Origin of the sequence: Bradyrhizobium sp. 154, assembly GCF_023073875.1 — a bacterium.
GTDB lineage: Bacteria > Pseudomonadota > Alphaproteobacteria > Rhizobiales > Xanthobacteraceae > Bradyrhizobium.
Window position 1 is genome coordinate 167,388 of sequence record NZ_JADPKG010000085.1, and the last position, 54,774, is coordinate 222,161.

Here is a 54,774-nt window from a genome sequence, read left to right on the forward strand (position 1 = left end):
GGGGCCGGGATCGCCGATGCCGGCGCCGATCTGGCGCGAGCGCCAGCGCTTGTTAACGGGAAGATCGGAGAGATCGGGGCGGTGGCCTTCACGGGTGTGGATGATATGGAAGCCTTGGCTGCGCATCACTGCGAGCAGCTTCCTGATCGGCTCGATCGGTGCCCGCGTCAGCGAGAGGTCGTAGCCCATCTTGTCGACATAGCCGCCGACGCCGCAGAAATCGGTCTGCATGTCGATGATGATGAGCGCCGTGTTCTCGGGACGAAGATCGCCGTTGTAGGGCCAGGCATAGGGTTCGGATTTGATGTGGCGCTCGGGCATAATCTTGCTCTCTAGCGGGTGATCGACAATTCGGCCGGGGCGCCGGTCAGTGTGCGTTTGGGCGAGCAGGTGACGATCATGATCGCCAGCGTCAGGATGTAGGGCGCGGCATTGAAGAGGTGATAGCCGGAGGTGACGCCGACAGATTGCAGCGCCGGCCCCAGCGCCGCGGCGCCGCCGAAGGCGAGCGAGGCCCATAGGCACAGCAGGGGATCCCAGCGTGCGAAGATCACGAGCGCGACCGCTGTGATGCCCTGGCCCGAGGAGAGACCCTCGTTCCAGCTGCCGGGATAGAACAGCGAGAGGAACGAGCCGCCGATGCCGGCGAGGAAGCCGCCGACCATGGTGGCGCGCAGGCGGATCAGCTGCACGGAGTGGCCCATCGCGCGGGCGGCGTCCGAACTCTCGCCGGCGGTGCGGATGAGCAAGCCCCAGCGCGTGGTGCGGAAGGCCCAGTACAGGATCGGCGCAAGCGCGAGGCCGATCAGGAAAAGGACGTTGACCCGCAGCGCAGCGCGGACCTGCGGGACGTCGCTCCACCAGCCGAAATCGATCGCGGGCAGCCGCGGCGCGGTGGGCTCGATGAGCGGCTTTCCAAGGTAGAAGGCAAGCCCGGTGCCGAACAGCATCAGCGCAATGCCGACCGCAACGTCGTTGACGCGCGGCAGCGAACAGATGCCGGCGTGCAGCGCGCCCAAAAGCGCGCCGGTGATGCCGGCGGCAAGCACGCCAAGCCACGGTGAGCCCGTGACATAGGAGATGCCATAGGCGCTCATCGCGCCCATCACCAGCGTGCCTTCAAGGCCGAGATTGATGCGGCCGGAGCGCTCGGTGATGCATTCCCCTAAGCTCACGAACAGGAACGGCGTGGAGACGCGAATGGCGCCGCCGAGCACGGCAAGCGGGACGGTCCAGAGTCCGATCGATCCGTCTGCCATCTCAGGATTTTCCCTTCAGCAACCCGATGCGGCCGTAGAGCGCATCGCTGGCTAGCACGAAGACGAAGATGATGCCCTGGAGCACCAGCACGGACGCATCGGGCAGTCCCAGGCGCCGTTGCAGCAGGCCGCCGCTGGCGCTGATGCCGCCGAGCAGGATGGCGACGGGGATGATGGCGAGCGGATTTTGCCGCGCGAGGAAGGCGACGAGAATGCCGGTGAAGCCGTAGCCGGCCGCGAGGTTGGCATTGGTGCGTCCCTGCACGGCGGCCACCTCGACCATGCCGGCAAGGCCAGCGGCGCCGCCGGCAAGGAAGCAAACGGTCAGTATCAGCTTGTCGACGCCGAGGCCGACGATCTTCGCGGCGCGGATGTTGCCGCCAGCAATCCGCGCGGCGAAGCCGAACACCGTGTGATAGACCAGGATGTAGGCGGCGATCGCGGCGATGAGGCCGAACACCAGGCCCCAATGTACATCCGTGCCGGGAATGGTTCCGATCATGTTGGCGGCGCCGATCTCGCGCGTCGAGGGCTTGTTGAGGCTCGCGGGATCGCGCATCGCGCCTTCGACGAGATGGTTGAGGATTGCGAGCGCGATGTAGACGAGCAGCAGGCTCGATATGGTCTCGTTGACGCCGCGATACTGTCGCAAGCCGCCCGACAACATGATCCACGAGCCTCCGCCGATTACGCCGGCGACGACCATGGCGATCTGGACGACAAGCGGCGGCAGGCCCTGGAGCGCCAATGCGACGCTGGTTGCCGACAATGCGCCGATCAGGAGCGCGCCTTCGCCGCCGATGATGACCATGCCGAGCTGCGCGGGCAGCGCCGTGCAGAGTGCTGTTAGGATCAAGGGAGCAGCGCGCGTGAGCGTGTTCTGCCAGGAGAACCAGGTGCCGAACGCGCCGTAATACATGTAGAAATAAAGGTCGAGCGGATTCTTGCCGAACATCGCGACGAAGATGCCGAAGACCACGAGCGCGCCGACGAGCGCCGCGCCCGGGATCAGGACATATTCGATCGTGCCGCCGTGTCGTCGGAGAAAGCCGGGATCGGCGGCCGGGGCTATTGTCCCGACCGCCTCGGCAGAATCCGCAGCTTCCGTTGTCACGAAGTTGCTCCGATCACACCCTCGACGAGATAGTCCATCTTCTCGAGCTCGGGATCCTTCTGACCGCGATCGGTGCCGGCCGCTATCACGGTCTTGCCCCTGTTGTCGACCAGCCCTCCTTTGAAGATGGCGTAGCCTTCAGCCGACAGGAATTTGGCTTTTACGTCGTCGGCGTGCTTACGGGCCTCTGCGGAAACCGCTTCGCCATAGGGCGATGTCTTGACGATCTCTTCCTTGAGGCCGCCGCGGTAGAAGTTCGGGATGCTCTCGCCGGCGGCAATCATCTTCACGAACTTCGGATAGAGCGCTTCCCAATTCCACTCCGCGCCGGTGAGATACGCCTTCGGCGCGAGCGGCGACTGGTTGGTGTGATAGCCGCTGACGAAGGCGCCGCGTCGTGCCGCGTTCTCGACCATGGTCTTGGGACCGTCGACATGGCAGGTGAGCACGTCAACGCCCTGGTCGATCAGGCTGTTGGTGGCTTCGGCTTCCTTGACCGGCATGGACCAGTCACCGGTGAAGATGACCTGCGTGGTCGCCTTCGGATTGGCGAGCCTGGCCCCGAGCGTGAAAGCATTGATATTGCGCAGCACCTGCGGGATGGGCTTGGCCGCAACGAAGCCGAGCTTGCCGCTCTTCGAGGTGTAGCCGGCGACGATCCCGCAGATGTATTGAGCTTCGTCGATATAGCCGAAATAGCTGCCGGCGTTCTTCGGATCCTTGTCGCTCCACAGGCCGCCGCAATGCTCGAAGCGGAGCTTCGGGTACTTGTTAGCCATCTTGATCATGTGCGGATTGTAGTAGCCGAACGAGGTCGGGAAGAGCAGGCTGGCGCCGTCGAGATTGATCATGGACTCGATCGTCTTCTCGACCGCGTCGGTCTCCGGCACCTTCTCTTCCTCGACGACCTTGAGGCCGGGAATCTTCTTCAGCGCCGCTGCCCCCTGCGCGTGCGCCTGGTTGTAGCCGTAGTCGTCACGCGAGCCGACATAGATGAAGCCGATGGTCGTCTCCGCTGCGAAGGCCGGGCGGAGGCCAGCCGCGGCGCCGAGGGTCAGGGCCGTACCGCCTTGCAACAAATGCCGTCGTGAAATCCTGCCAAAATCCATTGCTTGCTCCCCTTGGCGGATGCCCCGCCTCGATCTCGCGGCTGCCGCCGGTCTGGCGGAGCTCGGGACAAGTGTCGCAAGCTTCGTGCCACAGGCTGCGGAGCGTTCAATTAGCGATAAGGTCTTGAAAATATGGAATTCTCTATGCTGCCCGAATCCTGATCAGGAAATCGACAGATTAATTTATGGGCAGTAACTCCCAATTGTATGCAATGGAGTTAAGCAGCTTTAACCTGTCCGAGCGTGTGCATGCCGGGAGACCGTCGGCGAGCTGCTCGCGTTCATGCTAACGATACCCGGATCGGGACATCGCCAGTGCGCGATTTTCGCTCGCATTCAACTTGTATCGATTGTGATCAGGACCGCCGCTGCTGCGGTCCCCGAAAGATGGAAAGCCCGCCGAGATGGTTGCTGGGAACGCCGTTCAGACGACATCGCTCGGCGAAGAAATCGTGCGTCGCATCAACCTGCTCGGTGCGATCTCGGAAGAGGCCGGCAAGCTCACCCGCATCTATCTGAGCAAGGAGTTGCGCGAAGCCGCGGACCTCATCCTGGGCTGGATGCGCGAGGCCGGCATGAGCGCGCATCTCGATGCGATCGGCAATGTCTGTGGCCGCTACGAAGGCGAGGGGCCGGGTGCGCCCTGCCTGATGCTCGGCTCGCACTACGACACCGTGCGCGATGCCGGCAAATGGGACGGGCCGCTCGGCGTGATCACCGCGATCGCCTGTGTCGCAGATCTCAACCGCCGCGGCAGGCGCTTGCCGTTCGCGATCGAGGTCGTCGGCTTTGCCGATGAAGAGGGGGTACGTTTCGCCTCGACCCTGCTGGGCAGCCGTGCGTTGGCCGGCACATTCGACAAGAGCGTCCTGAACACGCGCGACCGTGACGGCGTGTCGATGCGCGATGCGCTCATCACGTTCGGCCTTGACCCCGATCATATCGGCGCGGCTGCACGGACGCGGCGCGAGCTAATTGCCTACCTTGAATTGCACATCGAGCAGGGTCCGGTGCTGGAAACACAGAACCTGCCTGTCGGCGTCGTCACCGCGATTGCCGGCGCGACGCGACTTGCCGCGCGGCTGACCGGCATGGCCGGGCACGCCGGCACGGTGCCGATGGCGCTTCGGCGTGATGCGCTCGCCGGCGCGGCCGAATGCATTGGCGCGATCGAGCAGTTTTGCCGGACCGATGAGGGCGGGCTGGTCGGGACCGTCGGATACATCCAGGCAAAGCCCGGCGCGACCAACGTCATCCCGGGCGAGGTGTCTTTCACCATCGACATGCGCGCGCCAATCGACATGCATCGCAAGCGTGCAGTCGCCGAAATCGTCCCCCAGATCGAGGCGATCGCGGAGCGCCGGCAATTGGTGCTTCAGCTCGACGTCACGCACGAGAACGGCACGGCACCCTGTGCGCCCTGGCTCAAGGAGCAGATCGCTCAGGCGATCGGAGTGGAAGGCTTTTCAGTATTCGAGCTGCCGAGCGGAGCAGGCCACGACGGCATGGCGATGATCGACATTGCCGATGTCGGCATGATCTTCGTGCGCTGCCGCGGCGGCATCAGCCATCACCCGGACGAGCATGTCGAGCTGGCGGATGCCGAAGCTGGCGCCCGCGTGCTGCTGCGGGTGATCGAGAATTTCAGGCCCTGGGAAGGTAAGTCGAGCCCGCAAGTCACCGGATAGAGATACGAATCAGACAGCTCTAGAAAGTGGCGGCGTATTGCCGGGACCACGAGACACAATCGACGACACCTATGAACAGCGGCACCTCTTTTCCATCACGTCGTGAGAACCGGTTTTATCAGGGCCCGACAGCGACCTTCGTTGCCAACGCGCTTCAGGCGGTGAATTTTCTCGGCGATCGATTTCTGAGGCAGTCACCTCATCCACTCTCGGCTATCGCGGAGCTTTACCGGCACTCGATGGACAGCGCCTTCTCGGCGACCGAGACTTTCCTCGTCACGGGGGCGCCGCACGCCTGCGCGTACTATCCGCGCGACTTCGCCTGGTTCTATCCCGACATTCTCGATCCTGAAACCATCATGGATTCGCATGACGCGGTGCGACGGGCCAATCTGCTCGAAAAGAGCGTGCATCTGTTGCTGGAGGCGGTTCGCGCCGACGTCGTCACCACGACCATCGTGCCGGCGGGACGCGGCCGGCATCTCGGCGTGAACTATTTCTCGCGTCCTTCGGATACGCTGCTCGGTATCCTGGCCGGTCTCCGGCAGATGATTTCCGCGGAGGACAGGGCGTCGTCCTATGTGGCGATGTCGCAATGCGCGCATGCCGGCCGTCTGCTGCTAGCCGAATACGGAGCCGACCTGAAGCGGGCTATCCTGCAGCTCGCAAGCGAGCTCGAGTCATTCGACGATGGCGGCACCAGATATTTGTTGTGCGATGCCCGCGCCCCGCGCTCTGCAGCCACCGACACCCGCGCCGAGCGCCGGCGGTTCGTCACAAATGCCTGCGTGTACACGACCTTCCTGTGGGGTGTTCAGCTTGGAGTCGTCGACGAGAACGAGCTAAAGCGGCTGCTGGGACGTCACCTCGGGCAGTATAAGAAGGACCTGCTCCGGCTGTTCGGCAAGGACGGCTATATCAGACATTCGCTGGACGGCCCGGCGGCTCCGCCGGCGTCCTCGGTTGCGCTGGATTTCGTCAGCGTGCATCGCGGCTTCTGGGACCTGAACGAGGACTGCGAGCGCGCGCTGTTCGCGGCGACGGCGGATCTAATCATTGCGGAGCCGCGCTTCCGCGTCCCTAACACGTTCCACTTCCTGGTGTCGGCGGATAATCCGCACACCAAGATGATTCACAAGATCGCGGCTCCCGCCTACCAGGGACGCTCATCCTGGCCGACATTCAACGTCGAGTTTGCGGATCGCATGCTGGACTACGACGAATTCTCGGGGGGCGACACCTACCGAGCCTGCGCCCAGGGAATATTGAAGGACATTCGGACCGCAACCGAGGTCCATGGCGGCTATCAGGAATTGCTGTCCGAGCAAGGCCTCAAATATCGCACCTGGGCCTACAAGGGTGCTGTGGCGCACTCCTGGTTCCCACGTTTCCTGTCGGTCTGGAGGAGGGCGTATGGAACGCCGCTCCTCCAATGGGAATGACCGATCCGCAACGTCGGTTAAGCAGTCGGCGGGGCCACCCTCGAGCACTCTTGCTGCCAAGGTCATCTGATCCGATTTCGGCGAGAATTGATGTTCGGGTGAGGGCGGCCAACCGTCGTTCGCACTACGCTGCGAGATCCAGCAGCCGGCATGATCCGCGGACCAGCACCTTGCGTCCGGTGGGCGTCATCTCAGGCACGCCGCCATTCACGACAACAAGGCCGAGCTTGATGAGGCTTTCGACCAGATAGGCCTTCGAGAGGCGACCGTTCGATGCCGGATTGCGAAGCGTGCGTAGCGCTTCCCATTGATCCGGCGAAAGATCGAAGTCGACGTCGTTGCTCATGCTGCCTCAAGCGATAGGGACGTTTGCGCGCCTCTGTTAGCGGCGCTGCATGAACACCATGCGACGACAATGAGTCGGGAATTCGGTGAGTTGTTTAGAACGTCTCTTCACAAATGGTCGCACTTCATTGCGTCTTAGGAGTTAAGATCGTTTGAGCGCAAATATTGTCCGAGAGCTCGATCACATATTGATGATTAGGCTTGTGTTGCGGCGCGAACTGCCGCGCTGCACGGGAACAGTTACTGTCCCATTCTGCGTCGCAATATGCACAGAAATGATGAGACGGAGCGTTCGGGACCCTGTTAGGTTAATTCGCGGGGAATGGCTTCACAGGCAGGAGTGGAGTGCGTGAACAGGCTGGTGGAAATTCGCAGTCAGGAATCTCTGTGCCGCGAGCGTGCCGCGCTCGATTTTGAGCGGCGGGTTTTCTGGCTCGTGCAAGCCCGGGAATGGGAGCAGCGCGCCCTCGACGAAATTGCCTATCACTTTCGGGAGTGCAATATCGCCCGGGCCGAGTTGACCGCCGCCTGACCTCAGAGAGGGGTGTGATCGGCCTTCATTGATAAGTGGCCACGATATCGGACACCGCGCGCTCGAGCTGCTGCGCGGTGGCGCATTGGCGCACGACACTGCAAAAGGTCGCATAGCGCGGCATCTCGGAATCGCCAAAGCCCCAGGCGAGCCGGCCTTCGGGATTGAGCCAGACCAGCCGCTTTGAGCGTTCGGAGATACGGCGCAGGATGTCGGCGCGCGGGTCGAGGTTATTGCTGCGGGCGTCGCCGAGCACGATCACCGTGGTCTGCGGCGTCAGCGTGCTCATGAAGTCCTTCTCGAAATCGACCAGCGAGGAGCCGTAGTCGGACGAGCCGAAACCGACCTTGGACATGATCTCGGCCATGGCTTCTTCCGGGGAGTTGTTCTCCAGGATCTCGCTGACCTCGATCAGATGCGAGGAGAAGGCAAAGGAGCGGACGTCGTCGACCACCTCATGCAGCGAGTGGATCAACAGCAGGAAGAAGTCGGAGACCTGGGCGACCGAGCCGGAGACGTCGCAGAGCGCCACGATCTTGGGCCGGTCGCGATGTTTGCGTTTCCAGGCGGTGAGGAACGGCACCCCGCCCCAGGCCGCGTTGCGGCGGAGCGTACGGCGAACGTCGAGATGGCCGCGGCGCTGGCGCTTGCGCGGCTTCGAGTAGCGCTCGCGCAGCCGGCGCGCGATCTGGCGAATGAGGGCGCGCATCTCGGCGACCTGGCGCCGCTCGATGCGCGCGAGCGGCGCGTTGCGCAGGATCTCGTTGCGGAGGCTTTCGGCCTCCTCGCGGGCGTAGAGCGCAAGCCCCTGCGAAACCGTGTCGCGCACCGCTTCGCGCAAGGCATCGAGCGCAGCGCGCAGACGCTCGGCCAGTGACGGGTTGGTCGAGGTCAGTTGGTCCAGATCGTCCCGCAGGCGCTGGAGGCCCATGGCATCGAGGATGCGGCTGGAGAAGATGCCGCGCTGGGTGGAATAGCGGATATCGGACAGCGAGGCGGCACCGGAGGCACTGGCGATCGCCGCCGCGATCGCATTGCGATCCTGCGACAGCAGCATCTGCGCAAGAGCGCCCAGTTCCTGGGGACGCTGACCTTCACCGGCTTCGCTGGCCGCGTCCGATGAGGGCGACTGATCTAGGTCCTGCGAAGCGTCATCGCTGCTGGCTTCAGGCTGATCCTGCCGCGGTTCCGGCTGACTGAAGAAGAGATCAAAACAATCGCCGAGTGCGAGCTTCTCGTCCTGCGACTTGGCGAGCGTCAGCAGCAGGGCGTCGCGCAAGATGGCGCGGTCCGAGAAACCGACCTGCTTGACCGCGCGCATCGCATCGATGCTTTCGGCGGGCGAGACATGAACGCCGGCGCCGCGCGCCGCCCGAAAAAAACGATGGAGGTTCTCGCGCATTGGTCTCAACCGAAGACGTTGGACCGCGCCGCTTTGGCAATGAAGGTCGTAACTTGCGGCGCCGCGGCTTCAATATCGGATTCGTATTTCAGGAGCACGTTGAGCGTGTCCTTGACGATCTCGGTATCGAGTTCGGTGGCCTGAAGCAGCACCAGCACGCGCGCCCAATCGATGGTCTCGCTGACCGAGGGCAGCTTCTTCAGATCGAGTGAGCGGGTCTCGTGGATGAAACCGACCATCTGCCGGCGCAGCGTCTGCGAGATGCCGGGCACGCGGCTCTCGACGATGCGCTCTTCCAGTCTCTGCTCGGGAAAGCCGATGTGCAGATGCAGGCAGCGTCGCTTCAAGGCATCGCCGAGGTCGCGCTCGCTGTTGGAGGTGAGGATCACGGTCGGCGGCGTGATCGCCGAGACGGTGCCGAGCTCGGGGATGGTGACCTGGAAGTCGGACAGGATCTCCAGCAGCAGCGATTCGAACTCCGCATCTGACTTGTCGATCTCGTCGATCAGGAGCACGCAGCCGCCCGGCTGCTCCAGCGCCTGGAGCAGCGGTCGCGGCTCGACGAATTCCTTCGAGAAGAACACGTCGCCGAAATCGTGGAGCTGGTCGAGCGCCGCATGCAGTGTCTGCGCGCCCCCCAGGACTTCGCCGAGCTTGTCCTTCAGGATCTGGGTATAGAGAAGCTGCTTGGCGTATTTCCATTCGTAGAGCGCCTTGGCCTCGTCCAGGCCCTCATAGCATTGCAGGCGGATCATCTTCATGCCGCGCCAAGCGGCAATCGCCTTGGCAAGCTCGGTCTTGCCGACGCCGGCGGGGCCCTCGACCAGGATCGGCTTCTCGATGTGTTGCGACAGATAGACGGCGGTCGCGATCTGCCGGCTCGCGATATAGCCTTGCGCGGCGAGGCCGCTCTCCACTGCCTCGATCGAGGTCGAGGCCTTCTGATCAGCCACGAAAGGGCGCTCCCAAAGGTCTTGCTTGAGGCTTGTTCTGCCTGCGTTCCGGGCAAAGAACAAGCCTCGTTTGGGAGCGACCAGACCCGCGGGAGCGGCGTTTTTTCCGCTTAGCGCAAATAGTTGAACCGTGCGCCGGCGCGCGATCAGTGCCGCAGCAGCTCCGGTTTGCGGATGGTCTGTCTGACCTCGGCGCCGCAATCGGCGCATTCATAGACAAGGTCGATCTTGGCAAGGCTCCAATGCGGTTCGACCTCGCGGACATACATCGGCAGGAACCCCATGCAGGTGGGGCAAGTCACTGGCGCGATCTCGACATCCTGATGATGCTGAACATAAGCTGGCATCTCGGCTCTCCTTCGCAGGCGACCACCAAACCCCGCGTGAAGGCTACTGCCACTCGCCCCCGCGCCCGTCATCAACTCTTCCGAACAGAGACGGAACGGCGGACATTTGTCGGCCGCTGTGACATTCTTGTTACGCGTCGGTACTGTAACGGCCGGACCAAATGCCTACTTCCCAGTGCGATCAGGTTCTCTAAACTTCACTGTAACGATAAGGGAGTAACGCCCATGACGCATGCCATTCGCTTTCACAAGACCGGCGGCCCCGAAGTCCTGGTCTGGGAGGAGGTCAGCGTCGGCAAGCCCGGACCGGGCGAGGCACGCATCCGCCACACCGCCGTTGGTCTCAATTTCGTCGACATCTACAACCGCTCGGGCCTGTATCCGGCGCAGCTGCCGAGCGGGCTCGGCAGCGAGGCGGCCGGCGTCATCGAGGAAGTCGGCCCAGGCGTCACCGATCTGAAGCCAGGCGATCGTGTTGCCTACGGCGCCTCGCCGCTCGGCGCCTATTCCGAGGCCCGGCTGATCCCCGCCGACCGCTTGTTGAAGCTGCCTGACGGTGTCGAGGACAAGACTGCGGCGGCGATGATGCTCAAGGGGCTGACGACGCAGTATCTGATCCGGCAGACCTATCGGGTGAAGTCCGGCGACACCATCCTGCTCCACGCCGCAGCCGGCGGCGTCGGTCTGATCCTGAGCCAGTGGGCCAAGCACCTCGGCGCAACCGTGATTGGCACCGTCAGCAACGACGAGAAGGCGAAGCTCGCCAAGGCGCATGGCTGCGACCATGTCATCGTCTACACGCGGGAGGATTTCGTGAAGCGCGTCGACGAAATCACCGGCGGCAAGAAGGTGCCTGTCGTCTATGATTCCGTCGGCAAGGACACGTTCCTGAAATCGCTGGACTGCCTCGCGCCGCTCGGCGTTGCCGCGCTGTTCGGTCAGTCCTCCGGCGCCGTCGATCCGCTCAATCTCGGCCTGCTGGCCCAGAAGGGCTCGCTCTACGTCACGCGGCCGACGCTGTTCACTTATGCCGCCAAGCGTGAAAGTTTGGTCGCGATGGCAGGCGAGCTGTTCGAGGTCGTCAAGTCCGGTGCAGTCAAGATTGAGGTGCACCAAACCTATCCGCTTAAGGACGCCGCCAGGGCGCATGCCGATCTCGCCGCGCGCAAGACCACGGGATCGACCGTGCTTACCGTGTGACGTTCATTCGAGACGGCGCGATGCAGGCTGCCGGCTTCCGTCACGTCCGCTCGTGCTTGCGCAGATCGCGGGCGTGATCGAGGCGGCATGCCTGGAGGTCGATATCTTCGCGGGATCTGGGGCAGGGCGGCCTCGGACAGGATGGCCTCGGTCACGTCCTCGACCGAATTGTCGGCGATTCGTGGATGAACGAGACGTTCCGGTATTCGCCCGAAAGGATGCGGGAGATGATCTCACGCCTCGTGATTTCGGGGTCGACGACCGCCTCGCGGCCGCGCCGCCCATAGTCGATCATCACGACGAAATATTGCACAGAAGAACCTGCCGCACCCGGAGTCGAGAGTGCGGCAGAGTTATTTCCGGAAATCAGAAATAAACGTCAAGAGCGACTTCCAAAAAATGGAAATCGGCGGCTACCTGCCCTTCTTGCGGGGGCGGGCCGACTTGGCGCGCAGCCGCTCGAGCTGTCCCTTGGGCATGGACAGGCAGATCTCTCCGACCCATTCGAGCTTCACGCCGACGATCGGCTTGGCGTTGAAGCTGGTGAGGTTGACCACGGAGGGGCTTTTGCCACGCTCGATGGTCTTCAAATAGCGCTCGCCGGTCTTGAGCCGGACCACGGCCTCCTCGCCATAGAAGCTCGACAGCGGATGACGCTGGTCCTTGTAGACCACGATCACGTCGCCGCTCTCGTACTTGGGCAGCATCGAATCGCCCACGATCTCGAAGGCGACCGTCTCTTCCATGATCGGGAAGGGCAGCGTGATGTCACCGAGTCCCTCCGGCGGAACTTGTTCATAATCGGGCTCGATCACGGCGCCGGCGCCGACGCGGCCCATGATCGGCGCGAGGTTGAGTTCGAGATATTCCATGATCGGAATGATCTCCGAAGCCTTCACTAGGCGCTCGCCGCCGAGAATCTCCGAGACCGCGCCGGGTCGCACGCCCATGGCCGCCGCCAGGCCACCCTTGCTCTTGCCGGTCTTTTCCAGGCCCCGCTCGATCATTGCAACGTCCAACATGGTGATTCCCTCGATTGCGCATGGTCTTGCCTCTTATAATGCGAAATTCGGAATTGATGCAATTATGAATATCAGAATTGTCGCTTGACTTTCGATTCGGAATACCGGAATGTATCTTCCGCCTCGCGATCGTGCGGTCGGAGGGGCGCATCACAGGACAGCAGCATGGAACCGGGCCATTGGCCGTCGGAGCACTCCGACGCGCTTCGCGACTATTTTCTGAAGGGGATGTCTTATGCGGCCATCGGCCGAGAGATTAATGCAAGGTTTGGAACGGCTTACACACGTAGCGCGGTGGTCGGCCGCGCCAAGCGGCTCGGTCTCGTCATACCGGCTTGGATAACGAGTCCATCGGTCGTGCCGTCGCTGCCCGGGGAGGCTTGCCCGCCGTCGCCGCGCCGGTCGGCGTTGCCGAACCTAAATGTGCCGCCGAAATCCGCCATGAAGCCTGCTGCGCGCGCCAAATTGCGCTGCGTCGGCATCCAGCCGCGGTTGGTCCCACTGGTCGACCTTGCCGACGACGACTGCCGCTATCCCTATGGCGGCGACAAGGACGGGGAGGAAATCACTTTCTGTGGCCATCCGCGCCAGCCGGGTTCCAGCTATTGCACGCCGCATGCGCGTCTGACGCGCCGTTCTGCAGCTGAGTCCGCCCGTGCCACCCGTCCTGTCGTGCTCAGGCTGATCTGCGCTGCCTGAACCGGCGGCCAGCCGTTCATCGTCGATTTTGCAAAGGAGTATCCGAGTGGCACGTGCCCGACGCAACAAATCTTACAAATTGGCTGGAATCTACGATCGGCGCTCCCGCGACGTGCCGTTCAATGCTGAAGTGGCAGAAGTCGAGGTCGACAATCCGCTGGCGGTCGACCCCGGCGAGAAGATCGTGGCCATCCGGTCGGTTCGGAGCGATCCGCTCGGCCGGCTGCACGCGCATCATCAGATCGACGAGGCACAATACCGCGGCGGGCGCGCCTTCCAGAGCGATTGGGAGAGGGCAGAGCGGGGGCCCCAGGCCATGGACCCGACCCGGGAATATGTCGATGGCGCTCGCACGCGCGAGCCAATTACCGAGAGCCAGCGCCAGGCGGTGCTGCGGCTGAATCAGGTCGAGCGCGAACTCGGCACCGACGGCGCAGCGCTGGTGCACGACGTGCTCGTGCTGGGCTTGACCATGGATCAGATCGGGCAGCGCCGCGCCGTTCGTACGCAGCGCTGGAACGACTATTTTGCGCGGCGTTTCCGTGAATGCCTGGACCGGCTGGCGCAGATCTACGGCTTCGTCACGACAACGGGGGCACCACGAGCAGGGCAGCGCAAATGACGATCGCATGCCCGCGGCTTCGCCCGCGGGCGATGCGATCGGCTGCTCATAGATGCGGTACGGGCCACTGGCTTTCCTATCGCCAACGATACAACCGGTGAGACGCGACTCAACAATTGCGTGTATATGCTGCCGAAGCGCCAGTTCGTGTCAGCCCATCTCTGTTCAAGTCGAAATGCAGGGCCGATTGACAGCGATCTCGGCTGTGTGCGTGAGCGATGCCGCTTCTTGACGCAGGTAGGTGACGGCGGTCGATATTCGTGTTATCCGGAATTGCCGTGGCGCGATCCGGGCGCATTGCTACAGCGGCTCTTGGGCTTGCCGGATGAGTTGTTCCTTGGCATAATTGCAACCTGTTCGGTTGGGCCACGCTAGACCGCCGGCCCTGCGGCCGAGAGCTGATCCCCATAGAATCGGGTTGTGGCGTTCGGTCCCTCGCGTGCGACTTCGACGCAAGAACGTGAAGGCCGATGCTTGTCATAGGTGCGAGATGAAGAACCTTAATTTCGCGGCTGAACTGCACCTCAAGCTCGGCGCGCCCGCGGGCGGCACCGTCGAAAGCCTGCGCCTGCTCCGTGCGTTCCTGAAGCTCGAGCCTCGGCAGCGTTTCGAGGTAATCAAGCTCGTCGAAGACCTCGCCACCGAAGAAGCTCTTCCCGAACATCCCCTGTCCTGAGGAAGACCGCACCGGCCTTACGCCTTCTCCTTCGTTTCCTGCCAGATTCGGCCCACCAGGCAGCTCTCGTCAGGGGCCGCCCCGCTGGAAGGCGATCCGGCAAGTGTGGTATTCAGTCAGGAAAAGGGAGGAGTGCGACCATGATCGAACCGAAGCTTGAAGTTCCGGCCGAACTGCGCGACCTGGCTGAGAAGACGATTGACCAGGCGGAAAAGGCATTCGGCATGTTTTTCGAAGCCGCGACCAAATCGATGACGACCGTTCCGGGCGCGGGGACGGAGGTGTCGAAGCAGGCGCTCGCTTTCACCGAACAGAACATGAAGTCGGCGTTCGAGCATGCGCGCAAGCTCGTTCACGCCACAGACCTTCAGGAAGCGATGCGAATTCAGTCCGACTTCCTGCGCAGTCAGTTCACCAACGCAGGTGACCACATGCGCCAGATGACCGGCAGCTTCATGCAACCGGGCAAGGACAAGTCCTGATTCTGTTGGTGCGGCGCTGCATGCCCACAAATTGATTTTGCGCGGCGGCGAGATGCTCATTCTAATGCCGGTGCAGGTGGTCCACCGAATGGATTCGTTCGATCTGCTTGCCGGCATAACGCTGCCGGCGCACACCTCGACGGTAGCGCATGTGGCAGGCACGGTTTGGCTCGGCGACGAAAGGGGCCGTGAGTAGCGATCACGTAATCCGTCGACACCCTCTGCGCGAAAACGCTTGGCCCATTTGGCCAACGTCCTTGCTGAAACATTTGAACCGGAGCGCGGCTGCGGCCTTGGTCGGGCCCGCCTCAATCACGCTCCGCACCATGGCCTCTCGACCGTTCGGCGTCAGAGGCGCATTCTTGTGGGTGTCCATTCTGTCCTCCGGGGATTGGCTAAAGCTTCGACAACTTCAGCTTCCTCGTTCAGGACCGGATGGACAACCTCCTGAAAGCTCAAATCTAGCGCCGACGCGCAATCGCGACGCCGAACAGAAAAGCAACGAACAGGCTGGCGAGCGGCGCTTCGCGCGTGATCGCCGCAACCGTCGAGAGCGGCCGGCCCGGCTTTCGCGCTTCCTCGATCGCAGAGGTAAGACGATCGACCGCTGCATGCAGGCCTCCCGCGACTTCACCGATCGTGCGGGATACATCCGTCGCTGCATCGATGGCGCGTTCGGCCATGCCGGGCTGGGGATTGGACTGCGGTATCTCCGTGCTCAAGCGCAACCTCCAGGCCCGATGATGGAGGCCGGCACCTTTGGCTATCCGCGCGAGCGCTCGTTTTGAACAGCGGGTCTGACGACCTTTGGCTATCCGCGACAGGCGCCGTGGTTTTACGGCGGGTGCCGGCCTTAGAATGGGCAATTCAGCGTGCGGGATTTTGTTCCGGGACAATACGCCCGCGGCGGACCTCCCCGGGAAACGACGGGTGCGAATCTCTGTTAGGCTGGCGGTAGCCATGCTGATATCAGGAGATTGCCGTGACCGATCGGACCGTGGCGGATCGAACCCGGCGCATCGCCTTGCTCGGCGCTCCCATCGACATGGGAGCTTCGCAGCGCGGCACCTTGATGGGCCCTGCTGCGCTGCGCACCGCAGGCCTTGCGACACTGCTCGATAGCCTCGATTTTGAGGTCGTCGACTACGGCGATCTTTCCGTGGCCGAGGTGCGTGACCTCGCCGACAGGCCGCCCGCGAAAGCCAATCATTACCGCGAAATCCAGCGCTGGACGCGCGTGCTGAGTCGCAGAGGCTATGAGATCGCGAAAAGCGGCGCAGTGCCGATCTTCCTCGGCGGCGATCACACGCTGTCGATGGGCTCGGTCAATGCGATGGCGCGTCATTGGAAGGAGCGCGGCCGCGACCTGTTCGTGCTCTGGCTCGATGCCCATGCCGACTACAACACGCCGGAAACGACGATCACGGCCAATATGCACGGTATGTCGGCCGCGTTCCTGTGCGGGGAGCCCGGCCTCGATGGATTGTTGGGTGACGATCCGCGCGCTTCGATCACCCCTGACAGGCTAGACCTGTTCGGCGCGCGTTCGATCGACAAGCTCGAGAAGGAGTTGATGCGCGCGCGCCGGATCAGGGTTGTCGACATGCGGCAGATCGACGAATTCGGTGTCGCTGTCTTGATCCGGCGCGTCATCGAGCGGGTCAAGGCAAGCAATGGCGTGTTGCATGTCAGCTTCGATGTCGATTTTCTCGACCCTTGCGTGGCGCCAGGCGTCGGCACCACCGTGCCCGGTGGCGCCACCTATCGCGAGGCGCATCTCATCATGGAGCTGCTGCACGATTCCGGCGTGGTCGGATCGGTCGACATCGTCGAACTCAACCCCTTCTTGGACGAGCGTGGCCGGACGGCACGTACAGCGGTCGAGCTGATCGGCAGTCTGTTCGGTCAGCAGATCACGGACCGGCCTACGCCGAGCAATGCCATCGCGCCGGGCGAGTGAATCGGTAAACCATGAAGAGGGGTGTTCCCGCGCTGGCCGGGAACTTACCGGCGCCAGAGCGGGAACCCCGGGGGCGCAATAGAATTAACCTGCGACAGGATAATTGCGGACCCTTCTGATGACGGCTGATCGTTTCGCGAATTCCATCTCTGCGGCGCTGCGTCATCCCGGCGTGATCGCGCTGATCGTGGCGGGCGTGACCATTGCAGCGATGCTGATCGTCGACCACGGACCTTGGAACCGAGCCAAGACCCAGCCGGCCCACGTCGCGATGTATGCGACTACCGGGGAAGCTGCGCGCGCCGCGGGCGCTGCCGTGCTTCCGACCGAACCGAAGTCGCCGGTCGAGCCGGCACGGCCAGGGCCGAAGACGTCGCCGACCGTCAATCCCGTCATACCGTAGCCTTATCGACGTTATCTCCGGCGCGGGTGGGCGGCGGGGAGCGCTCTTCCGGCTCGCCTTCGTTTCTCATCAGCCGATCACGGACGAGCCGAGCAGAGCGAGGACGGCGAGTGCCATCAGTGCAGTGCCGAGCCAGCCCAGCGCGATCAGCCATGAGCGGGCCCTGAAGTGGCCCATGATCGCGCGGCTCGAGACGATCAGCATCATCATCGTCATAATGGGGACGGCGACGATACCGTTGAGCACCGCGCTCCACACCAGCATGTGTATCGAGTCGATCCCCGTGAAGCCGAGGCCGAAGCCGATGATGGTTGCGGCCGCAATGATCGTATAGAAGCCGACCGCTTTTTCGGGCTTCGCCTCCAGCGTGGCGTGCCAGCCGAAGATCTCGGCGACGCCGTAAGCCGCCGAGCCCGCCAGCACCGGGATGGCCAACAGACCCGTGCCGATGATGCCGAGCGCGAACAGCGCGAACGTGAAGTCGCCGGCGAGCGGCCGCAGCGCTTCGGCGGCCTCCGTCGCCGAATTGATCTTGGTCACGCCGTTCGCATTCAGCACCGATGCGGTGGTCAGGATGATGAAGAAGGCGATCCCGTTGGACAGCAACATGCCGGAGATGGTATCGGCCCTGATGCGTGCGAGCTCCGGATTGCCGCCGCTCGGAACATCGCGCAGCGGCTTGTCGCGCTTGCCCTGGTTCATCTCTTCGACCTCCTGCGAGGCCTGCCAGAAGAACAGGTAAGGGCTGATGGTGGTGCCGAGCACGGCGACGACCATCAGGAAATAGTCGGCGCTGACATTCGCCTTGGGCCACACTGCGGCGAGCAGCGCCGTGCTCCACGGAATCTGCACGGTGAAGGCGGTGGCGACATAGGCGAACAGCGCAAGAGTGAGGAATTTCAGCACCGGCGAATAGCGGCGATAGGGCAGGAAGATCTGGAGCAGGGTCGAGCCGGCGGCGAAGATCAGCGCATGTTCGTGCTGGAGCCCGCCGATCACGAGCCCAAGCGCCTCCGCCATCGCGGCAATGTCGGCCGCGATGTTGAACGTGTTCGCGACGACGAGCATGGACACGAGCGCGAGCACCGCCCAGCGAGGCGCGAGCCGCATGACGTTGGCGGCGAGCCCCTTGCCGGTGACCCGGCCGATCCGGGCGCTGACGAGTTGAATCGCGATCATGAACGGGGTGGTCAGAAAGACCGTCCAGAGCAGCGCGAAACCGAATTGCGCGCCGGCTTGCGAGTAGGTGGCGATGCCCGACGGATCGTCGTCGGCCGCGCCGGTGATCAGACCGGGCCCCAGCCTTTTCAAAAGCGACGGCGCGGACGTCTTGGAAGCGTGAGCGCTGTCGCGCATGAAGGAAGGCCCTTGCTATGAGAACTTCATAGCAAATGCTAATGGGGGAACAGAAGTTCCCCAGTGAGCTTCCGGCCGCACTTCGGATGAGGCGAATTTTGATTGATCGTCGGGCAAAACAGTGTTAGAAACGGACCATCGCAAGAGCCGTCGATCTAGATCCTCGCCGGCTGCAAGATCGTCTTTCGGCCGGCGCGATGCTACTTGACGCTAACGAACATGCCCCAGGCGGCAGCGAGCGCTGCGCCCGTGAAGAGGACCACCGGATTGTCGCAGAACGCGCCGCCATAGCGGCACACGTCTGCTCCGAACTGGCCGAGCTCATGACGGCCGGCGGAGTAGAACAGTCCCGACAGCCCCAGCAATGCAGCGGCGACGAAGTACATCGGTGGTCTCTCCAAAGCGGTCCCGTTTGCGTTCTTTCGCAACGAGAGCAAATCGACATGCCCAGCATGGCGTGAAAAGCTTTCATTTCGCCGAAACCGATTCGGCGCCTTTTAGATAAAGTTTGACACGTGGTTCCTGTTTTTCCCGACGCGGCTTCGGCAAGGCAGACCCGCTCCACCATCCAAAAAAAGGCCCCACCAGCGCGGGGCCTTTGTCTTGTCGGGTCGGCCGGGACCTATCGCCGCGCGCCCATGCCGTAAAGCTCGCGCTCGCGGCGGATGTCGTCGGGAGCGAGAGGCGGGCTTGCGGCATCGAAGTCGGTCCAGCCGGCTTTCTGCCAGGCAGAGCTGCGCTCCTGAAGGTTGACGGATCTGTCATTGAGAAGCGCATCGAGCCGTGCGCGATCCTGGTCAGGGACCCTCGCCGAGACGAGCGTGCCGCCGCGGCGGACGCCTTCAGCGTAGCGCGAGGCGTCTTCCTTGGAGATGCCTGCTTGGGTCAGTGCGCCGACGATGCCGCCCGTGGCCGCGCCCGCGGCTGCGCCGGCAGCCGTGGAGGCGAGCCATCCCGCAGCCACGACCGGTCCGAGACCGGGAATGGCGAGCAGGCCGAGACCGGCGAGAAGGCCTGCTGCGCCGCCGAGGCCGGCGCCGATGCCGGCACCCGTGCCGGCGCCTTCGGCGCGATCGTCGACGCCGTCGCGGTCACGATCGATCTTGCCGCGCGATGAGCCGTACCAATTGTCGGAATTGTTGGCGACGATGCTGATGTCGGAGTGCGGCACGCCGGCGCTCTGGAGCCGGGTGACGGCCTGCTCGGCATCGGAATAATTGTCGTAGAGACGAGAAATGGTGATCGTCATGCTGTTTCCTCCTTACTTCGCGGGATTGACGTTGCCTTGGAAGTCAACGCTGACATCGGTCTTGGTGCCGGCCTTGTCGGCCTTGCCTCGCCAGACGCCTTCGTTGTCCTTCTGCAGGCCGGAGACGTTGGAATATCCCGCGTTCTCGATCCGCGACTTCGCCTGTCCCTCGGTGAAGCTGTTGCGGCCGGCGACCGGCGCGTTCGAGTTGTTCTGGTCGGAGCTGTTGACGGCATTGTTGCCCGGTCCGCTTTGCGCGGGCTGGGCGCCCGCGGGCGCAGATGCGAGCAGCAACAAGGTTGCGGCCAGCAAAGTCAGACGTGACATGTTTTGTCTCCTGCAAGGGATTGTGCCGGCGACAACGAGTGAGATTCGAATTGGTTGCCTGCGATCGAAGGCAGGGAGTGCCGCAGCACGATCTTGCTGCGACCGAGCTTGGGAAGGCGCTGAAGTAGGAACTTCTGCCGCTTTGTCCCGTTGGCCGACCTTCGATCCAACCGCCACTTCAACACGCGACCGCTGTCCAACTGCGCCCCATGGCGGCGTGCACTTTTGGACATTCCCTTGAAGCCCTCTGTGCTCTGTTGAATCAAGGCCAGCATGGACCGAGACAGAGACAAGCGGATTCTTCAGGAACGGCTGGAGCGCTGCCGGAAGCTCTCGCGTGATTTTCCGAGCGGGCCCACGGCCGAGCATATCCGTGAGCTGGAGGCCGAGCTGCTGGACGACCTGCGTGCACTCGAACGGAGTGATGTAGGAACTTGGGTAGGGAGGCCTTGTTGCCCTTCTCGAACGCTTCGACTCTCCAAGGCCACCTATGCAATCCCGCTATCCGTTGTTGAAGAATGGACACTGGAGGAGCATGAGCGATTAAAGGCCATGGCTGAAGCGGGCCGGCAACCGGACGAGATTGCGAAAGAGCTCAATCGCAGTGAAGCGGCCGTCAGGATACGCGCCTGGCAGCACGGCATTGCGCTGCGCCTCGTCACATCGAAGCGCGGCAAGTGAGCGCAGCTAGACATCTACTCACAAATCATGCGTTGAGCTTGAGCGCTCCAGATGATGTCCGCTCATCCCTCGACAGCGGCACAAACGGCCGACATCGTTGAACGCCGCCGATGGGCCACACCGGACATAAGGCTTTGCCCGAAGCGGAGTTGGTGAATGGGGCGCGCCTCGCTGGGCCTTGCGGTTCTGCGGGCTCAGGTGTGAGATGATGCCAGGCACCCGGCCAGGCGGTCAGGTGCCGTGGCAGCTTTCATCAGGGAGGGCCTAACAATGGCACCAACGGCACCAGGTGGTATCAAAAAGAAGAAGGGTGGCGGAGAGATGACGGTCCCGGAATTTGCGATGCCGGCAAGTGCTGTTCCCGGCATTGCGCAAGTGATCGTCAATGCATGGCAAGGCGACCCAAGCCTCGACAAGATACTAGACCGTACCACTGCCGGACCGAACAAAGGAATGGCCACGGCAGATGCCGTCGCACAAGCCACAGCGGCAATCAATGCAGCGGCACCGGGATACGGTTTAATGCGGGCCGTAATAATCACGGAAGACGAGCACGATAGTGGATACACGATGGAAACTGACGAAGATGTGGTCTTCGTGCTTCCAAAAGCTTCACGCGTGAACGGAACAAATCTTCTTGAGACGGCCAAGTTGCTAATGGCCTGTACACCAAACGGGATTTAGAAACTCCGCAGCGTTGACGTGGGGCCGCGCTACATCGGCGCGGCCCCTCTATTTAGCGCTTGCAGAGCGCATCGGCGAGATCATCGGAATGGCGCGAGGGCTGACGGAGGCGAAGGATCGCATGGCGACGGCGATCACTTACTCAGGAGCCGACGGTGCTTTCATGAGTACGGCCTTAGTTCGAAGGACCGCAAACGTGCGAGGCGATCTGCCCATGCGCGTTGAAGCTCAGGCTTGCGCTGACGACGCCGCCGCTCGCGATATATGAAATGACCGTCGTATCTCCCGACGGCTTGAGGTCGTTCAGGCTTGTGGCGGGATAGTCCCGGAGACGATCGCGCCAATAGGCGCGTCGGCCATCCTTGCCGGAGCGCGTCTTCATGCCGCCGCAGCCGCAGTGAATCACCGCGTCATCGGCATACATTCCCAGGATGGTCTCGATATCGCCGGCGCGGTAGGCATCAAGCCAGTCGACCGCAGCGGCCATCGGGTCAAAGGACATCGTCCTACCTACGTGCCGTTTCGTCGGCCGGCGGTTTAGGACAGGGACAATGAATGCGACGTGAAAGTCGTGGCGGGTGGCCGTTCACCTATCTGTCGGAAGGGTGAACAGGAGCTTGCCGCATTAGTCGATGCCGGGTGCAGACGGCGCCCGGCGGCTTCGCGCATTGCGGTGTTCAATTGTGCACACAAGTCGCGTGGCCAGGCGGCGCCCCCGACGAAACGCGCCTGAAACAATGCTGAAACCCGATTGTCCTGAACTCCACAGCCGTCGCCTCCGACCAACCCTGCGAAAAGGAGACAATCATGATCCAGGTCGGTTCGAAGGAAGAAGTCGCGTTGCTGCTGGCGCTGTTCGGCACCCACACCCAGCCCATCAGGACGCCGAGGCCGAAATCCTCCCGCGGATGAGGCGCGTCCCATGCCCGGTTTGGCCGATTGCCAGAGCTTCCTGCGTCTCTTGATTGCGAGGGGAGATCCCCAGGCGATCCCACTGGCCGAAAATGCGATCGATCAGTATCTGGCCATCACGCCGGCCGCCGCCCGCGGACGCGGCCTGTGCGAGCTCCAGCGCGACGCACGCGACCAGCACGGGGCCGCGGTCGGGGTGCAGCGCTCGTTCGCGGAGACAGTGGACGCCTATATCGCACGTAAGCTGACGGAGGAGCGCGCGGAGATCGGGGGGTGACGGGCCTCGCGACCGGAACAATCCGGCGATGCCAAGGCAACTTTTTCGCCCCCCATAGAAACCTTTGCCGGCTTCGCGCCTATTAGGGCAAAGGATGCCGAAATGCCCCGATATTATTTCGACCTGCGCGACGAGAACGGCACCGCGCTTGACGAGGAGGGGCTGGAACTGTCCAGTCCTCGCGCCGTTCAGGCGGAGGCGGCCAAATCGCTGGGCGACATGGCACGCGACGCCATCCTCTCCGCGTCGCTAAGCGGCAGCAGGCAGACGATGGCGATCGAGGTTCGCGATGGCAACGGTCCCGTGATGCAGGTGACGTTCTCCTTCGCCATCGAGAGTTACGAGACGCGGCCGCGCGGGCGCGATCATTGACGCGTGAGCTGGTGCGCCGGCGATTGCTCGGGCTCCAGCACGGCGATCTTGCGGCCGAGCTGCCAGACCTCGACCTTGCCGTGGCGCGTGAACTGCCGCGCGAAGGTGAGGGCGGAGGCGTCGGAGGCCGCCTCGAACGCCTCGGCGGAGCGGAACACGCCGTTCTCGCCGACCAGATAGGCGCGATATTGATTTGTCATGTGGGCGCCCTCAGGCCGGGCGAATGCAGCCAGGCATCGATCTGCATGGCGGTCTCGTCCTGCCGCGCCCGGCGCAGCAGCATCTCGCGACGGCGCCCCGGGGTCAGCGTGCGCGCTTCCTCGCGCAGGCGTGCGGCATCGTCTGCGAGCCGTTCGGTGAGTGTCTTAGTCTGCTTGAAGCGACGACGCGTCTGCATGGCGCATCTCCCTTGTTCGAGATAGGACGGGAGCGCAATCCGGCGTTCTCATCACCGATCTCATGCCACGGGCCTTGCGGTGATGTATGAACCGTACGCCTGCGGCTACGCAGAGTCAGTATCTTTTGATATGTAGCGAAGAACTATTTTCGAGAGCAAGTTGAGCCACTTACTCAACTGAGTGCAGCGACGCTGTGTTCAATTTTGAACAGAGCCGCCCTCGGCCGACCCGGCGCCCACGAGCTCGTGAACCGGTCGTGACCGGGACGGCGTAACGGACCGGGCGCCGCCTGCGTACCACCGGCAGCCCGCAACAAGCGCCCGAGCAGCCAGGGGAAGACCACGTCCAATGAAAGCAGAATTCAACGTCGCCGAAGCCGGCAACGGATCCTATCGCCTTCTCGCGATCCTGCGCTGGGTCATGGTGATCATCTTCGTCTCGTTCGGCATGCAGAAATTCACGCCGCAATCGGCGCAAGGCATCGCGCAGTTCATCAGCAACAGCCCGTTCATCTCCTGGCTTTCGCTGTTTGGCCTGCGCGGCGAAGCCTATGTGCTGGGTGTCACCGAATTCGCGATCGGCGCGCTGCTGATCGCCGGCGCGTTCAATCCGCTGATGTCGGCGCTCGGCGCCTTCATGGGCGTCGTCACCTTCGCCGTCACCTTCTCGTTCTTCTTCACCACGCCGGGCGTGGTGACATGGAGCCTCTCGACCGATCCGATGGCCTGGAATCTCACCGGCGAGTTTCTGTTCAAGGACATCGTGCTGCTGTGCGTCTGCGTCGTGTTGCTGCTGGCGTCACTGCCGGAGGCGATGGGTCGGGTGCGGGAGTGAGGAGCTGAGGGGTGGAAGAGGGGCGCGACTTAGCTCAACCACCTTCGCTCATGCTCGAATTAATTGGCACCGATCTTCTTGCTCAGCGACACGCGCCAAGGAAGGTCTGTGGACATTGTTGTTTGTTCTAGACTGAAGTTTCAACCTTTGGGGAAGGAGCGAATCTCGTCCTAAATTTTCTGCGGGGTGGTCGATGAGTAATTCGCTTCTCGCTTTGGTCTTGTTGGACTTCCGGCAACGCCCGACATGTTCGGCGTTGCCAAGATCCTGCGCTCGCGACATCCGAATTTGGCAACATAGCCGGGTGACGATCCGCAACAGTCTCTGGCAAATTCGCCGCTCATTCGCTGCGGCAAAGAGCTTATCGCGGTCATTCGATGGCGGCTCGGGCCGGTGGGCGCACGCTACCACGTACTTGGCCGGGGAGTAAGGTGGTAGCGACGCGGCATCGAGGTCACCTGATCGTCTCCATGCTGGGAAAGAACGAGCGACTGCTCGTTGCCGCGCATAACCACCGCAGTCATGGGCGCGTTGATCGCCGCAAGCCGGAATGCTGCCGCGTGGTGTCGGCTAGCAAAGTCGCGCGGCCTTCTAGTCTCTGGCTGGACATGTCCAGCCGATCGTTCGGCCGTTCGTGACCAGCCCTTCACCCTGTGGGTCGACATTCTTCCCTTCCAGTCGGATGGGAAGATTGGCACAATCACGGTGAGATTGTCCGCTTTCGTCGGGCGCGAGATCGAGTTCTGGACTGGTAAACACTGGCAGAATAGCATCATCGAAAGAGTTCGGATCAGCCCGCGGGGTGTCGCGGCTGTGACGTTCGTGCGCTACGCAGCAGCCGGTCCGAACCAGGTTGTCAGCGCATCCGCCAGTCCGCGTTGACTCTCGTCTCCCACCCAGGCCACATGGCCGTCGGGTCGCACCAGCACTGCGCTCGGCGGGGCGACCCATCCGATAGCCGGAAGCTCCCATGGGCCATCGTAATCGGCGACAATGTAACTGACGCGATCCGCCCAGGCCGTAACGTCGATGCCGTCGGGCTTGCCAAAATTGAGCAGCACGCCGCGCGCGCTGTGCAGTAGCGTGAACAGTTTGAGCTTCTGGCCTTCGACCGACAGACCGAGATCCGGCATGCGGTGTCCGAGCAGCGCGTGGCCATCGCCGAGATCGTAGCGGATGTCGAGCCCGCTCATCATTGCGCCAACGCGCTGGCGCGGCTGGTCCATGGCGAGCACCTCGGAGACGACGTCGCGCGCGGCCTTGAGGCCGTCATCGCCGCGGCGGAGCAGCGCGATCTGCGCCATGGTGTTGCGCAAGACGCGCGCGGCAACGGGGTGACGTTCGGAATGGTAGGTGTCGAGCAGCCTGTCGGGCGAGATGCCCCTGACCACCTGCGCCAGCTTCCAGCCGAGATTGACGGCGTCCTGCACACCTAGGTTGAGGCCTTGCCCGCCGACGGAGTGATGGATATGCGCGGCATCGCCGGCGAGCAGCACGCGTCCGCTGCGATAGGATACCGCCTGCCGTGCCGCATCGGTGAAACGGGAGATCCAGGCGGGGCTGTGGAGGCCGAAATCGGTGTCGTAGACCGCGACGAGGGCCTCGCTGAGGTCGCGCAAGGTGGGCTCGCCGGTGCGCTCGAGCGTTGCTTCCGTCACGACGACCAGCACGCGGCCGCTCTCGGTCTCGCTGAGGCCGTGAAACCCGAGCGCGTCGTGACGCAGGCCAAGGGCTGGCGCCTCGCGCATTTCGACCTCGGCCATGAGATTGCTGAGCGTCGGATCGAAGCCGGCGAAGTCGATGCCTGCAGTCTTGCGCACGGTGCTGCGGCCGCCATCGCAGCCGACGAGATAATTTGCGCGCAGCTTCTTTCCGCCCGACAGTGCGACGTCGATGCCGGTCTCATCCTGCGCAAATCCCGTCACCTCGGCGTGGCGATAGACCGGCACTGCGAGCTCTTCGACCCAGCCGGCCAGGATGCGTTCGATGTGGCTCTGCCGCAGCGCGAGGCCGTAAGCGTGCCGGGTCGGGAGGTCGCTGATGTCGAGCCGCGTCCAGGCGAAGCCGGCGAGCTGGGTGATCTGGCCCTCGCGCAGAAAGCGGTCGGCGACGCCGCGCTGATCGAGGATCTCGATGGTGCGGGCGTGCAATCCGCCGGCGCGCGTCTCGGCCAGCTCCTGGTTCGCACGCCGCTCGACCACTGCGACGTCGACATTGGCGAGAGCGAGCTCCGCAGCCAGCATCAGGCCGGTCGGGCCACCGCCGGCGATCACCACGGCATGATCGGTCGTCGCTGCGCTGCCCGCGCCGGCGCGACGAGCCTCGTGGCGCGAACGGGACGTCGGAAGCAATACAGGCATGTCGTGACCCCTCGATGTGTTGGCCGGGCCACGGGTTCTACGGCAGGAGCAGGGACTTGAAGCAAGCCCCTGGCCCACCACATATCTAGCTGGGAGGAACGTGCGACGGTGTTTGACACGTCGGGCAAAACACTGGCAGAATGGCATCGTCCAAAGAGTTTGGTTCAGCCCGCGCGGAGCATTCCGCTGCGGGCCTTTCTTTTGGGTGTGACGGTCAGCAAATGCCGGTGGTTCGCTGCATGATGTCGGCGAGTTCCTCGAACGAGAACGGTTTCCTGATCATCGGCAGGCCGCCGCGCCGGGGTTCGCGACCGGATAGTTGAAGCATCTTCAACTCGGGGCGGATTCGCTTGGCCAGCTCGGCCAGTTCATGACCATCCATGCCCGGCATATTGATGTCCGTGATCAGGACGGAGATGTCCTGGTTCTCCTTGAGCTGATCGAGCGCATCCCGACCGTTTTGGGCGCTGACCACTTGGCAGCCGAGATCCTCCAGCATGCCGACGATCACCTCGAGGACGGCGGGGTCGTCGTCAACAACCAGGACAGTGTGACTCATCGAACGAACGTTCCTTCCAACGAGAGTAAACGCGCCTCTCGTCAGGTAGGTTCCGCCTAATCGTCCTTCGATAAATCGCCGGGTCTGGTGGGAAGGTCGATGGCGCCGCCCTCGCCATGCGCGAGGTCGCGGTCCCTGTCCTCGGTCTCGCCGACGTCTTCGCTGATCGCTTGTTGCGTCTCTCGCGCCTTGTCGATGCGCGGCTTGTCATCGCTGCGCGGCTTGTTGTCGCTGCGCTGCCTGGCTCCCGGCAGGTTTCGCAATGTCTGTTGTGACGTCGCCTTGGGTGTCATCGGCCGATCCTCCTGATCGGCTAACTTTTGCCAGACCCGCAAGTTCGTTTGAACGTTGGGTAAAAGTGCTTGGTCTTGAATCTACGGACGCTCTCGCAGGATTTGCGGCTGTCACAGCCAATCTCGTCGCCACATTCTACTTCGCCAAGCGCGGCTTCGAGAATGTTGCAAGGATCATCAGGCGGTGAAGATGCCGGACGACGAAATCAAGGCCATCGTTGCCGAGACGCTGGCCGCGCAACACAGACTGCGGCAGGAGAGCATCGATGCGATCGCATTGAAAGCAATGGCGTCGGTGGTGGCCTCTTTTGGAATTGAGGATGACGATCGGAAAGAGCTCAGGGCGGACTTCCAGCATCTGCGGCGATGGCGGAAGAGCGTGGAGCAGGCGCAGAGCTATGCATTCAAGGTCGTAATCACGGTGATCGCCACCGGTCTGATGGGGGCCATCTGGGTCGGCGTCAAGGTCGTGCTGACCAAGTGAGGCTTCCACTGCGGCGACATCGCCGCACGACGGATCGAGGTCACTTCTCACCAATGGGTATGCCAGGTACAGAATTTGTGTGGCCGATGCGTCTGATGATGACGTTGCCGGCAGCTTAGCCGATCTGCACCAGCTGACGTTTTCGACGCCGCGGCGATGCCCCGGTTCGACATTGGAACCTGGTGCCTGGTCTATCTGGCGATGACGCAGTCGCCTTTTGCCGATGTTGTATCGTCCACACCCGTGCGACATTGCGGCTATTTCTCAAGGTTCGGGGTCTTGCGGCGGCATTGAGGCGCAGGCTCCAAATCAGGTTGATGGGAGCCATCGAGGCAAGGGGGCGCCGTATCGGCTGGGACAGCGTCGTTTGGGATACGATGGACAATCCCGTGTCCGCCAATACTTCATCCAGACGGGCTGTCGGCCTCTATCAGCCCGAGGTGCGCTGGGCCTGGTCTCATACGCTTTGCTGGCGAAAGTGGCTGCGCTGAGTGGTGGCGCTGAGCTTCCCGTGATGCGGAACGCGACTACCAACCTCGCTGACGAGATGTGGCGCAGCCCAAATGCGCAGAGTGTCAAGAGGCCCGGCAGCTGGATGGCTGCCGGGCCCTTTTGCGTTTCAGGCGAGCCGGGTGAAACACTTGCGAATTCGGTAGCGTCGGGCTTTAAGTTCGGTCTTGCAGGAAATTCGGCGGCCATAAGCCGATGTAAAGGAGCGCCATCAATGCCTACCAAGCCTCAATTGCCGGAACGTTCGTCGCGGACGACGGAAGGGCCAACTGCGCTCAATGGTCTGCTGATTGTCGATTTTACGCGTGTCGTTGCCGGCCCGGCCTGCACACAGACGCTTGCTGATTTCGGCGCGCAAGTCATCAAGATTGAGAATCCCGACGGCGGCGACGATACACGTGCCTACGAACACGCCGAAATCGGCGGAGAGAGTGCCGCCTATCTTAGCCTGAACCGCAACAAGCGTGGCATCGTGCTCGATCTTGCCGTGGCGGAGGCTCGCGAAATCGCGCTCGACCTGATCCGCAAAGCCGACGTCGTCGTCGAGAATTTTTCCAGTGGGGTCATGAAGAGGTTCGGCCTCGATTACGAAGCTGTCGCTTCGCTCAATCCGCGGCTGGTCTATTGCTCGATCTCCGCCTACGGACGCACAGGACCGTTCGCTTCGCGCCCGGGCTTCGATCCCATCACGCAGGCGGAGAGCGGCTTCATGTCGCTCAACGGGTTTGCCGACGGCCCGGCGGTTCGTACCGGCCCGCCGATCGTGGATATGGCAACGGGAATGTCTGCCTGCAACGCAATCCTGCTGGCATTACTGGCGCGGGACCGGCTCGGCCGCGGGCAGCATGTCGAGGTGGCGCTGTTCGATGTCGCGATGGGGATGACGGGTTTCTACGGCATGGCCTATCTGATCAACGGCGAGAATCCTGGCCGGTTTGGCAATTCGCCGAGCGGCTCTCCCACCGTCGGCGTCTACGAGGCCTCCGATGGACCGCTCTACATGGCTTGTGCCAATGACCGGCTCTATCGCCGGCTCGCGGTCGAGGTGCTCAACCGGCCCGATCTGATCACCGATCCGCGATTTGCAACGCGGAAGGCCCGCTCCGAGAACAAGGAGCTCCTGCGGGCAGCCATTGCGGAGGTCTTTGCAAGCGATACCCTCGAGAACTGGATGGCAAAGATGAAGCTGGCAAATATCCCGGTCGGCTATCTTCGAACGGTTGAGGAGGGGTTCAATGCGCCGGAAGCGCGCGAGCGCCACCGCTTGAGCCGGATTCCGCATCGTACAGCAGAATGGGTCCCCAACATCGAGCCGCCGATTACGATGAGCCTGACCGGGGCCATTGATCCCGTGGCTGCTCCGCTGCTGGGCGAGCATACGAGACAAGTCTTGCACGATACGCTCGGCTACGACGAACGTCGCATCGCGGAGTTCGCCGAAAAGGGCGCCTTTGGATCAGTCAAGCCTTCGACCGATTTGAGCTAGGCAGTTGATCGCCACGGGGCAAGTATGGCGATGCCCGCGGATCACCGCTTTGCTATGCTCGCGCGAGCGATCCTGCTTCATTGTCCGGCCGAGGTGCCCCGCGACCGCACCTGCTAGCCCTCCCTTGACTTGATTTGGTGAAGGGCCCGCCGCATAAATATGTGAAAGTGAGGGATACGGCATGGCGCCTGGTCGAGAGCCGAGCATGAGCGGGCCCGCCGGGCTGGAAGCCGGTGAGCGCGCCTATGCGGCAATGATCGCGAAGGCCCGGGCGCTCCTACCTCGGCTGCGAGAGCGGGCAGCGCGGACGGAGGAGCTGCGGCATCTTCCGCCGGAGACTGAAAGGGATCTCCACGATGCCGGTCTGTTCCGGATGCTCCAGCCGAGGCGGATTGGCGGCGCCGAGCTTGATTACGTCGCCCTGGTCGACTGCGCCGAACTGCTCGGATCGGCGGATGCCTCCGTGGCTTGGAACCTCGCCAACCTGGCGAGTCATCATTGGATGCTCGGCATGTTCGAGCAGAAGGCTCAGGATCTGGTCTGGGACCGCGATCCGGACGTGTTGATTGCGTCCTCCTTCATTTTTCCGGCCGGCCGCGCCACCAGGGTCGCGGGTGGATATCGGCTGCATGGTAGCTGGCCGTTCTCCTCCGGCGTTGCCTCCTGCGAATGGAATATGCTTGCAAGCGTCGTTTACTCCGATGACGAGGCCGACGGCATCGCGTATCGAATCTTCTTGCTGCCCAAAGGCGACTACAAAGTCCTCGATACCTGGAATGTCGCGGGATTACGCGGGACGGGATCATGCGACGTGGAGGTCAAGGACGTCTTCGTGGCTGACCATATGACGGTCGCCGTCGGCGAACTCGCCGGAGGCCCAACGCCGGGCAGCAAGGTCAATCCGAATCCGCTGTATGCACTCCCTGTCTTCTCGCTTTTTCCTTACGTCCTGTCCGGTGTTGCGCTTGGAAACGCGCAGGCCTGCCTCGACGATTACGCTGAGATCGCGCGTCATCGCATTTCGACTTACAACCGCGCCAAGCTGAGCGACTTTCAAAGCACGCAAATCAAGATCGCTGAAGCCTCGGCCAAGATCGACGCTGCACGCCTGATCATGCGCGCGGCCTGCATTAATGCGATGGAGGACGCTCGGTGCGGTCGTATTCCTGATATGGCGACCAAGACCAGATATCGGCGCGATGGAGCCTTTTCGGTGAATCTGTGCACCGAGGCGGTCTCCATGCTGTTTGCCGCGAGCGGAGCGCGCGGCCTGTTCACGACGGGCGTTCTGCAGCGGCAGTTCCGCGATGCGCACGCGATCAACTCGCATCTCGCGTTCAACTTCGACGCGGCCGGGACCAATTACGGACGCGTGGCGCTGGGCCTGCCGTCCGAGAATCTCACGCTGTGAGGCCGGCCGATGAATGATCTGCCGAAGAAGCCGGCCGCTTCCGATCCAGCCAACGAATTCGCGAGCGACAACTCGCCAATCGATCCCCGCGATTTTCGCAACGCGCTCGGCACCTACGCGACGGGTGTGACGATCATCACGGCCGCGGCCGCTGATGGGAAGCCCTATGGCCTGACCTGCAATTCGTTCGCCTCGGTCTCGCTGAATCCTCCGCTGGTTCTGTGGAGCCTTGTCGTTTATTCCTCGAGTCTGACCGTATTCCAAAACGCCAGTCATTTTACGGTCAACGTGCTTGGCGCTTCGCAACAGGCGCTCGCGAACAAATTCGCCAAGTCGTCGGACGACAAGTTCACTGGCGTGAATTGGTCGCCGGGCCTCGGCAATGCGCCCGTGCTCGCTGAGAGCGTCGCCAATTTTCAATGCCGCTCGGTGAATCGTTACTATGGCGGCGACCATGTGATCTTTCTCGGCGCGGTCGAGGCCTATACTTACAACGCGAAAGAGCCGCTGCTCTTCGCGCGTGGGACATTTGGTCGGTTCCTGTCCGACGATGAGCGCAAGAAAGCGCCGTAGCGTACTTAGGTCGCGTTCAACGATGCAAGGCTCTGCCCTGAAAGCTTGTAGATCTCAAGCGCATCCGCTTGCGCGCCGCGCGCCGCCTTGGCCAACCTGAAAAGTTGCCCTGCAAGCGAGGCCATCGGCACCGGCGTCGACGTCGCCTGTGCGACGTCCGCGACCGTATCGAGGTCCTTGAGCATCGTTGCAATGTGACCGAGCGGTGGGATGTGAATGCCCTGAACCATTCGCGGCACGAAGAGCTGGAGTGGGATGGAATCCGCAAAGCCGCCGGCGAGCGCTTCGGGCAATCGGTTGGCGTCAATTCCAGCGTTCACGGCAAGGCGCGTTGCCTCCGCGAGGACCGCCATCGCGCATCCGACGATCACCTGATTGCACAGCTTCGTGGTCTGGCCGGCGCCGATCGAGCCCATGTGGGTGAACCTGCGCGCCATGGCGAGCACATAGGGTCGCACCCTCTCGATGTCGCCCGCTTCTCCGCCAGCCATGATCGCAAGGGTGCCTTCCTCGGCGCCCTTCGTACCCCCGGACACAGGCGCATCGATCCAACCGGTACCGTTCGCGTCTTTCAGACGCGCTGCAAGATCGCGTGCGGCGTCAGGATGGATGGACGAGAAGTCGACCACGAGCTTGCCGGCGCCGGGAGCCGATGAAAGACCTTCGCGCCCGAAGATCACCTCTTGGACGGCGGCGGCGTCTGTCACGCACATGAAAACGATGTCCGATTTCGCCATCACGTCGCGGGGCGTGGCTGCGCGAACTGCGCCGGCCTCGACCAGCGGAGTCGTTTTGTCCTGCGAACGGTTCCAGATGGTGACCTGATGGCCAGCCTTGAGCAGGCGCCTGGTCATGGGTGCCCCCATGAGCCCAAGGCCGATATAGCCGAGCCTCTCCACATCTTGCGGGTTTGTTCTGCTCGCATCAGCCATAGGTTGCCTCCTCTGCCGCAGCGCAACGCGGCGCGACTGCCGCCTTACCTTACATCGCGTATCGTTCGGTGACACCGGTCGGCATGCATGGCTTGCCTGATTGTTTGAACCATGAAACATTTGGACAGGTCGGGTTCGGTGGCGCCCGTCGGCGCCGGAGCAGCGGAGTGGCATGATGCGAACCGTTTCGAGGTGGATCCTGGCAATGAGCGCGGTTGCGGCCCTGATCGCGGACTCAGGCCCGTCGCAGGCGCAGCAGACCATCCGCGTCGGCTGGACCATCCCTGCCGAAGAATCCAAGTATTGGATGATGCGGCGCCCGGCCGAGTTTCCCAGCATCGGCAAGACCTACAACATCGAATGGACTCAATTTCAGGGCACCGCTCCGATGACGCAGGCACTCGCAGCCGGGGCGCTGGATTGCGCGACGCAGGCGCCACTCTCGCTCTCCAATGGCGTGGTCGGAGGCAACCTCAAAGCCTACATCGTGGCACAGCACGTCTTCGAGAAGCCCGGCGGCTTTTCGGTCTATTGGGCTGTCATGGATGACTCGCCGATCAAGACGATTGCCGATCTCAAGGGCAAGACGGTCGGAATTTCTGTGATCGGCGGCGGCACGCAGGGGCCATTCAATCTGCTCCTGAAGCAGAATGGTCTCGATCCTGCCAAGGACATCAAGCTGGTCGAGGTTGGCTTTGCCGTCTCTGAGGACGCGCTCCGGCAGGGCCGTGTCGATGCGGTCAACATGAACCAGCCCTTTGCCGCGCGTGCGGAGGCGAAGGGCGGCACAAGGAAATTGTTCACGTTGTCACAGGCCATGCCGAACATCGTGCATATCCTGGAAGCCTGCCGTGCCGATTTCGTCGATAAGAACCCCGAACTGGTCAAGACCTATGTCCGCGACATCACGTCGGGCATGAAGAAAGCGTTGGCAAACCGCGAAGAGACCCTCAAGGTGGTCAATGAAGTTCTGAAGGCGCCGATTCCGGTGCTTGAGACTTACCTGCTCAAGGACAACGATTTCGGCCGCGATCCGGGTGCGGCACCGAATTTCGCCGCGATCCAGAAGATGCTGGACATCTATGCAGAGACTGGAATGCTGCCGAAGCTGGATGTCGCACAGTTCAAGCATCCGACGATCGTCGCTCCGCTGCAATAAGCGAGCAGGCGAATTATCCAGGCTAGGGGATCGTGGCGTCCCGGATCATCCGGAACGCAGCATGAAGAAGATGCACGTATGAAGAAGCTGCGATCACGGGTCACCACAGACGGTCTCGACCGAGCCCCGCATCGTGCGTTCATGCGCGCAATGGGTCTCGACGACGCCGCGATCGCCAGGCCGATGGTCGGCGTCGTCAGCATGAAGGGCGAGCAGACGCCCTGCAATATGACCCATGAGTTTCAGGTCGCCGCGGCCAAGACCGGAATCGAGGAGGCCGGTGGCACACCGCGGGAGTTCTCCACCGTGTCGGTTTCCGACGGCATCAGCATGAATCATGAGGGGATGAAGTTCTCCCTGTTTTCGCGCGAGCTGATCGCCGACTCGATCGAAGCGGTCGTCCATGGTCTGGCTTACGACGCCCTGATCGGATACGGCGGATGCGACAAGACGCTTCCGGGCGTGATGATGGGCATGGTTCGCTGCAACGTGCCGTCCATTTTCATCTACGGCGGCAGCTCGCTGCCGGGCCGCGTGGACGGGCGGACCCTGACGGTGCTCGACTCCTATGAAGCCGTCGGCAGCTTTATGACCGGCGAGATCGACGGCGCCACGCTCGAGCGGATCGAGCGCGCCTGCCTGCCGACCATCGGTGCGTGCGCCGGCCAGTTCACTGCGAATACCATGGGTATGGTGTCGGAGGCGCTGGGCCTCACCATCCCCAACGTCTCGATGATCCCCGGTGTCTACGCTGAGCGAGCGCAGATCTCGCGCCGGGCCGGGCGCCTGATCATGGAGATGTTGGACCGCGGCGGTCCGCTGCCGCGTGACATCGTGACGCGGAAGTCCCTGGAGAATGGTGCGGCGATCGTCGCAGCGACGGGCGGTTCGACCAATGCCGCTCTGCATCTTCCGGCGATCGCGAACGAGGCGGGCATCGCGTTCACGATCGATGACGTCGGCGAGGTCTTTGCCAGGACACCACTGATCGGCAATCTGCGGCCTGGAGGCAAATATACGGCGAAGGACGTCTACGACATCGGCGGCGCCGCCGTGGTGGTCCGCGAACTGATCCGGAGCGGGCATATCGATGGCAGCTGCATCAGCATCACAGGCCGCACGCTTGCCGAAGAATATCGTGCGGCTAATGCGCCCGATGGTGAGGTCGTTTACGCGGCCCGCGCGCCGATCATGCCCGATGGCGGCGTGGCGGTGCTGAAGGGCAATCTTTGCCCCGACGGCGCGGTGATCAAGGTTGCGGGATTGAAGAGCCAGTTCTTCGAGGGCGTCGCACGCGTTTTTGAAGACGAGGAGGCTTGCGTCGCGGCGGTTCGCAACCGCAGCTACAAGGCAGGCGATGTGCTGGTGATCCGCAATGAAGGGCCGGTCGGCGGCCCCGGCATGCGCGAGATGCTCGGCGTCACCGCGCTGATCTACGGGCAGGGCATGGGCGAGAAGGTGGCCCTGATCACCGACGGACGGTTTTCTGGCGCGACCCGCGGCATGTGTATCGGCTACGTGTCTCCAGAAGCCTTTGTTGGCGGTCCCCTGGCGCTTGTTCGTGACGGCGACAGGATCCGGATTGATGCCGCAAACCGGCGGATGGATTTGCTGGCCGATGAGCAGGAACTTGCGGCACGTCGGTGCCATTGGAAGCCGCGGTCACCGCGCCATCGCGCCGGCGCGCTCGCAAAGTATGCGCGACTTGTCGGGCAGGCGCCGGGCGGAGCCGTTACGCACGAGGGCCCGGCGGAATGGCCTTGGTTCGAATGACGAACTGCACCCGTGCGAACACGACCGTCAGTCTGGCAAGTTTCTTGCTAAGGTCTTGCCGCTGATGGAGGACATTCAGCGGGGCATGTCGCGCGATATCCGCGCGCGAGCAAGGCGAGAGACGCGATGAAGGTAGTGCCTTCAAGATCAAGCGAATGGGTGAAACCGGTGACGCGACAAGAGCCGGCTCCTGCGATCATCGAGATCGACCACGTGTCGCAGGTCTTTCAGACCTCGGCGCGCAGAGCTCATGTGGCGCTGTCGGACATCTCGCTGACGATCGAGGAACGCGCTTTTGTTTCCATCCTCGGCCCATCCGGTTGTGGCAAGTCGACCCTGCTCTACATAGTCGGCGGCTTCGTCAGTCCGACCAGCGGCGCGGCGAAGATGAAGGGAAACGCGATCACGGGGCCGGGTCCGGATCGCGGACCGGTGTTCCAGGAATTCGCGCTGTTTCCCTGGAAGACCGTGCTCGGCAATGTGATGTACGGCCCGCGTCAGCAAGGCGTGCGCGCCACCGACGCCGAAGCGCAGAGCCGGACCTTGATCGAGATGGTCGGCCTCAAGGGCTACGAGAACTTCTACCCCAAGGAGCTGTCGGGCGGAATGAAGCAGCGCGTCGCGCTGGCGCGAACGCTCGCCTACCATCCCGAAGTCCTGTTGATGGACGAACCATTCGGCGCGCTCGACGCGTATACCCGGACGCGCTTGCAGAACGATCTCTTGAACATCTGGGAGCGTGATCGCAAGACGGTGCTATTCGTCACCCATTCGGTCGACGAGGCCGTCTTCCTTTCCGACAAGGTCGTGATGATGTCGAAATCACCAGGCCGCATCCGGCAGGTTATCGACATCGATCTGCCGCGGCCGCGCCGCCGCAGCGAGCTGTTGCTTGATCCGCGGTACCAGAAGTACGTCGTCGACATCGAGCGCATGTTCGATGAGAGCGACGAAGCCGGCTCGCTCGCATGATGTCGTCGGCCGGCATAGTCAAACGCTCTGCCCCGGTGCTCGCCTGCATCGGACTGCTGGCGGTGTGGCAGGTCGCGTCACTCGCGCTGAAGAATGACAGCTTTCCCACGGCGATCGAAGCAATCCGCGCGATTCCGGACATCCTTGGCGACAAGGAAGCGCTGGTCAATATCCTGGCCTCGCTCCGCCGCATGGCAATCGGGTTTGGCGTGGCCGTGCTTGTTTCGATTCCACTTGGGCTGTTAATGGGACGTAGCGCTGCGGTCGCGGCCTTCTTCAATCCGCTCCTGATGGTGATCTATCCGGTGCCGAAGGCGGCCTTGATGCCGATCATCATGCTGTGGCTGGGCGTTGGCGACATTACGAAGTCATTGGTGATCTTCCTTGGCGTCAGCCTACCCGTGATCTATCACAGTTTTGAGGGCGCCAAAGCGGTTGAGGAAAAGATGCTGTGGTCAGGCGCCGCGATGGGGCTTTCTCCGGCGCAGCGCCTGGTGCGCATCGTGTTGCCCGCGGCCCTGCCGGAAATTCTGACCGGCTGCCGCACGGGATTGGTGCTGGCGCTGATCACGATGATCACCAGCGAGATGATCGCCCGTCAGTCCGGCGCCGGGAACATCCTGTTCAATGCGCTAGACATGGGCCAGTACGACACCGTCTTTGCGATGATCATCATCGTGGGGGCAATGGGAATCGGCCTCGACGCGATTTTCGAAAGGGTTCGTGCCCGCCTTGTCCGCTGGTCCGAGCCTCAATTCGACCTGCCGCTGAGCTTCTCGTGATGTCGCGCCTTCTCTCCCCAAATCTCGCTCTCGGGCTCGCGCCAATCGTACTGGTGATCGCAGTGTGGCAAGGCCTCGTGTCAACAGGCCTTGCGCCTGTGGCTCTGCTGCCGCCGCCGGGATATGTGTTCAGTCGGCTGCTCCAGCAACTCGTAACGTGGACGTTTCAGCAGGAGATCGCGGCGACCCTGATCCGGTTGTTTGCTGGGTTCGCGATTGCCGTCGTGCTGGGTGTCAGTATCGGCATCGCCGCCGCCGCCAGTCCCGCGATCAATGCCGTGGTTCGCCCAATCGTGCGCGTATTGGCGCCGTTGCCCAAGGTCGCTCTCTATCCGGCATTGCTGTTGCTGCTCGGCTTCGGCCACGGATCCAAGATCACATTGGTGGCCGCGGACGCACTCTTTCCCATTCTGCTCTCGACCTATTACGGCGCGTCGACCGTGGAGCAGAAGCTGATCTGGTCGGCAATGGCGGCAGGAACGCCGCGCTGTGAAATCCTCTTCAAGGTCGTGCTGCCGGCGGCGATGCCTTCGATCCTGACCGGCTGCCGGATCGGCCTTGTCATTTCCTGCATCGTGGTGTTTCTGGCCGAGATGATCACGTCAACGGATGGACTAGGCCATGCGCTCGTGACGGCGGCTCGAACTTTCCAGGCTGTGGACATGTTCGTTCCGTTGATCACGATCTCGCTGCTGGGTTTGATCCTGAACGGTCTGCTCGGCGCCGTGCGATCGTATCTGCTCCGGGGCTTCCCCGAAGCGTAACAGACAAATAGAGAATCTTCACGACCGGGAGTGGACCATGCTGGCTGATCGCATTGAGGCAAAATGGATCGACGCATTTTGCGAAATCTTTGACCGATGCGCCGTCAGGGCGGGCGATACCGCGGCGATCCTTTCGGAAACCCAGTCGCGCGCGTTGAACGTGCATCTGGCGGAGCTCGCGCTGCTGCGGATGGGAGCACGGCCGTTTCACGTGGTAATGCCGACACCGCGTAACCGTCATGTCGTTCCGGTTCGCTCGACCGGGGCGAGCGAGGCGATCCAGCGCCTGGGGCCGGTGATCAGCGCGCTTCAGCAGGCCGGCTTTGTGGTGGATTGCACCATCGAAGGCCTGATGCACGCGGTGGAGACACCCGAAATTCTCAAGGCTGGCGCGCGCATTCTGGTGATTTCGAACGAGCATCCCGAGGCGCTGGAACGGATGGTGCCGGATCCCGCGCTCGAGAAGCGCGTTCGTGCCGCGGTGAAGATGCTGCGCGGAACGAAGCGGATGCGGGTCACTTCAAAGGCCGGAACGGCGCTTGACGTCGACATGGTCGGAGCCTCCACGGTCGGCGTGTGGGGCTGGACCGACAAACCCGGCACACTCGCGCATTGGCCGGGTGGCATCGTCGTCAGCTTCCCCAAGAGTGGGACCATCAACGGCACGCTGGTGATGGCGCCCGGCGACATCAACCTGACCTTCAAACGTTATCTGACGTCACCGGTGAAGATGACGCTGAAGGACGATTACGTCGTCGAGCTGGAAGGCGAAGGTACGGATGCCGCGATGATGCGCAGCTATCTGGCCGCCTGGGGTGATCGCGAAGCCTATGCTGTCTCGCATGTCGGTTTTGGCATGAACCCCGGCGCGCGGTACGAGGCGCTCTCGATGTACGACCAGCGCGATACCAACGGTACCGAGCTTCGCGCTGTGTCGGGCAATTTCCTGTTCTCGACTGGTGCGAATGAATTCGCGGGCCGCTACACGGCGGGTCATTTCGACCTGCCAATGATGGGAACGACGATCGAGCTCGACGGTGTTGCCGTCGTCCGCGAAGGTGTGCTCCAGGACGTCTTCGGCTAGCCGCGATCGAGCACGGGCGGTCGCGCCAGGCCAAAGTGGCGGAGCAGGTCGACCATGGCCCTGAGTCGCTCGACACGATAGGCATCGACATCGAGGCCGGAGTAGTCGAGGAAGCCCGCGCCCGTCCGCAGGCCGATCCGGCCCTCGCTCATGTTGCGCGAAATCACCTCTGGCGCCCGATAGCGATCGCTCCCCAGTGCACCTTCGAGATAGCGGCTCGCATAGTACAGGATGTCGCCGCCACCCCAGTCGATGAATTCGAGCAGGCCGAGCACGGCGTAGCGGAAGCCGAAGCCGTAGCGGATCGCCTTGTCGATTTCCTCCGCGCTGGCGACACCCTCCTCAACCATCCGAGCGGCCTCGTTCATCGCCAGCGCCTGGATGCGCGGGACGATGAATCCGGGCGTCGCCGCACAGACCACCGGTATCTTGCCGATGCCTTCGAGCAGCACCTTGACCTCGTCGATGATGGCGGGGTCGGTGGCCTTGCCAGGCGAAACTTCGACCAGGGGGATCAGATAGGCCGGGTTGAGCCAATGCACGTTGAGGAAGCGGCGAGGGTTCACGATCGCGCCGGACAGATCGTCGACGAGGATCGTCGACGTCGTCGATGCAATGATCGTGTCCGGGCCGACTTGCCTCGAGGCGGCCGCCAGTACCTCCCGCTTGAGCTCGACGACCTCAGGGACGCCCTCGAAGACCATACCGGCCTCGGACAGCGTTGCGCCGCTGTCGCCGGCCGCCACCACCGAGACCCGCGCGATCAGCGGATCGACGTCCATCTCCGTCAGTAGCCCCAGCTTCGACAGGCTGGCAAAGGTCTTCCTGATTTCGCCGAGCGCGTCCGCCTCCAGCTTGGCGAAATCGTCCGCGGAGCGCGCCTTGATGTCGATCATCGTGACCCTGTGCCCCGCATAGGCGAACGCGACGGCGATGCCGCGTCCCATGCGGCCAGCCCCGAGACAGGCGATATTGACGCGATTGGTCATCGATCAGAATCCATTGCGAAGCAGCGTCTGCAATTCAGCCTTGTTGAGATTGCCGAGCCTCAGCGTCTCGAGCGTTCGGCCCTCTCGCGCAAAATCCTCGCCGCAGATCGCACCGCCGATCGCGAGGAACGCTTTGGCCAGCGGTGTGGCCACGCTAGCCAAGGCGGCGACGGAGACCAGCAACGACAGCCCGAGCCGCAGATCCTCTCGCATGTAGCGGTGCTCGGTCAGCACGATCCGTTCGCGCCAGTCGCCGGAATCGGTCAGCCGGTCGTGCGAGCCGCGGCCATACATCCAAATCTCGCCTTCCATCGCATAGTGATGAGCCAGCGGGAAATGCGGCGCGCCGTAACCGAGCGCCTCGCGCACCGCGATGCGTTCCGCGTCGAGCGCGTCGGTGACCCGGCGGATCGCGGCTTGCGTGCCTTCCTTGTGAATGTCCCAGCGCTCGAAATGTTCGATCGGGCCGGCGTTCATCACGATCAACGGCGGATGGATGATAGGCCCTGCATTCATCAGCGCGCCGGACAGCGCATCTCCGCACGGTTCGATCACGCCCGGAAAAGCGCGTCCAATGACTTCGAGCGCATGTGCGGCCTGATCGAGCGGGAATACGCCGACGGGCAGTCGCTTGGCACGGATCGTGATTGCGACCTCGAATGGTCCATGCTTGCGGGTCAGCCAGGGCAACGTCCCGGTCTCGGCAAAGCTCACCTCGGCATGGATACCGGCATCTCGGGCGGCTTGGGCGAATATCATCGAGCCGAATGTCGCCGGCGGCAGAAAAATAACCTGGCCGTCCTGCAGATGCGGGGCGAGCTGACGGGCAATATCCGGCTGCGCGAAGGCGGGCGCGGGGCAGAGGATCAGCTCGACGCCGTTGACGGCTTCGGCGATGTCGGCCGTGACCAGCGCGAGCTCCACGTCGTGGCGGCCGTTATGATCCTTGACCAGAATGCGCGAGCCGACGGCGCGATGCGCTGCGACCTGATCGGCATCGCGGCGCCAGAGCCGGACCTCGTTCCCCGCCAGCGCAAAATCGCCCGCGGCCGCAAAAGAGCCGTTTCCCCCACCCAGAACCGCAATCTTCAAGATCCTTCTCCTTGCGCGCGCGATTGCGAATCGAGCTGCTTCAGCAAGAAATGCTGCACCTTGCCGAGTGCCGTGCGCGGCAGGTCGGTGACGAAGACGATATCGCGTGGAACTTTGAATCGCGCGAGCTGTGCCTGGATGTACGCTCTGAGCTCATCCGCTTCGAGATGCGAGCCGGATCGCCGGATGACATAAGCGATGGGGACTTCGTCCCAGCGCGGGTCCGGCCGGCCGATCACGGCGCATTCGCTGACATCGGGATGTTCGAGCAGGACGCGCTCGACCTCAGCTGGATAGACATTCTCGCCGCCGGAAATGATCAGGTTCTTCTTGCGGTCGCGCACCCAGAAATAGCCGTCCGCATCGCAGAAGCCGATATCTCCGGTGCGATACCAGCCGTCGTGCAGCGCATCACGTGTGGCGTCCGCATTGCCCCAATATTCGAAGAACACGTTGGCGCCGCGCACCGCGATTTCGCCCGGTGTGCCGGCCGGCACCTCGACTCCGGCCTGATCGACCATCTTTGCCTCGCAGCACAGGCCGGCCAGTCCGGTCGATCCCACTCTCGAGAGGTCACCGCCGAGGCGGGTGTAGATGGCGATGGGGCAGGTTTCCGTCGAGCCGTAGACCTGAAGCACGGGAACGCCCCGCGCGACGAAACGGTCGATCAAGTGCGGCGGCACGATCGTCGAGCCCGTGGCGACGGCCTTGAGTGACGAGAGATCGGCCGTCGTCCAGGCGGGATGCTCGCTCACGGCCTGGATGATCGCCGGCACCATCACGGTCAGCGTCGGCCGCTCGCGTTCGATCGCTACGAGCGCTGTATCCGGCGTGAAGCGGGCGTGGATCGTGACGGTTGCGCCCAACTGCAGCGCCGGCGTTGTCTGGATATTGAGGCCGCCGACGTGGAAGAACGGCAGCACGGTCAGCACGTGGTCGTCCGACGTCATGTTGTGCATGTGTTGGCTCATGACGCCGTTCCAGAACAGCGCCTCTTGTCGCAGCACCGCGCCCTTCGGGCGTCCGGTCGTTCCTGACGTGTAGACGATGAGGAGCGGGCAGGAGAGATCGGCGTTCGGATTGCGGCCGCTGCCCGGGCTGCGAGCCAGCAGATCTTCGAATGTCGTGCCGCGAGGCGGCGTGAAGTCGAGGCCGACCACCGATGTCCCTGGCGCAGTCCGCCCAAGTTCGCCAAGCACTCCCTCAAATGCCTGCTCGAGCACCAGGACCTTGGCGCCGGCATCGCTCAGAATGAACAGCTGCTCGGCGACCGCCAGCCGCCAGTTCAGCGGCACCAGCATCGCCCCGAGCCGCGCACAAGCGTAGAGCAGAACCAGGTAGTCCGGCCGGTTCAGGCTCAGGATCGCGACGCGGTCGCCGCGGCCGACGCCGAGTTCCCGCTTCAAAGCAGTTGCGGTCCGTTCGATGCGCGCGGCGAATGCGGCATAGCTCAGCCGTTCCCCTTCGAAGGCAATGGCCGTCTTGTCTGGCGCGAACGCCGCGTTGCGGTCGATCAGACTACAGAGGTCCACCGTCAGTCGTCCGTCTCGCCGGCCTCGTACAGCGCCTCGCGTCCGATCCGGTCGAGGCAGAGCTCGGCGGTCCAGGGCAGCATCAGCGAACCGCAGCGGCTGTCGCGGTAGATCCGCTCCAGCGGCAGCGACCGCAGCATGGCCTGACCGCCGCAGGTGCGGATTGCGAGCGCGGCGAGCTCATTTGCGCCCTCCATCACCGAATATTGTGCGGCGTAGGCGCGCAGCACCTGTTCCTTGCTTGGATTGGCGCGGGCTTCGGTCACGGCCTGGAACCAGATTGCCTTGATCTGCTCTAGCTTGATCTGCATCTGAGCGACGGCGATCTGCTTGGTCGGGTACATCCGGCGTTTGACCGGCGGCATGCCCGGCACCGCGCCGCGTAGATAACGTACGGTGAAATCATAAGCGGCTTGCGCCAGGCCCATGTAGGTCGGAGACAGCGTCAGGAACATGTGCGGCCAGCGCATTGCGGCCTGAAAATAGACGCCGCGCGGCATCAGCGCAGAATCCTCCGGCACGAACACGTCCGTGAACAGAAGCGTCCGCGAGACGGTGCCACGCATGCCAAGCGGATCCCAGTCACCAACGACCGAGACGCCTTCCGATTTGGCAGAAATAGCCAGATAAAGCGTATTGCGGCGCGATGCCTTCCCGCCTTCCTCGATCTCGGTGCAGAGCACGCCGTAATAATCGGCATGACCGGAGAGCGATGCAAAGATCTTCTTGCCGTTGACGATCCAGCCGCCCTCGACCGGCCTTGCTTCCGTGCCGAAAGCGACACCGCCCGCCGCCGCCGCACCACCTTCCGAGAACGGCTGCGAGTAGATCGCGCCGTCCTCGACGATGCGCTTGTAATGGACCGCGCGCCGCCGCTCGTGCGCGGCGCGGGTGTCCGCGTCCATGTCGAGATCGTCGGCCAGCGGGCCCGACCACAGCGTCGAGCACACATGCATGTTCCAGGTCAGCGCGGTCGCGCCGCAGTACCGGCCGATCTCGGCCGCCGCCAAGGCATAAGTCTGGTAGTTCGCGCCGAGGCCGCCGTGCTTCTTGGGGATGGCAATACCGAGCAGGCCGATGCGATGCAGATCGCGATAATTCTCAGTCGGGAAGGTCGCCTCGCGATCGTAGGTCGCAGCGCGGCCGGCGAACACGCTCTGGCCGATCTCGCGGGCGCGCGCGATGATGCCGGCCTGCTCGTCACTGAGGCGGTATGCGACAGGATCGAAGATTGGAGCATCGAGCACGGCCTTGTCGCTTGCGCCGATATTCTTGCCGACTTGCATGGTCATGGCGCAATCACCTTAGGCTTTGGTCGCGAGAGACTTCAGGAATCGGCCGAGCGCTTCGTTGAAGATATCGGGGCGTTCGAGATTGGCGAGATGGCCCACGCCAGCGAGCTCGACATATTCAGCTCCAGGAATAAAGGTCGCCGTCTTCGCCATCATCGGCGCCGGCGCGTTGTTGTCCTTTGAGCCGGAGAGCAGCAGCGTCGGGACCGAAATATCCCTGAGCGTGCTGCGCTGATCGAAACCGATTAGAGCCAGCATCATGGCGCGATAACTGGCTTCAGGCACGTTTGCCATGCATTCGCGGGCGAGCTCCATTCCCTTTGGATCGGGATCGTCGCCGACAAGCTCATTCACCAACGAAGGCGCCAGCGACATCATGGTCTCCCCACGATCGAGCGGCCCGAGCCGCGCTGCGATAAAGGATCTCTGCCAATCGCCGTCAGCCTTGCCGAAGGCCGGGCTGGTCTGCGCCAGGACCACCGCGCGCGCCAGTTTCGGCGACTGCACCAGCCACTTCTGGACGATCATGCCGCCGATCGAATGGCCGACCAGAATGGGCCTGCTTGCGCCGAGCTGCTCGATGAATTGCTTGAGTGCATCCGCCAGGGCAGCGATGCTGACGCTGGCGAGCGGCGCCGATCCGCCATAGCCCGGCATGTCCCATGCGATCGCGTGGAAGCGGTTGCCGAATGTGGCGAGCTGGTGCCGCCAGGCTCTCGCCGCGCCGCCAATGCCATGCAGGAAAATCAAAGGTGTCGCGACCGGATCGCCCGCGGCTTCGTAGGCGAAGCGTCCGTCCTTTGTTATCATTGGCACTGGCCGCGACACGCGACATCCTTTTGCTTGGCTCTATGATGCTAACAGGCTCGCGGGCGATGGAAAGGGATAATTTTATACTTAAAGCAATTTTCGGGCCGATCCCCGTGCGGCCGTTCCCGATCGTCAATCGGCGCTTTCGTTGCAAAAATTTGAAGGTTAAAATATATCCAGGGAACGATCAGCATCTCAGGGAGCCAGCGCATGTCCGGATTGCCGCATTCGCCGCACGCGCTGGTGACCGGCGGCGGTCGCGGCATCGGCCGTGCCATCGCGGTCTCGCTCGTCAGTGCCGGCGCGACCGTGACCGTGCTCGGTCGGAATGCCGCGACTCTTGCAGAGGCCGTCAACGCAGGCGCCGCGCATTTCGCGGCTGTTGCCGACGTCTCTGATGAAGCCTCATTGAAGACCGCCATCCTTGAGGCGAGTACGCGCAAGCCGATCGACATCCTGGTTGCCAACGCAGGCAGTGCTGAATCCGCGCCATTCGCGAAGTCGGACAGCGCTCTGTTCAGCCGCATGATGGATGTCAATTTCATGGGCGTGGTCCATGCCATCCGCGGTGTATTACCGGGCATGAAAGACCGTCCCTATGGCCGCATTGTCGCAGTTGCGTCCACGGCCGGGCTCAAGGGCTATGCCTATGTCAGCGCCTACGCCGCGGCCAAGCACGCCGTGGTCGGTCTCGTGCGTTCGCTCGCTCTCGAGATGGCCGGAAGCAATGTGACCGTGAATGCAGTGTGTCCCGGCTTCACCGACACCGATCTCGTCGCCGGCAGTATCGAAAACATCATGGCGAAGACCGGCAGAACCCGCGAGCAGGCGATTGCCGAGCTCGCCAAACATAATCCGCAAGGAAGGCTGATCACGCCTCAAGAGGTGGCCGATGCCGTGCTGTGGCTGTGTGGCGAGGGTGCCGGCGCGATCACCGGGCAGGCGATCGCGGTTGCGGGCGGTGAAATCTAGCGTGTGTGGCGCAGGCGCGGAACAAGGAAGCTGAGGAGATCGCATGAGCAGACCAGCCAATCCCGTCACCATACCGCTTGCAGATTACTCGCCGCAGCATTTCCTGCTGGCGGTGGTCGACGGTGTTGCGACGGTTACGCTCAATCGCCCCGAACGAAAGAATCCGCTCACCTTCGAAAGCTATCGGGAACTGACCGATTTCTTTCGCGCCTGCGCGTTCGACGACGCGGTCAAGGCCATCGTCGTCACCGGCGCTGGCGGTAATTTCTCGTCTGGTGGCGACGTGTTCGAGATCATCGGCCCGCTCGTGAAGATGGACACCAAGGGGCTGACGGCCTTCACGCGCATGACCGGCGACCTCGTCAAGGCGATGCGCGCCTGCCCGCAGCCGATCGTGGCTGCCGTCGAGGGCATCTGCGCCGGCGCTGGGGCGATCATCGCCATGGCGTCGGACATGCGCCTCGCGGCGAGTGGCACAAAGGTCGCGTTCCTGTTTAATAAGGTTGGCCTTGCCGGCTGCGACATGGGCGCCTGCGCGATCCTGCCGCGGATCATCGGTCAGTCACGCGCCTCCGAACTGCTCTACACCGGCCGGTTCATGACCGCGGAGGAGGGCGAGCGCTGGGGCTTTTTCAGCCGCCTCGTTACGCCCGAGCAGGTGCTGCCCCAGGCGCAATTGCTGGCCAAGCAGGTCGCGGAAGGGCCGACCTTCGCCAACACCATGACCAAGCGGATGCTGGCGATGGAATGGGCGATGTCGGTGGAAGAGGCGATCGAGGCGGAAGCCGTCGCGCAGGCGTTGTGCATGACGACGGCCGATTTCGAGCGCGCCTTCGAGGCTTTCGCCAACAAGGTGAAGCCGGTCTTCAGGGGCGACTAGGATAACCGTCTGTACGGGGGCCAGACCAGCGACGGGGGCTTGCGCGAAATTATTTTAGGCTTAAAATAGTTTGCAGGTGAATTGGCGAGGCTCCCATGAAAATCGCGATCATCGGTGGCGGACCTGCGGGTCTCTACGCTGCGATCCTGCTCAAGAAGCAGCGCCCAGGCGCCGAAGTCACGGTGTATGAGCGCAATCGAGCCGATGACACTTTCGGCTTTGGCGTCGTGTTCTCCGACGCCACGCTGGACAATTTCGAGAAGCACGATCTTCCGAGCTACCGCCGCATCACTCAGGAATTCGCCTATTGGGACGACATTGCCGTGCATTTCCGCGGCACGGTGCACCGGGTCGGCGGCAACGGCTTTTGCGGCTGCTCACGGCAGAAGCTGCTGCTGATTCTTCAGGAGCGGGCACGCGAGCTCGGCGTCTCCCTGCATTTCGAAGTGGATATCGACGACGAATCCCGTTTCGCCGATGTCGATCTCATCCTGCTCGCGGACGGCATCAACAGCCGCTTCCGCGAGAAATACGTCGATCACTTCCAGCCCGAGGTCGACGTCCGCTCCAACAAGTTCGCCTGGATGGGCTCGACAAGGCCGCTCGATGCCTTCACCTTTATCTTCCAGGAAACCGAGTGGGGGCCATTCATCGCCCATGCCTATCAGTATGAGGCCGGGCATTCGACCTGGATTTTTGAGACTGATCCGCAGACGTTTGCGCGCGCCGGGCTGATGGGGCTGGACGAGGCTCAGTCCGCCGCGCGGATGGCGGAGATCTTCGGCTGGTTCCTCGATGGGCACAAGCTGCTGACCAACCGCTCGATGTGGCGCAACTTCCCGATGATCCGCAGCAAGCGCTGGGTCAAGGACAACATGGTCCTGCTCGGCGACGCCAAGGCGAGCGCCCATTTCTCCATCGGCTCGGGCACCAAGCTCGCGATGGAAGACGCCATCGCGCTGGCCGAAGCGATGGAGAAGGCGCCCAGCATCGAGGCGGCGCTGGCGGAGTATGAGAACGGCCGCCGCGAGGAGGTCGAAAAGACGCAGCATGCCGCGGACGTCTCCTTGGTCTGGTTCGAGCACGTCGACCGCTTCTGGGATTTTGATCCCGTGCAATTCGCCTTCGGCGTCATGACTCGCTCGAAGGCAATCACCTACGACAACCTCAAGCTCCGCGCGCCGGATTTCGTGGCCGAGGTCGAAAAAACGTTCGCCAGGCAGGTGCGCAGCAGCGGCTTCGATGTCGACATCGACAACCCGAGCGTGCCGCTGTTCCAACCCTTCCGCTTGCGCGAGATGGAGGTTGCCAATCGCGCCGTGGTATCGCCGATGTGCATGTATTCGGCCAAGGAAGGCGTGCCGACCGACTTCCACCTGGTGCATTACGGCTCGCGTGCGATCGGCGGCGCCGGGCTGATCTTCACCGAGATGACCTGTGTGGGCCGCGATGCCCGGATTACGCCCGGCTGCGCCGGCCTCTGGAATGACGAGCAGGAAGCCGCGTGGCGGCGCATCGTGGATTTCGTCCACGGCAATTCGGCCGCGAAAATTTGCCTGCAAGTGGGCCACGCCGGCCGCAAGGGCGCGACCAAATTGATGTGGGACGGCATGGACCGGCCGCTGGAGCAGGGCGGTTGGGAGGTCTGTTCGGCATCGCCGCTGCCCTATTTCCCCGACAGTCAGGTGCCGCGCGAGCTCGATCGTGCCGGCATGAATGCGGTGAGGGACGCTTTCGTCGTGGCGGCCGAGCGCGGCGAGCGCTGCGGCTTCGACATGCTCGAATTGCACTGTGCCCACGGCTATCTGCTCGCGAGCTTCATCTCGCCGCTCACGAACACCCGCTCGGACGACTATGGCGGCTCGCTCGCCAACCGTCTGCGTTTCCCGCTCGAGATCTTCGAGGCGCTACGCGCGACATGGCCGTCGCACAAGCCGATGTCGGTGCGCATCTCCGCAACCGACTGGGCTGATGGCGGCATCACTGGCGATGATGCCGTCGCCATCGCGCGCGCCTTTGCGGAGGCTGGTGTCGATCTCGTCGACGTCTCGACCGGCCAGACCGTGCGCGACGCACAGCCGGTCTACGGGCGCATGTTCCAGACGCCCTTTTCGGACCAGGTCCGCAACGAGGCGCGCGTGGCCACCATGTGCGTCGGCAACATTACGACGGCGGATCAGGCCAACACCATTTTGGCCGCCGGCCGGGCGGATCTCGTCGCGCTCGGCCGTCCGCATCTTGTCGACCCGTTCTTCACCATGAAGGCGGCAGCCTGGTACGGGGCAAACGACGTGTTCTGCCCGCCGCAATATCTGCCCGGAAAAGATCAGATTTTCCGCAACAGCGTTCGCGACCGGGAGGACCTCGAGGAGCTGAGAATTAAGGCTAAGCCCAAGACCCGGGCCGAGCTCAAGGCGGAGGCGACAAAGCCGCTTGCGGCGGAGTGACCGCCCGTGCGACCTTGACCCATTGCCTGTGTTTCGAGTGGAGTGAGGGCGATGAAGGCGATTATCGTCGGTGGCGGTATCGGCGGTCTCACCACGGCATTGATGCTGCGCTCGCGAGGCCTGGATTGTGAGATCTTCGAGCAGGCCGACACCATTCGCGAGCTCGGCGTCGGGATCAACACGCTGCCGCATGCCATGCGCGAGTTGGCGGGGCTCGGCCTGTTGCAGAAGCTCGACGAGGTGGCGATCCGCACCGATCAGCTCTATTATCTCAATCGCCACGGCCAGGAGGTCTGGCGCGAAGCCCGCGGCATCGACGCCGGCCACGACGTGCCGCAATTCTCGATCCATCGCGGCCGCCTTCAGGGCGTCATTCATCGCGCCGTCGAGGAGCGGCTCGGGCAGCAAGCGATTCACACCGGCCGCCGGCTCGGCGCTTTCACGCAGGACGAGGGCGGCGTCACCGCTTATTTCTTCGATCGGGTCGGCGCCCATGTCCACACCGCGCGCGGCGATATCCTGATCGGTGCCGACGGCATCCATTCGCGCGTCCGCGACACGCTGTTCCCGAATGAGGGGCCGCCGTGCTGGAACGGCCTGATGCTGTGGCGCGGCGCCCGCGACTGGCCGCTGTTCCTCACCGGCAAATCCATGATCGTGGCCGGCGGTCTCAACGCCAAGGTGGTGATCTATCCGATAGCGGAAGGATCAAGCCCGGCGAGCCGGCTCACCAACTGGGCGGTGCTGGTCAAGGTGGGCGAAGGCAATGCACCCCCACCGCGGAAAGAAGACTGGTCGCGGCCGGGCCGCCGCGAGGAGCTGATGCCGCATGTCGCGCGCTTCTCGGTCCCCTACATCGACGTGAAGAGCCTGATCTCGGCGACGCCCGAATTCTACGAATATCCGACCTGCGACCGCGATCCCTTGCCCTATTGGTCGTCCGGGCGCGTCACGCTGCTCGGCGACGCCGCGCATCCGATGTATCCGGTTGGCTCGAACGGCGCCTCGCAGGCGATCCTCGATGCGCGTTGCCTTGCCGATGCACTGGTGCGCGCCGAGCATCCGCGCCAGGCGCTGGTCGAGTACGAGAAGAAGCGTCTGCCGATGACGGCGGAGATCGTCCGCTCCAACCGGCGCGGCGGTCCCGAAGGCGTCATCGACGCCGTCGAGCAGCTTGCGCCTGATGGTTTCGACAATGTCGAGAACGTCCTGAGCTATTCCCAGCGCGAAGCGATCGTGCGTGGCTACGCCACCAAGGCAGGCTTCGCCGCAGTGCCGGGACTTGCGGCGGTGCGCGCTTAAAAGACCCGGCTAGCCGCCGGGCGGCGGCGGCAGGAAGTGGATGTTGAACTCGGCGGCCATCGCCACCACGTCCTCGGGCTTCTGCTCCTTCATGTTGTGAAGCCCCCAGAACAGATCGAACAGCTTGCGGCTCGGCGACACCCAGAACAGCACCTTTGCGGTCTGCTCCGACTTGTTGAAGATGCCGTGCGGCACGCCCATGCCGAGGCGGATCAGGTCGCCCGCGGTCGCCTGCGCCTCCGAATTGCCGAGCATGAAATCGAGCTTGCCCTCCAGCATGTACAGATACTCATCCTGATCGGGGTGAATGTGCGGCGGCACGAACGTGCCCGGCGGCAATGTCGCATGCCAGGAGAAGCTGTTTTCGGCGTAGCTCTTCGGCACATAGGTCTGGCCAAGGATGTTCCAGGAAATGCCCTGGATGCCCTCATTGGCCCGAGTGATGCCGGTGATTTCGCTCTTCATTGCAGTCCTCCCGTAACGCGATACGGTTTTAGGTTATGGTTGAGCATGATCTTTTCGGAAAACCGCTGCGCACTTTTCCGGATCATGCCTTAGTTCGCCGCCTTGCAGTCCTTGGCGTAGCGGTCGCCGTAATTCTCGAAGACCTTCTGCACGATTTCGGTCTGGAACTTGCCGTCCGGACGCTTGGCGACCTTGGTCAGGTAGAAATCCTGGATCGGATAGCCGTTGGTGTTGAATTTGAAGGCGCCGCGGAGCGAGGTAAAATCGGCTTTCTTCAAGGCGGCGGCGACTGCCTCCTTGTTGGAGAGGTCGCCCTTCACGGCCTTGATCGCGCTGTTGATCAGCATGGCGGCGTCATAGGCCTGGAAGGCGTAGGTGCCGGGCACGCTGTTGTAGGCGGCCTCATAGGCGGCAACGAACTTCCTGTTCTGCGGATTGTCGAGATTGGGCGCCCAGTTCGCGCCGCCGAACATGCCGACGGCCGCGTCCTGCTGCGCCGGCAAGGTGGATTCATCCACCGTAAAGGCCGAGAGCACCGGGATGGTATCGGCCAGCCCTGCCTGCCGGTACTGCTTGACGAGGTTGACGCCGAGACCGCCCGGCATGAACGTGAACAGCGCGTCGGGCTTGTGCGAGGAAATCTTGGAAAGCTCCGGCTGAAAGTCCAGCGTGTTCAGCGGCATGTAGGATTCCTCGACGATCTCGCCCTTGTAATCGAGCTTGAAGCCCGCCACCGAATCCTTGCCGGCCTGATAGTTCGGGACCATCAGGTACATGCGCTTATAGCCGCGATCCTGCGCGACCTTGCCAAGGATCTCGTGGACCTGATCGTTCTGATAGGACGTCACATAGAAGAACGGATTGCAGTCCTTGCCGGCAAACGTCGACGGACCGGCATTGGGGCTGATCAGGAAGGTTTTCGATTCTGTAATGGGCCGGTGGATCGCCTGGAGGATGTTGGAGAAGATCGGGCCGACCACAAAGTCGACCTTGTCGCGCTCGAGCAGGCCTTTCACCTTGGTCACCGCCGCATCCGGCTTCAATTCGTCGTCTGCGACGATCACCTCGACATCGCGGCCGCCCATCTTGCCGCCGAGATCCTTGATCGCGAGCGCAAAGCCGTCACGGACTTGCTGGCCCAGCGCAGCGGCAGGTCCCGACAGAGTTACGACCACGCCGAGCTTGATTTTCTCCTGGGCGAGGGCAGGGCTCATCGCGGTGCCGAGCAGCATGGCGGCTGCGGCCAAGGTCATTTGCGTCTTCATGATCTGTCCTTCATGACCATCGGCTTGCGCTGCAAGCCGCGTACTCCAATCCAAGCTTATGCCGATGATGGCCGCCGCGGCAAGCCGAGCTCAAGACTTCGCATCCTGCGGGCAGCAGCGCATGCAAGCGGCGCGCCAGTTATTTGAAGCCTAAAGAAATTGACCTGCGGTCGATTGTTGCAGCTTTGGACTTGCGGCCGGCTCCGATTTATTTGAAGCTCAAAACGTTGGGGAATCTGTGCCGGCGCCAATGCCGGCCGTGAGTGACTGCATCAACATGCTCGATTCCGAAACCAAGGCCGTGGAAACGCCGGAGGACCATGCCGAAGAGCTTCGGCTGTGGCTGCGGCTCTTGACCTGCACGACCCTGATCGAAGGGGAAGTCCGCGGCCGGTTGCGGCAGCGGTTCGACGTCACGCTGCCTCGGTTTGACCTTATGGCGCAGCTCGACAAGGCGCCGGACGGCATGACGCTGTCCGACGTCTCCAAGCGCATGATGGTGTCGAACGGCAACGTCACCGGCCTTGTCGAGCGTCTGGTTGAGTCCGGTCACCTCGATCGGCGTACCTCGGAGACGGACCGCCGCGTCCAAGTGATCCGCCTCACAAAACTCGGGCGCGCCGAGTTTCGCAGGATGGCTGCGGAACACGAAGCCTGGATCGCCGACCTCTTCGCCGATCTGACGCCGAAGGATGTGCGGGAATTGATGCGGCTCCTGGCCAAGACCAAGGCGTCGGCGCAGAAATCGGCCGCGCGCAGCCGGCCGTAAGTAGGCGGCGGGACGGGACGCAGACCCTATTTGCCGCAGGAAAAAGCAAGGAATGCGCAAAATCCGCTATTGCACCAAATTGTTTTAAGCCTAAAATGTTTTCCAGATCGTGCTGCCGGGTGCAATCCATGCTGAAAGGAGCGTGCGATGGCCAACGCTGCCAAGGTTCAAGTGTCGGGTTCGTGTGACGGCAATGCTGCGACGGCCCATGTCGATACGTTCGCGCGGCAACATCTGCCGCCGCGCGAGCTCTGGCCCGAATTCATCTTCACGCGACCGGAGCTGCGCTATCCCGCGCGATTGAACTGCGTCAGCTATTTCCTCGATCGCTGGGTCGAGCAAGGCCACGGCGATGCGCCTTGCGTCATCAGTCCTGCGGTCAGCTACACCTATCGCGAGCTGCAAGCGCTCGTGAACCGCATCGCCAATGTGCTGGTCGGCAAGCTGGGTCTCGTGACCGGCGGACGCGTGCTGCTGCGCTCGGCCAACAATCCGATGATGGTCGCGACCTATCTCGCGGTCATCAAGGCCGGCGGCGTCGTCGTGGCGACCATGCCGCTCTTGCGGGCCAAGGAGCTGTCATATCCGATCCAGAAGGCGGAGATCGGGCTCGCGCTATGTGACGGAAAGCTCTCCGAGGAGATGGAGAAGGCGAAGGCCGCGGCGCCCGGCCTCAAGCACGTGGTCTATTGGGGCAATGGCGCGGCCGATTCGCTCGAAGCGCTGATCGCGGATGCGAGCCCCGAGTTCAGGGCTGTCGATACCTCGTCCGACGACGTCTGCCTGATCGCCTTCACCTCGGGCACGACAGGCGATCCCAAGGGCACCATGCATTTCCACCGGGACATGCTCGCGGTCTGCGACGGCTATGCGCGCAACATCTTGCGCGCCGAGCAGAAGGATCGCTTCGTCGGCTCGGCACCGCTCGCCTTCACCTTCGGCTTCGGCGGCGTGTTGTTTCCGATGCATATTGGCGCCTCCTTCGTGGTGCTGGAGAAGACGACGCCGGACGACATTCTGAATGCGATCGAGCAGTACAAGATCACGGTCTGCTTCACTGCGCCGACCGCATATCGGGCCATGCTCGGCAAGCTCGCGGGCCGTGACATCTCCTCGCTTCGCAAATGCGTCTCCGCGGGCGAGACGCTGCCCAAGCCAACATTCGAAGCCTGGCTGAAGGCCACCGGCATCAAGCTGATGGACGGCATCGGTTCGACGGAATTGCTGCACATCTTCATCAGCGCGACCGAGGACGAGATTCGCCCAGGCGCGACCGGCAAGCCGGTGCCGGGCTATGAGGCCAAGATCGTCGACGATGAAGGCCGTGACGTGCCGCCGGGGACGATGGGTCGTCTCGCCGTGCGTGGCCCGACCGGCTGTCGCTATCTTGCCGATGAGCGACAACGGAAATACGTCCAGAATGGCTGGAACATCACCGGCGATACCTATGTGATGGATGGCGACGGTTATTT

General features: G+C 62.9%; 59 protein-coding genes and 1 pseudogene (2 of these 60 running past the window's edge). 31 read left to right on the forward strand and 29 right to left on the reverse strand.

What is annotated here, in order from left to right:
• The 4 genes in view from IVA92_RS20405 to IVA92_RS20420 are tightly spaced (at most 11 nt apart) and all read right to left on the reverse strand, a layout consistent with a single transcriptional unit that may run on beyond the window.
• Positions 1-321, reverse strand: the beginning of a protein-coding gene (locus tag IVA92_RS20405; RefSeq protein WP_247280555.1) for an isochorismatase family cysteine hydrolase. 363 nt of this gene lie to the left of the window's left edge; only the first 321 of its 684 coding nucleotides appear in the window; it begins with the start codon at positions 319-321; its stop codon lies beyond the left edge, outside the window.
• 11 nt (positions 322-332) lie between these two features.
• A complete protein-coding gene (locus IVA92_RS20410) occupies positions 333-1,259 on the reverse strand; it encodes an ABC transporter permease (RefSeq protein ID WP_247280556.1) in 927 nt (308 codons plus the stop codon).
• A gap of 1 nt (position 1,260) precedes the next feature.
• A complete protein-coding gene (locus IVA92_RS20415) occupies positions 1,261-2,373 on the reverse strand; it encodes an ABC transporter permease (RefSeq protein ID WP_247280557.1) in 1,113 nt (370 codons plus the stop codon).
• Positions 2,370-3,482: a BMP family ABC transporter substrate-binding protein gene (locus IVA92_RS20420; RefSeq protein WP_247280558.1), complete on the reverse strand. Its 1,113-nt coding sequence runs from the start codon at positions 3,480-3,482 to the stop codon at positions 2,370-2,372. The genes IVA92_RS20415 and IVA92_RS20420 overlap by 4 nt, the downstream gene beginning before the upstream one ends.
• A gap of 404 nt (positions 3,483-3,886) precedes the next feature.
• Between IVA92_RS20420 and IVA92_RS20425 the strand changes: the two genes are divergently transcribed.
• On the forward strand, positions 3,887-5,170 hold the full coding sequence (locus tag IVA92_RS20425) for an allantoate amidohydrolase (protein WP_247280559.1): 1,284 nt from the start codon (positions 3,887-3,889) through the stop codon (positions 5,168-5,170).
• A gap of 71 nt (positions 5,171-5,241) precedes the next feature.
• Positions 5,242-6,612, forward strand: coding sequence for a hypothetical protein (locus IVA92_RS20430; RefSeq protein ID WP_247280560.1), 1,371 nt, complete (start codon positions 5,242-5,244; stop codon positions 6,610-6,612).
• Between the two features lie 124 nt (positions 6,613-6,736).
• Here the strand turns inward: IVA92_RS20430 and IVA92_RS20435 are convergent, their stop codons facing one another.
• Complete coding sequence (locus IVA92_RS20435; protein WP_247280561.1) at positions 6,737-6,958, reverse strand: hypothetical protein; 222 nt, start codon at positions 6,956-6,958, stop codon at positions 6,737-6,739.
• A gap of 348 nt (positions 6,959-7,306) precedes the next feature.
• Here IVA92_RS20435 and IVA92_RS20440 point away from each other — a divergent pair, with 348 nt between their 5' ends.
• Complete coding sequence (locus tag IVA92_RS20440) at positions 7,307-7,489, forward strand: hypothetical protein (RefSeq protein WP_247280562.1); 183 nt, start codon at positions 7,307-7,309, stop codon at positions 7,487-7,489.
• Positions 7,490-7,514: 25 nt separating this feature from the next.
• Here IVA92_RS20440 and IVA92_RS20445 read toward each other — a convergent pair whose 3' ends face one another.
• From IVA92_RS20445 to IVA92_RS20455, 3 genes are all read right to left on the reverse strand, one after another.
• A complete protein-coding gene (locus IVA92_RS20445) occupies positions 7,515-8,891 on the reverse strand; it encodes a VWA domain-containing protein (RefSeq protein WP_247280563.1) in 1,377 nt (458 codons plus the stop codon).
• A 5-nt stretch (positions 8,892-8,896) separates the two neighbouring features.
• Complete coding sequence (locus tag IVA92_RS20450; protein WP_247280564.1) at positions 8,897-9,844, reverse strand: MoxR family ATPase; 948 nt, start codon at positions 9,842-9,844, stop codon at positions 8,897-8,899.
• A gap of 146 nt (positions 9,845-9,990) precedes the next feature.
• Positions 9,991-10,191, reverse strand: a complete 201-nt coding sequence (locus IVA92_RS20455) for a hypothetical protein (RefSeq protein WP_247280565.1) — start codon at positions 10,189-10,191, stop codon at positions 9,991-9,993.
• 225 nt (positions 10,192-10,416) lie between these two features.
• On the opposite strand from IVA92_RS20455, the gene IVA92_RS20460 reads away from it, so the two are divergent.
• Positions 10,417-11,391 carry a quinone oxidoreductase gene (locus tag IVA92_RS20460; RefSeq protein ID WP_247280566.1) on the forward strand — a complete coding sequence of 325 codons (975 nt, stop codon included), beginning with the start codon at positions 10,417-10,419 and terminating at the stop codon, positions 11,389-11,391.
• Positions 11,392-11,431: 40 nt separating this feature from the next.
• Here IVA92_RS20460 and IVA92_RS20465 read toward each other — a convergent pair.
• Positions 11,432-11,704: pseudogene (locus IVA92_RS20465) on the reverse strand (hypothetical protein).
• 100 nt (positions 11,705-11,804) lie between these two features.
• Entirely contained in the window at positions 11,805-12,413 is a 609-nt protein-coding gene (locus IVA92_RS20470) for a S24 family peptidase (RefSeq protein ID WP_247280567.1), read from the reverse strand.
• Positions 12,414-12,578: 165 nt separating this feature from the next.
• Between IVA92_RS20470 and IVA92_RS20475 the strand changes: the two genes are divergently transcribed.
• From IVA92_RS20475 to IVA92_RS20490, 4 genes are all read left to right on the forward strand, one after another.
• Positions 12,579-13,112, forward strand: coding sequence for a GcrA family cell cycle regulator (locus IVA92_RS20475; RefSeq protein ID WP_247280568.1), 534 nt, complete (start codon positions 12,579-12,581; stop codon positions 13,110-13,112).
• A 46-nt stretch (positions 13,113-13,158) separates the two neighbouring features.
• On the forward strand, positions 13,159-13,734 hold the full coding sequence (locus IVA92_RS20480) for a hypothetical protein (RefSeq protein ID WP_247280569.1): 576 nt from the start codon (positions 13,159-13,161) through the stop codon (positions 13,732-13,734).
• Positions 13,735-14,224: 490 nt separating this feature from the next.
• Positions 14,225-14,410: a hypothetical protein gene (locus IVA92_RS20485; protein ID WP_247280633.1), complete on the forward strand. Its 186-nt coding sequence runs from the start codon at positions 14,225-14,227 to the stop codon at positions 14,408-14,410.
• Positions 14,411-14,550: 140 nt separating this feature from the next.
• Positions 14,551-14,892: a phasin gene (locus IVA92_RS20490; RefSeq protein WP_247280570.1), complete on the forward strand. Its 342-nt coding sequence runs from the start codon at positions 14,551-14,553 to the stop codon at positions 14,890-14,892.
• Positions 14,893-15,353: 461 nt separating this feature from the next.
• Here IVA92_RS20490 and IVA92_RS20495 read toward each other — a convergent pair whose 3' ends face one another.
• Positions 15,354-15,614, reverse strand: coding sequence for a hypothetical protein (locus IVA92_RS20495; protein WP_247280571.1), 261 nt, complete (start codon positions 15,612-15,614; stop codon positions 15,354-15,356).
• A 260-nt stretch (positions 15,615-15,874) separates the two neighbouring features.
• Here IVA92_RS20495 and rocF point away from each other — a divergent pair, with 260 nt between their 5' ends.
• The gene (rocF, locus tag IVA92_RS20500) at positions 15,875-16,852 is read left to right on the forward strand and encodes an arginase (protein WP_247280572.1); all 978 of its coding nucleotides are present in this window, start codon (positions 15,875-15,877) and stop codon (positions 16,850-16,852) included.
• Between the two features lie 118 nt (positions 16,853-16,970).
• Complete coding sequence (locus tag IVA92_RS20505; protein ID WP_247280573.1) at positions 16,971-17,255, forward strand: hypothetical protein; 285 nt, start codon at positions 16,971-16,973, stop codon at positions 17,253-17,255.
• A 69-nt stretch (positions 17,256-17,324) separates the two neighbouring features.
• Here the strand turns inward: IVA92_RS20505 and IVA92_RS20510 are convergent, their stop codons facing one another.
• The 4 genes from IVA92_RS20510 to IVA92_RS20525 form a co-directional block, all read right to left on the reverse strand.
• Positions 17,325-18,611: a divalent metal cation transporter gene (locus tag IVA92_RS20510; protein ID WP_247280574.1), complete on the reverse strand. Its 1,287-nt coding sequence runs from the start codon at positions 18,609-18,611 to the stop codon at positions 17,325-17,327.
• A 200-nt stretch (positions 18,612-18,811) separates the two neighbouring features.
• On the reverse strand, positions 18,812-18,997 hold the full coding sequence (locus IVA92_RS20515; protein WP_247280575.1) for a hypothetical protein: 186 nt from the start codon (positions 18,995-18,997) through the stop codon (positions 18,812-18,814).
• Positions 18,998-19,233: 236 nt separating this feature from the next.
• On the reverse strand, positions 19,234-19,860 hold the full coding sequence (locus IVA92_RS20520; RefSeq protein ID WP_247280576.1) for a hypothetical protein: 627 nt from the start codon (positions 19,858-19,860) through the stop codon (positions 19,234-19,236).
• Positions 19,861-19,872: 12 nt separating this feature from the next.
• Positions 19,873-20,187 carry a hypothetical protein gene (locus tag IVA92_RS20525; RefSeq protein WP_247280577.1) on the reverse strand — a complete coding sequence of 105 codons (315 nt, stop codon included), beginning with the start codon at positions 20,185-20,187 and terminating at the stop codon, positions 19,873-19,875.
• 273 nt (positions 20,188-20,460) lie between these two features.
• On the opposite strand from IVA92_RS20525, the gene IVA92_RS20530 reads away from it, so the two are divergent.
• Complete coding sequence (locus IVA92_RS20530) at positions 20,461-20,868, forward strand: hypothetical protein (RefSeq protein ID WP_247280578.1); 408 nt, start codon at positions 20,461-20,463, stop codon at positions 20,866-20,868.
• 270 nt (positions 20,869-21,138) lie between these two features.
• Complete coding sequence (locus IVA92_RS20535) at positions 21,139-21,552, forward strand: hypothetical protein (protein WP_247280579.1); 414 nt, start codon at positions 21,139-21,141, stop codon at positions 21,550-21,552.
• A gap of 175 nt (positions 21,553-21,727) precedes the next feature.
• Here the strand turns inward: IVA92_RS20535 and IVA92_RS20540 are convergent, their stop codons facing one another.
• Complete coding sequence (locus tag IVA92_RS20540; protein WP_247280580.1) at positions 21,728-22,054, reverse strand: nuclear transport factor 2 family protein; 327 nt, start codon at positions 22,052-22,054, stop codon at positions 21,728-21,730.
• A gap of 420 nt (positions 22,055-22,474) precedes the next feature.
• Between IVA92_RS20540 and IVA92_RS20545 the strand changes: the two genes are divergently transcribed.
• The gene (locus IVA92_RS20545) at positions 22,475-22,741 is read left to right on the forward strand and encodes a hypothetical protein (protein WP_247280581.1); all 267 of its coding nucleotides are present in this window, start codon (positions 22,475-22,477) and stop codon (positions 22,739-22,741) included.
• Between the two features lie 102 nt (positions 22,742-22,843).
• A complete protein-coding gene (locus tag IVA92_RS20550) occupies positions 22,844-23,113 on the forward strand; it encodes a hypothetical protein (protein ID WP_247280582.1) in 270 nt (89 codons plus the stop codon).
• Here IVA92_RS20550 and IVA92_RS20555 read toward each other — a convergent pair.
• Both IVA92_RS20555 and IVA92_RS20560 read right to left on the reverse strand, forming a co-directional pair.
• Positions 23,107-23,313 carry a hypothetical protein gene (locus tag IVA92_RS20555; RefSeq protein WP_247280583.1) on the reverse strand — a complete coding sequence of 69 codons (207 nt, stop codon included), beginning with the start codon at positions 23,311-23,313 and terminating at the stop codon, positions 23,107-23,109. The two genes, IVA92_RS20550 and IVA92_RS20555, sit on opposite strands and share 7 nt — an antisense overlap.
• Positions 23,310-23,510, reverse strand: a complete 201-nt coding sequence (locus IVA92_RS20560) for a hypothetical protein (RefSeq protein WP_247280584.1) — start codon at positions 23,508-23,510, stop codon at positions 23,310-23,312. Before IVA92_RS20560 ends, IVA92_RS20555 begins: the two co-directional genes overlap by 4 nt.
• 349 nt (positions 23,511-23,859) lie before the next feature.
• Between IVA92_RS20560 and IVA92_RS20565 the strand changes: the two genes are divergently transcribed.
• The gene (locus IVA92_RS20565) at positions 23,860-24,345 is read left to right on the forward strand and encodes a DUF417 family protein (protein ID WP_247280585.1); all 486 of its coding nucleotides are present in this window, start codon (positions 23,860-23,862) and stop codon (positions 24,343-24,345) included.
• 827 nt (positions 24,346-25,172) lie between these two features.
• On the opposite strand, the gene IVA92_RS20570 is transcribed toward IVA92_RS20565, so the two are convergent.
• The 3 genes from IVA92_RS20570 to IVA92_RS20580 form a co-directional block, all read right to left on the reverse strand.
• Positions 25,173-26,705: an FAD-dependent monooxygenase gene (locus tag IVA92_RS20570; RefSeq protein WP_247280586.1), complete on the reverse strand. Its 1,533-nt coding sequence runs from the start codon at positions 26,703-26,705 to the stop codon at positions 25,173-25,175.
• Between the two features lie 214 nt (positions 26,706-26,919).
• The gene (locus IVA92_RS20575; protein ID WP_256464850.1) at positions 26,920-27,264 is read right to left on the reverse strand and encodes a response regulator; all 345 of its coding nucleotides are present in this window, start codon (positions 27,262-27,264) and stop codon (positions 26,920-26,922) included.
• Positions 27,265-27,320: 56 nt separating this feature from the next.
• Positions 27,321-27,557, reverse strand: coding sequence for a hypothetical protein (locus IVA92_RS20580; protein WP_247280588.1), 237 nt, complete (start codon positions 27,555-27,557; stop codon positions 27,321-27,323).
• A gap of 184 nt (positions 27,558-27,741) precedes the next feature.
• Between IVA92_RS20580 and IVA92_RS20585 the strand changes: the two genes are divergently transcribed.
• The 4 genes from IVA92_RS20585 (at position 27,742) to IVA92_RS20605 (ending at position 32,021) form a co-directional block, all read left to right on the forward strand.
• A complete protein-coding gene (locus IVA92_RS20585; RefSeq protein WP_247280589.1) occupies positions 27,742-28,041 on the forward strand; it encodes a hypothetical protein in 300 nt (99 codons plus the stop codon).
• 724 nt (positions 28,042-28,765) lie between these two features.
• The gene (locus IVA92_RS20595) at positions 28,766-30,037 is read left to right on the forward strand and encodes a CoA transferase (RefSeq protein ID WP_247280634.1); all 1,272 of its coding nucleotides are present in this window, start codon (positions 28,766-28,768) and stop codon (positions 30,035-30,037) included.
• A 181-nt stretch (positions 30,038-30,218) separates the two neighbouring features.
• The gene (locus tag IVA92_RS20600) at positions 30,219-31,448 is read left to right on the forward strand and encodes an acyl-CoA dehydrogenase family protein (RefSeq protein ID WP_247280590.1); all 1,230 of its coding nucleotides are present in this window, start codon (positions 30,219-30,221) and stop codon (positions 31,446-31,448) included.
• A gap of 9 nt (positions 31,449-31,457) precedes the next feature.
• Positions 31,458-32,021 (forward strand): flavin reductase family protein, encoded by a 564-nt coding sequence (locus tag IVA92_RS20605; RefSeq protein WP_247280591.1) that lies wholly within the window; start codon positions 31,458-31,460, stop codon positions 32,019-32,021.
• 5 nt (positions 32,022-32,026) lie between these two features.
• Here the strand turns inward: IVA92_RS20605 and IVA92_RS20610 are convergent, their stop codons facing one another.
• Complete coding sequence (locus IVA92_RS20610; RefSeq protein WP_247280592.1) at positions 32,027-32,953, reverse strand: NAD(P)-dependent oxidoreductase; 927 nt, start codon at positions 32,951-32,953, stop codon at positions 32,027-32,029.
• Between the two features lie 175 nt (positions 32,954-33,128).
• Here IVA92_RS20610 and IVA92_RS20615 point away from each other — a divergent pair, with 175 nt between their 5' ends.
• The 6 genes from IVA92_RS20615 to IVA92_RS20640 all read left to right on the forward strand — a co-directional run bounded on the left by IVA92_RS20615 (position 33,129) and on the right by IVA92_RS20640 (position 39,487).
• Positions 33,129-34,112, forward strand: a complete 984-nt coding sequence (locus IVA92_RS20615; RefSeq protein ID WP_247280635.1) for an ABC transporter substrate-binding protein — start codon at positions 33,129-33,131, stop codon at positions 34,110-34,112.
• Between the two features lie 78 nt (positions 34,113-34,190).
• Positions 34,191-35,885 (forward strand): dihydroxy-acid dehydratase, encoded by a 1,695-nt coding sequence (gene ilvD / locus IVA92_RS20620; protein WP_247280593.1) that lies wholly within the window; start codon positions 34,191-34,193, stop codon positions 35,883-35,885.
• 126 nt (positions 35,886-36,011) lie between these two features.
• Positions 36,012-36,857 (forward strand): ABC transporter ATP-binding protein, encoded by an 846-nt coding sequence (locus tag IVA92_RS20625; protein WP_247280594.1) that lies wholly within the window; start codon positions 36,012-36,014, stop codon positions 36,855-36,857.
• Positions 36,854-37,639, forward strand: a complete 786-nt coding sequence (locus tag IVA92_RS20630; protein ID WP_247280595.1) for an ABC transporter permease — start codon at positions 36,854-36,856, stop codon at positions 37,637-37,639. Before IVA92_RS20625 ends, IVA92_RS20630 begins: the two co-directional genes overlap by 4 nt.
• Positions 37,636-38,403 (forward strand): ABC transporter permease subunit, encoded by a 768-nt coding sequence (locus tag IVA92_RS20635; RefSeq protein WP_247280596.1) that lies wholly within the window; start codon positions 37,636-37,638, stop codon positions 38,401-38,403. Before IVA92_RS20630 ends, IVA92_RS20635 begins: the two co-directional genes overlap by 4 nt.
• Positions 38,404-38,440: 37 nt before the next feature.
• Positions 38,441-39,487: a peptidase M29 gene (locus IVA92_RS20640; protein WP_247280597.1), complete on the forward strand. Its 1,047-nt coding sequence runs from the start codon at positions 38,441-38,443 to the stop codon at positions 39,485-39,487.
• Here the strand turns inward: IVA92_RS20640 and IVA92_RS20645 are convergent.
• Genes IVA92_RS20645 through IVA92_RS20665 form a run of 5 tightly spaced genes read right to left on the reverse strand, consistent with a single transcriptional unit; the run spans position 39,484 to position 45,202 of the window.
• Positions 39,484-40,476, reverse strand: coding sequence for a 3-hydroxybutyryl-CoA dehydrogenase (locus IVA92_RS20645; RefSeq protein WP_247280598.1), 993 nt, complete (start codon positions 40,474-40,476; stop codon positions 39,484-39,486). The genes IVA92_RS20640 and IVA92_RS20645 overlap by 4 nt on opposite strands.
• 3 nt (positions 40,477-40,479) lie before the next feature.
• Entirely contained in the window at positions 40,480-41,568 is a 1,089-nt protein-coding gene (locus IVA92_RS20650) for an NAD/NADP-dependent octopine/nopaline dehydrogenase family protein (RefSeq protein ID WP_247280599.1), read from the reverse strand.
• Positions 41,565-43,100 (reverse strand): long-chain-fatty-acid--CoA ligase, encoded by a 1,536-nt coding sequence (locus tag IVA92_RS20655; protein ID WP_247280600.1) that lies wholly within the window; start codon positions 43,098-43,100, stop codon positions 41,565-41,567. Before IVA92_RS20655 ends, IVA92_RS20650 begins: the two co-directional genes overlap by 4 nt.
• Before the next feature lie 2 nt (positions 43,101-43,102).
• Positions 43,103-44,392 (reverse strand): acyl-CoA dehydrogenase family protein, encoded by a 1,290-nt coding sequence (locus IVA92_RS20660; protein WP_247280601.1) that lies wholly within the window; start codon positions 44,390-44,392, stop codon positions 43,103-43,105.
• Positions 44,393-44,404: 12 nt separating this feature from the next.
• Complete coding sequence (locus tag IVA92_RS20665; protein WP_247280602.1) at positions 44,405-45,202, reverse strand: alpha/beta fold hydrolase; 798 nt, start codon at positions 45,200-45,202, stop codon at positions 44,405-44,407.
• A 210-nt stretch (positions 45,203-45,412) separates the two neighbouring features.
• On the opposite strand from IVA92_RS20665, the gene IVA92_RS20670 reads away from it, so the two are divergent.
• From IVA92_RS20670 to IVA92_RS20685, 4 genes are all read left to right on the forward strand, one after another.
• Complete coding sequence (locus IVA92_RS20670) at positions 45,413-46,174, forward strand: SDR family oxidoreductase (RefSeq protein ID WP_247280603.1); 762 nt, start codon at positions 45,413-45,415, stop codon at positions 46,172-46,174.
• Positions 46,175-46,217: 43 nt separating this feature from the next.
• Complete coding sequence (locus tag IVA92_RS20675; RefSeq protein ID WP_247280604.1) at positions 46,218-47,054, forward strand: enoyl-CoA hydratase family protein; 837 nt, start codon at positions 46,218-46,220, stop codon at positions 47,052-47,054.
• A gap of 95 nt (positions 47,055-47,149) precedes the next feature.
• Positions 47,150-49,501 carry a bifunctional salicylyl-CoA 5-hydroxylase/oxidoreductase gene (locus IVA92_RS20680; RefSeq protein ID WP_247280605.1) on the forward strand — a complete coding sequence of 784 codons (2,352 nt, stop codon included), beginning with the start codon at positions 47,150-47,152 and terminating at the stop codon, positions 49,499-49,501.
• A gap of 51 nt (positions 49,502-49,552) precedes the next feature.
• Positions 49,553-50,803 carry a flavin-dependent oxidoreductase gene (locus tag IVA92_RS20685; RefSeq protein WP_247280606.1) on the forward strand — a complete coding sequence of 417 codons (1,251 nt, stop codon included), beginning with the start codon at positions 49,553-49,555 and terminating at the stop codon, positions 50,801-50,803.
• Between the two features lie 9 nt (positions 50,804-50,812).
• Here the strand turns inward: IVA92_RS20685 and IVA92_RS20690 are convergent, their stop codons facing one another.
• Together IVA92_RS20690 and IVA92_RS20695 are read right to left on the reverse strand one after the other, a co-directional pair.
• Positions 50,813-51,268 carry a cupin domain-containing protein gene (locus IVA92_RS20690; RefSeq protein WP_080136282.1) on the reverse strand — a complete coding sequence of 152 codons (456 nt, stop codon included), beginning with the start codon at positions 51,266-51,268 and terminating at the stop codon, positions 50,813-50,815.
• An 89-nt stretch (positions 51,269-51,357) separates the two neighbouring features.
• Complete coding sequence (locus tag IVA92_RS20695; protein ID WP_247280607.1) at positions 51,358-52,533, reverse strand: ABC transporter substrate-binding protein; 1,176 nt, start codon at positions 52,531-52,533, stop codon at positions 51,358-51,360.
• Positions 52,534-52,783: 250 nt separating this feature from the next.
• Here IVA92_RS20695 and IVA92_RS20700 point away from each other — a divergent pair, with 250 nt between their 5' ends.
• Together IVA92_RS20700 and IVA92_RS20705 are read left to right on the forward strand one after the other, a co-directional pair.
• Positions 52,784-53,302, forward strand: a complete 519-nt coding sequence (locus IVA92_RS20700) for a MarR family transcriptional regulator (protein ID WP_247280608.1) — start codon at positions 52,784-52,786, stop codon at positions 53,300-53,302.
• 147 nt (positions 53,303-53,449) lie between these two features.
• On the forward strand, positions 53,450-54,774 hold the 5' portion of the coding sequence (locus IVA92_RS20705) for a benzoate-CoA ligase family protein (RefSeq protein WP_247280609.1). Its footprint extends 367 nt past the window's final position; only the first 1,325 of its 1,692 coding nucleotides appear in the window; the start codon lies at positions 53,450-53,452; its stop codon lies off the right edge, out of view.

What these genes read in the sequence shown, in the direction of transcription:
- IVA92_RS20435 (WP_247280561.1), bottom strand. Translation starts at nt 6,958, where the DNA reads ATGAGCAACGACGTCGACTTCGATCTTTCGCCGGATCAATGGGAAGCG.
- IVA92_RS20525 (WP_247280577.1), bottom strand. Translation starts at nt 20,187, where the DNA reads ATGTCACGTCTGACTTTGCTGGCCGCAACCTTGTTGCTGCTCGCATCT.
- IVA92_RS20545 (WP_247280581.1), top strand. Translation starts at nt 22,475, where the DNA reads ATGCCCGGTTTGGCCGATTGCCAGAGCTTCCTGCGTCTCTTGATTGCG.
- IVA92_RS20490 (WP_247280570.1), top strand. Translation starts at nt 14,551, where the DNA reads ATGATCGAACCGAAGCTTGAAGTTCCGGCCGAACTGCGCGACCTGGCT.
- IVA92_RS20560 (WP_247280584.1), bottom strand. Translation starts at nt 23,510, where the DNA reads ATGCAGACGCGTCGTCGCTTCAAGCAGACTAAGACACTCACCGAACGG.
- IVA92_RS20640 (WP_247280597.1), top strand. Translation starts at nt 38,441, where the DNA reads ATGCTGGCTGATCGCATTGAGGCAAAATGGATCGACGCATTTTGCGAA.
- IVA92_RS20555 (WP_247280583.1), bottom strand. Translation starts at nt 23,313, where the DNA reads ATGACAAATCAATATCGCGCCTATCTGGTCGGCGAGAACGGCGTGTTC.
- IVA92_RS20695 (WP_247280607.1), bottom strand. Translation starts at nt 52,533, where the DNA reads ATGAAGACGCAAATGACCTTGGCCGCAGCCGCCATGCTGCTCGGCACC.
- IVA92_RS20610 (WP_247280592.1), bottom strand. Translation starts at nt 32,953, where the DNA reads ATGGCTGATGCGAGCAGAACAAACCCGCAAGATGTGGAGAGGCTCGGC.
- IVA92_RS20645 (WP_247280598.1), bottom strand. Translation starts at nt 40,476, where the DNA reads ATGACCAATCGCGTCAATATCGCCTGTCTCGGGGCTGGCCGCATGGGA.
- IVA92_RS20685 (WP_247280606.1), top strand. Translation starts at nt 49,553, where the DNA reads ATGAAGGCGATTATCGTCGGTGGCGGTATCGGCGGTCTCACCACGGCA.
- IVA92_RS20660 (WP_247280601.1), bottom strand. Translation starts at nt 44,392, where the DNA reads ATGACCATGCAAGTCGGCAAGAATATCGGCGCAAGCGACAAGGCCGTG.
- IVA92_RS20615 (WP_247280635.1), top strand. Translation starts at nt 33,129, where the DNA reads ATGCGAACCGTTTCGAGGTGGATCCTGGCAATGAGCGCGGTTGCGGCC.
- IVA92_RS20605 (WP_247280591.1), top strand. Translation starts at nt 31,458, where the DNA reads ATGAATGATCTGCCGAAGAAGCCGGCCGCTTCCGATCCAGCCAACGAA.
- IVA92_RS20575 (WP_256464850.1), bottom strand. Translation starts at nt 27,264, where the DNA reads ATGAGTCACACTGTCCTGGTTGTTGACGACGACCCCGCCGTCCTCGAG.
- IVA92_RS20700 (WP_247280608.1), top strand. Translation starts at nt 52,784, where the DNA reads ATGCCGGCCGTGAGTGACTGCATCAACATGCTCGATTCCGAAACCAAG.
- IVA92_RS20455 (WP_247280565.1), bottom strand. Translation starts at nt 10,191, where the DNA reads ATGCCAGCTTATGTTCAGCATCATCAGGATGTCGAGATCGCGCCAGTG.
- IVA92_RS20445 (WP_247280563.1), bottom strand. Translation starts at nt 8,891, where the DNA reads ATGCGCGAGAACCTCCATCGTTTTTTTCGGGCGGCGCGCGGCGCCGGC.
- IVA92_RS20520 (WP_247280576.1), bottom strand. Translation starts at nt 19,860, where the DNA reads ATGACGATCACCATTTCTCGTCTCTACGACAATTATTCCGATGCCGAG.
- IVA92_RS20540 (WP_247280580.1), bottom strand. Translation starts at nt 22,054, where the DNA reads ATGTCCTTTGACCCGATGGCCGCTGCGGTCGACTGGCTTGATGCCTAC.
- IVA92_RS20570 (WP_247280586.1), bottom strand. Translation starts at nt 26,705, where the DNA reads ATGCCTGTATTGCTTCCGACGTCCCGTTCGCGCCACGAGGCTCGTCGC.
- IVA92_RS20625 (WP_247280594.1), top strand. Translation starts at nt 36,012, where the DNA reads ATGAAGGTAGTGCCTTCAAGATCAAGCGAATGGGTGAAACCGGTGACG.
- IVA92_RS20665 (WP_247280602.1), bottom strand. Translation starts at nt 45,202, where the DNA reads ATGATAACAAAGGACGGACGCTTCGCCTACGAAGCCGCGGGCGATCCG.
- IVA92_RS20470 (WP_247280567.1), bottom strand. Translation starts at nt 12,413, where the DNA reads ATGTTGGACGTTGCAATGATCGAGCGGGGCCTGGAAAAGACCGGCAAG.
- IVA92_RS20595 (WP_247280634.1), top strand. Translation starts at nt 28,766, where the DNA reads ATGCCTACCAAGCCTCAATTGCCGGAACGTTCGTCGCGGACGACGGAA.
- IVA92_RS20485 (WP_247280633.1), top strand. Translation starts at nt 14,225, where the DNA reads ATGAAGAACCTTAATTTCGCGGCTGAACTGCACCTCAAGCTCGGCGCG.
- IVA92_RS20420 (WP_247280558.1), bottom strand. Translation starts at nt 3,482, where the DNA reads ATGGATTTTGGCAGGATTTCACGACGGCATTTGTTGCAAGGCGGTACG.
- IVA92_RS20565 (WP_247280585.1), top strand. Translation starts at nt 23,860, where the DNA reads ATGAAAGCAGAATTCAACGTCGCCGAAGCCGGCAACGGATCCTATCGC.
- IVA92_RS20630 (WP_247280595.1), top strand. Translation starts at nt 36,854, where the DNA reads ATGATGTCGTCGGCCGGCATAGTCAAACGCTCTGCCCCGGTGCTCGCC.
- IVA92_RS20475 (WP_247280568.1), top strand. Translation starts at nt 12,579, where the DNA reads ATGGAACCGGGCCATTGGCCGTCGGAGCACTCCGACGCGCTTCGCGAC.
- IVA92_RS20510 (WP_247280574.1), bottom strand. Translation starts at nt 18,611, where the DNA reads ATGCGCGACAGCGCTCACGCTTCCAAGACGTCCGCGCCGTCGCTTTTG.
- IVA92_RS20535 (WP_247280579.1), top strand. Translation starts at nt 21,139, where the DNA reads ATGGCACCAACGGCACCAGGTGGTATCAAAAAGAAGAAGGGTGGCGGA.
- IVA92_RS20425 (WP_247280559.1), top strand. Translation starts at nt 3,887, where the DNA reads ATGGTTGCTGGGAACGCCGTTCAGACGACATCGCTCGGCGAAGAAATC.
- IVA92_RS20550 (WP_247280582.1), top strand. Translation starts at nt 22,844, where the DNA reads ATGCCCCGATATTATTTCGACCTGCGCGACGAGAACGGCACCGCGCTT.
- ilvD (WP_247280593.1), top strand. Translation starts at nt 34,191, where the DNA reads ATGAAGAAGCTGCGATCACGGGTCACCACAGACGGTCTCGACCGAGCC.
- IVA92_RS20460 (WP_247280566.1), top strand. Translation starts at nt 10,417, where the DNA reads ATGACGCATGCCATTCGCTTTCACAAGACCGGCGGCCCCGAAGTCCTG.
- IVA92_RS20580 (WP_247280588.1), bottom strand. Translation starts at nt 27,557, where the DNA reads ATGACACCCAAGGCGACGTCACAACAGACATTGCGAAACCTGCCGGGA.
- IVA92_RS20410 (WP_247280556.1), bottom strand. Translation starts at nt 1,259, where the DNA reads ATGGCAGACGGATCGATCGGACTCTGGACCGTCCCGCTTGCCGTGCTC.
- IVA92_RS20680 (WP_247280605.1), top strand. Translation starts at nt 47,150, where the DNA reads ATGAAAATCGCGATCATCGGTGGCGGACCTGCGGGTCTCTACGCTGCG.
- IVA92_RS20430 (WP_247280560.1), top strand. Translation starts at nt 5,242, where the DNA reads ATGAACAGCGGCACCTCTTTTCCATCACGTCGTGAGAACCGGTTTTAT.
- IVA92_RS20505 (WP_247280573.1), top strand. Translation starts at nt 16,971, where the DNA reads ATGACGGCTGATCGTTTCGCGAATTCCATCTCTGCGGCGCTGCGTCAT.
- IVA92_RS20515 (WP_247280575.1), bottom strand. Translation starts at nt 18,997, where the DNA reads ATGTACTTCGTCGCCGCTGCATTGCTGGGGCTGTCGGGACTGTTCTAC.
- IVA92_RS20530 (WP_247280578.1), top strand. Translation starts at nt 20,461, where the DNA reads ATGGACCGAGACAGAGACAAGCGGATTCTTCAGGAACGGCTGGAGCGC.
- IVA92_RS20670 (WP_247280603.1), top strand. Translation starts at nt 45,413, where the DNA reads ATGTCCGGATTGCCGCATTCGCCGCACGCGCTGGTGACCGGCGGCGGT.
- IVA92_RS20690 (WP_080136282.1), bottom strand. Translation starts at nt 51,268, where the DNA reads ATGAAGAGCGAAATCACCGGCATCACTCGGGCCAATGAGGGCATCCAG.
- IVA92_RS20675 (WP_247280604.1), top strand. Translation starts at nt 46,218, where the DNA reads ATGAGCAGACCAGCCAATCCCGTCACCATACCGCTTGCAGATTACTCG.
- IVA92_RS20600 (WP_247280590.1), top strand. Translation starts at nt 30,219, where the DNA reads ATGGCGCCTGGTCGAGAGCCGAGCATGAGCGGGCCCGCCGGGCTGGAA.